This window comes from Lentzea sp. CC55 (assembly GCF_021056325.1).
GTDB classification, from domain to species: domain Bacteria; phylum Actinomycetota; class Actinomycetes; order Mycobacteriales; family Pseudonocardiaceae; genus Lentzea; species Lentzea jiangxiensis.
In genome coordinates, this window is record NZ_JAJCXE010000001.1 from 1 (window position 1) to 56,791 (window position 56,791).

55 protein-coding genes, 1 tRNA gene and 1 pseudogene (1 of these 57 cut by a window edge) are annotated in these 56,791 nt (G+C 69.0%); 26 read left to right on the forward strand and 31 right to left on the reverse strand.

Translation table 11 applies throughout. The annotated features are described in order from the left end of the window. The 3 genes and pseudogenes from L6E10_RS00005 to L6E10_RS00015 form a co-directional block, all read right to left on the reverse strand. Window positions 1–393, reverse strand: a pseudogene (locus L6E10_RS00005) (hypothetical protein); the annotation flags it as partial. Continuing rightward, window positions 390–962 carry a hypothetical protein gene (locus L6E10_RS00010; protein ID WP_236215705.1) on the reverse strand — a complete coding sequence of 191 codons (573 nt, stop codon included), beginning with the start codon at window positions 960–962 and terminating at the stop codon, window positions 390–392. The pseudogene L6E10_RS00005 and the gene L6E10_RS00010, both read right to left, overlap by 4 nt. A gap of 136 nt (window positions 963–1,098) precedes the next feature. Next, entirely contained in the window at window positions 1,099–1,740 is a 642-nt protein-coding gene (locus L6E10_RS00015; protein WP_236215706.1) for a dienelactone hydrolase family protein, read from the reverse strand. A 76-nt stretch (window positions 1,741–1,816) separates the two neighbouring features. Between L6E10_RS00015 and hisC the strand changes: the two genes are divergently transcribed. Further along, window positions 1,817–2,884: a histidinol-phosphate transaminase gene (gene hisC, locus L6E10_RS00020; protein ID WP_236215707.1), complete on the forward strand. Its 1,068-nt coding sequence runs from the start codon at window positions 1,817–1,819 to the stop codon at window positions 2,882–2,884. 4 nt (window positions 2,885–2,888) lie between these two features. On the opposite strand, the gene L6E10_RS00025 is transcribed toward hisC, so the two are convergent. Then, window positions 2,889–3,638, reverse strand: coding sequence for a sulfite exporter TauE/SafE family protein (locus L6E10_RS00025; RefSeq protein WP_236215708.1), 750 nt, complete (start codon window positions 3,636–3,638; stop codon window positions 2,889–2,891). Between the two features lie 88 nt (window positions 3,639–3,726). Then, entirely contained in the window at window positions 3,727–5,955 is a 2,229-nt protein-coding gene (locus L6E10_RS00030; protein ID WP_236215709.1) for an SdrD B-like domain-containing protein, read from the reverse strand. A gap of 244 nt (window positions 5,956–6,199) precedes the next feature. Between L6E10_RS00030 and L6E10_RS00035 the strand changes: the two genes are divergently transcribed. The 3 genes from L6E10_RS00035 (at window position 6,200) to L6E10_RS00045 (ending at window position 7,900) form a co-directional block, all read left to right on the forward strand. Then, window positions 6,200–6,619 carry a helix-turn-helix transcriptional regulator gene (locus L6E10_RS00035; RefSeq protein ID WP_236215710.1) on the forward strand — a complete coding sequence of 140 codons (420 nt, stop codon included), beginning with the start codon at window positions 6,200–6,202 and terminating at the stop codon, window positions 6,617–6,619. An 11-nt stretch (window positions 6,620–6,630) separates the two neighbouring features. Beyond that, the gene (locus L6E10_RS00040) at window positions 6,631–7,035 is read left to right on the forward strand and encodes a VOC family protein (protein ID WP_236215711.1); all 405 of its coding nucleotides are present in this window, start codon (window positions 6,631–6,633) and stop codon (window positions 7,033–7,035) included. 157 nt (window positions 7,036–7,192) lie between these two features. Next, on the forward strand, window positions 7,193–7,900 hold the full coding sequence (locus L6E10_RS00045; protein WP_236215712.1) for a class I SAM-dependent methyltransferase: 708 nt from the start codon (window positions 7,193–7,195) through the stop codon (window positions 7,898–7,900). Window positions 7,901–8,400: 500 nt separating this feature from the next. Here the strand turns inward: L6E10_RS00045 and L6E10_RS40615 are convergent, their stop codons facing one another. Next, complete coding sequence (locus tag L6E10_RS40615) at window positions 8,401–8,955, reverse strand: pentapeptide repeat-containing protein (protein ID WP_236215713.1); 555 nt, start codon at window positions 8,953–8,955, stop codon at window positions 8,401–8,403. Window positions 8,956–9,191: 236 nt separating this feature from the next. Here L6E10_RS40615 and L6E10_RS00055 point away from each other — a divergent pair, with 236 nt between their 5' ends. Beyond that, complete coding sequence (locus L6E10_RS00055) at window positions 9,192–10,973, forward strand: pentapeptide repeat-containing protein (RefSeq protein WP_236215714.1); 1,782 nt, start codon at window positions 9,192–9,194, stop codon at window positions 10,971–10,973. 309 nt (window positions 10,974–11,282) lie between these two features. Here the strand turns inward: L6E10_RS00055 and L6E10_RS00060 are convergent, their stop codons facing one another. The 3 genes from L6E10_RS00060 to L6E10_RS00070 all read right to left on the reverse strand — a co-directional run bounded on the left by L6E10_RS00060 (window position 11,283) and on the right by L6E10_RS00070 (window position 12,551). Beyond that, a complete protein-coding gene (locus tag L6E10_RS00060) occupies window positions 11,283–11,900 on the reverse strand; it encodes a hypothetical protein (protein WP_236215715.1) in 618 nt (205 codons plus the stop codon). 106 nt (window positions 11,901–12,006) lie between these two features. After that, window positions 12,007–12,091, reverse strand: a tRNA-Ser gene (locus L6E10_RS00065). A 28-nt stretch (window positions 12,092–12,119) separates the two neighbouring features. Continuing rightward, on the reverse strand, window positions 12,120–12,551 hold the full coding sequence (locus L6E10_RS00070; protein WP_236215814.1) for a MarR family winged helix-turn-helix transcriptional regulator: 432 nt from the start codon (window positions 12,549–12,551) through the stop codon (window positions 12,120–12,122). A gap of 164 nt (window positions 12,552–12,715) precedes the next feature. Here L6E10_RS00070 and L6E10_RS00075 point away from each other — a divergent pair, with 164 nt between their 5' ends. From L6E10_RS00075 to L6E10_RS00090, 4 genes are all read left to right on the forward strand, one after another. Then, complete coding sequence (locus tag L6E10_RS00075) at window positions 12,716–14,431, forward strand: bifunctional UDP-sugar hydrolase/5'-nucleotidase (protein ID WP_236215716.1); 1,716 nt, start codon at window positions 12,716–12,718, stop codon at window positions 14,429–14,431. Window positions 14,432–14,524: 93 nt separating this feature from the next. Then, entirely contained in the window at window positions 14,525–15,085 is a 561-nt protein-coding gene (locus tag L6E10_RS00080; protein ID WP_236215717.1) for a hypothetical protein, read from the forward strand. A 54-nt stretch (window positions 15,086–15,139) separates the two neighbouring features. Next, entirely contained in the window at window positions 15,140–15,886 is a 747-nt protein-coding gene (locus L6E10_RS00085; protein ID WP_236215718.1) for a hypothetical protein, read from the forward strand. 573 nt (window positions 15,887–16,459) lie between these two features. Continuing rightward, entirely contained in the window at window positions 16,460–17,356 is an 897-nt protein-coding gene (locus L6E10_RS00090) for a neutral zinc metallopeptidase (RefSeq protein WP_236215719.1), read from the forward strand. 60 nt (window positions 17,357–17,416) lie between these two features. Here the strand turns inward: L6E10_RS00090 and L6E10_RS00095 are convergent, their stop codons facing one another. Both L6E10_RS00095 and L6E10_RS00100 read right to left on the reverse strand, forming a co-directional pair. Further along, the gene (locus L6E10_RS00095) at window positions 17,417–18,922 is read right to left on the reverse strand and encodes a M28 family metallopeptidase (protein WP_236215720.1); all 1,506 of its coding nucleotides are present in this window, start codon (window positions 18,920–18,922) and stop codon (window positions 17,417–17,419) included. A 79-nt stretch (window positions 18,923–19,001) separates the two neighbouring features. Further along, the gene (locus L6E10_RS00100; RefSeq protein WP_236215721.1) at window positions 19,002–19,634 is read right to left on the reverse strand and encodes a GNAT family N-acetyltransferase; all 633 of its coding nucleotides are present in this window, start codon (window positions 19,632–19,634) and stop codon (window positions 19,002–19,004) included. A gap of 45 nt (window positions 19,635–19,679) precedes the next feature. Between L6E10_RS00100 and L6E10_RS00105 the strand changes: the two genes are divergently transcribed. Next, on the forward strand, window positions 19,680–20,645 hold the full coding sequence (locus L6E10_RS00105; RefSeq protein ID WP_236215722.1) for a zinc-binding dehydrogenase: 966 nt from the start codon (window positions 19,680–19,682) through the stop codon (window positions 20,643–20,645). On the opposite strand, the gene L6E10_RS00110 is transcribed toward L6E10_RS00105, so the two are convergent. Both L6E10_RS00110 and L6E10_RS00115 read right to left on the reverse strand, forming a co-directional pair. Beyond that, complete coding sequence (locus L6E10_RS00110; RefSeq protein WP_236215723.1) at window positions 20,629–21,273, reverse strand: class I SAM-dependent methyltransferase; 645 nt, start codon at window positions 21,271–21,273, stop codon at window positions 20,629–20,631. The genes L6E10_RS00105 and L6E10_RS00110 overlap by 17 nt on opposite strands. Before the next feature lie 20 nt (window positions 21,274–21,293). Next, on the reverse strand, window positions 21,294–22,493 hold the full coding sequence (locus tag L6E10_RS00115) for a cysteine desulfurase-like protein (RefSeq protein WP_236215724.1): 1,200 nt from the start codon (window positions 22,491–22,493) through the stop codon (window positions 21,294–21,296). Between the two features lie 91 nt (window positions 22,494–22,584). Here L6E10_RS00115 and L6E10_RS00120 point away from each other — a divergent pair, with 91 nt between their 5' ends. The 8 genes from L6E10_RS00120 to L6E10_RS00155 all read left to right on the forward strand — a co-directional run bounded on the left by L6E10_RS00120 (window position 22,585) and on the right by L6E10_RS00155 (window position 29,655). Next, window positions 22,585–23,058: a bacterial proteasome activator family protein gene (locus tag L6E10_RS00120; RefSeq protein WP_275675670.1), complete on the forward strand. Its 474-nt coding sequence runs from the start codon at window positions 22,585–22,587 to the stop codon at window positions 23,056–23,058. Window positions 23,059–23,114: 56 nt separating this feature from the next. Next, window positions 23,115–23,945, forward strand: coding sequence for a class I SAM-dependent methyltransferase (locus tag L6E10_RS00125; protein WP_236215725.1), 831 nt, complete (start codon window positions 23,115–23,117; stop codon window positions 23,943–23,945). 59 nt (window positions 23,946–24,004) lie between these two features. Further along, window positions 24,005–24,919, forward strand: a complete 915-nt coding sequence (locus L6E10_RS00130; RefSeq protein ID WP_236215726.1) for an ABC transporter permease — start codon at window positions 24,005–24,007, stop codon at window positions 24,917–24,919. 19 nt (window positions 24,920–24,938) lie between these two features. Continuing rightward, complete coding sequence (locus L6E10_RS00135; RefSeq protein WP_236215727.1) at window positions 24,939–25,739, forward strand: ABC transporter ATP-binding protein; 801 nt, start codon at window positions 24,939–24,941, stop codon at window positions 25,737–25,739. 3 nt (window positions 25,740–25,742) lie between these two features. Further along, window positions 25,743–26,645, forward strand: coding sequence for a glycosyltransferase (locus L6E10_RS00140; protein ID WP_236215728.1), 903 nt, complete (start codon window positions 25,743–25,745; stop codon window positions 26,643–26,645). Between the two features lie 99 nt (window positions 26,646–26,744). Next, window positions 26,745–27,974, forward strand: a complete 1,230-nt coding sequence (locus L6E10_RS00145) for a sugar ABC transporter substrate-binding protein (RefSeq protein ID WP_236215729.1) — start codon at window positions 26,745–26,747, stop codon at window positions 27,972–27,974. Further along, window positions 27,971–28,846: a carbohydrate ABC transporter permease gene (locus tag L6E10_RS00150; protein WP_236215730.1), complete on the forward strand. Its 876-nt coding sequence runs from the start codon at window positions 27,971–27,973 to the stop codon at window positions 28,844–28,846. The genes L6E10_RS00145 and L6E10_RS00150 overlap by 4 nt, the downstream gene beginning before the upstream one ends. Beyond that, the gene (locus L6E10_RS00155; RefSeq protein WP_374235391.1) at window positions 28,843–29,655 is read left to right on the forward strand and encodes a carbohydrate ABC transporter permease; all 813 of its coding nucleotides are present in this window, start codon (window positions 28,843–28,845) and stop codon (window positions 29,653–29,655) included. Before L6E10_RS00150 ends, L6E10_RS00155 begins: the two co-directional genes overlap by 4 nt. 19 nt (window positions 29,656–29,674) lie before the next feature. Here the strand turns inward: L6E10_RS00155 and L6E10_RS00160 are convergent, their stop codons facing one another. The 8 genes from L6E10_RS00160 to L6E10_RS00195 all read right to left on the reverse strand — a co-directional run bounded on the left by L6E10_RS00160 (window position 29,675) and on the right by L6E10_RS00195 (window position 39,020). Continuing rightward, window positions 29,675–30,493, reverse strand: a complete 819-nt coding sequence (locus tag L6E10_RS00160) for a PIG-L family deacetylase (protein WP_236215731.1) — start codon at window positions 30,491–30,493, stop codon at window positions 29,675–29,677. A gap of 46 nt (window positions 30,494–30,539) precedes the next feature. After that, complete coding sequence (locus L6E10_RS00165) at window positions 30,540–32,402, reverse strand: glycosyltransferase (protein ID WP_236215732.1); 1,863 nt, start codon at window positions 32,400–32,402, stop codon at window positions 30,540–30,542. A 69-nt stretch (window positions 32,403–32,471) separates the two neighbouring features. Continuing rightward, the gene (locus tag L6E10_RS00170) at window positions 32,472–34,343 is read right to left on the reverse strand and encodes a glycosyltransferase (protein WP_236215733.1); all 1,872 of its coding nucleotides are present in this window, start codon (window positions 34,341–34,343) and stop codon (window positions 32,472–32,474) included. A gap of 6 nt (window positions 34,344–34,349) precedes the next feature. Beyond that, window positions 34,350–35,537 carry a UDP-galactopyranose mutase gene (gene glf, locus L6E10_RS00175; protein WP_236215734.1) on the reverse strand — a complete coding sequence of 396 codons (1,188 nt, stop codon included), beginning with the start codon at window positions 35,535–35,537 and terminating at the stop codon, window positions 34,350–34,352. A gap of 39 nt (window positions 35,538–35,576) precedes the next feature. Then, a complete protein-coding gene (locus L6E10_RS00180) occupies window positions 35,577–35,975 on the reverse strand; it encodes a DUF2304 domain-containing protein (protein WP_236215735.1) in 399 nt (132 codons plus the stop codon). Between the two features lie 9 nt (window positions 35,976–35,984). Continuing rightward, window positions 35,985–36,725: a glycosyltransferase family 2 protein gene (locus L6E10_RS00185; RefSeq protein WP_236215736.1), complete on the reverse strand. Its 741-nt coding sequence runs from the start codon at window positions 36,723–36,725 to the stop codon at window positions 35,985–35,987. 10 nt (window positions 36,726–36,735) lie between these two features. Further along, a complete protein-coding gene (locus L6E10_RS00190) occupies window positions 36,736–37,995 on the reverse strand; it encodes a lipopolysaccharide biosynthesis protein (protein ID WP_236215737.1) in 1,260 nt (419 codons plus the stop codon). Next, window positions 37,992–39,020 (reverse strand): glycosyltransferase family A protein, encoded by a 1,029-nt coding sequence (locus L6E10_RS00195; RefSeq protein ID WP_308102636.1) that lies wholly within the window; start codon window positions 39,018–39,020, stop codon window positions 37,992–37,994. The genes L6E10_RS00190 and L6E10_RS00195 overlap by 4 nt, the downstream gene beginning before the upstream one ends. 52 nt (window positions 39,021–39,072) lie before the next feature. On the opposite strand from L6E10_RS00195, the gene L6E10_RS00200 reads away from it, so the two are divergent. Continuing rightward, window positions 39,073–40,170: a UDP-N-acetylglucosamine 2-epimerase gene (locus L6E10_RS00200; RefSeq protein ID WP_236215739.1), complete on the forward strand. Its 1,098-nt coding sequence runs from the start codon at window positions 39,073–39,075 to the stop codon at window positions 40,168–40,170. 568 nt (window positions 40,171–40,738) lie between these two features. Here the strand turns inward: L6E10_RS00200 and L6E10_RS00205 are convergent. Genes L6E10_RS00205 through L6E10_RS00215 form a run of 3 tightly spaced genes read right to left on the reverse strand, consistent with a single transcriptional unit; the run spans window position 40,739 to window position 44,740 of the window. Beyond that, window positions 40,739–42,655 carry a DUF6541 family protein gene (locus tag L6E10_RS00205; RefSeq protein WP_236215740.1) on the reverse strand — a complete coding sequence of 639 codons (1,917 nt, stop codon included), beginning with the start codon at window positions 42,653–42,655 and terminating at the stop codon, window positions 40,739–40,741. Between the two features lie 19 nt (window positions 42,656–42,674). Further along, window positions 42,675–43,646 carry a Gfo/Idh/MocA family protein gene (locus tag L6E10_RS00210; RefSeq protein ID WP_236215741.1) on the reverse strand — a complete coding sequence of 324 codons (972 nt, stop codon included), beginning with the start codon at window positions 43,644–43,646 and terminating at the stop codon, window positions 42,675–42,677. Further along, window positions 43,643–44,740: a DegT/DnrJ/EryC1/StrS aminotransferase family protein gene (locus tag L6E10_RS00215; RefSeq protein ID WP_236215742.1), complete on the reverse strand. Its 1,098-nt coding sequence runs from the start codon at window positions 44,738–44,740 to the stop codon at window positions 43,643–43,645. The genes L6E10_RS00210 and L6E10_RS00215 overlap by 4 nt, the downstream gene beginning before the upstream one ends. Window positions 44,741–44,865: 125 nt before the next feature. Here L6E10_RS00215 and L6E10_RS00220 point away from each other — a divergent pair, with 125 nt between their 5' ends. After that, the gene (locus L6E10_RS00220; RefSeq protein WP_236215743.1) at window positions 44,866–45,570 is read left to right on the forward strand and encodes a UDP-N-acetylglucosamine acyltransferase; all 705 of its coding nucleotides are present in this window, start codon (window positions 44,866–44,868) and stop codon (window positions 45,568–45,570) included. Here L6E10_RS00220 and L6E10_RS00225 read toward each other — a convergent pair. Beyond that, window positions 45,567–46,376, reverse strand: coding sequence for an HAD family hydrolase (locus L6E10_RS00225; RefSeq protein WP_236215744.1), 810 nt, complete (start codon window positions 46,374–46,376; stop codon window positions 45,567–45,569). The genes L6E10_RS00220 and L6E10_RS00225 overlap by 4 nt on opposite strands. A 59-nt stretch (window positions 46,377–46,435) precedes the next feature. On the opposite strand from L6E10_RS00225, the gene L6E10_RS00230 reads away from it, so the two are divergent. From L6E10_RS00230 to L6E10_RS00240, 3 genes are all read left to right on the forward strand, one after another. Further along, the gene (locus L6E10_RS00230) at window positions 46,436–47,311 is read left to right on the forward strand and encodes an LLM class flavin-dependent oxidoreductase (protein ID WP_236215745.1); all 876 of its coding nucleotides are present in this window, start codon (window positions 46,436–46,438) and stop codon (window positions 47,309–47,311) included. A 19-nt stretch (window positions 47,312–47,330) separates the two neighbouring features. Continuing rightward, window positions 47,331–48,506: an L-2-hydroxyglutarate oxidase gene (gene lhgO / locus L6E10_RS00235; protein WP_236215746.1), complete on the forward strand. Its 1,176-nt coding sequence runs from the start codon at window positions 47,331–47,333 to the stop codon at window positions 48,504–48,506. Window positions 48,507–48,586: 80 nt separating this feature from the next. Next, complete coding sequence (locus tag L6E10_RS00240; protein ID WP_236215747.1) at window positions 48,587–49,723, forward strand: acyltransferase; 1,137 nt, start codon at window positions 48,587–48,589, stop codon at window positions 49,721–49,723. On the opposite strand, the gene serS is transcribed toward L6E10_RS00240, so the two are convergent. From serS to L6E10_RS00260, 4 genes are all read right to left on the reverse strand, one after another. Continuing rightward, window positions 49,689–50,942 carry a serine--tRNA ligase gene (gene serS, locus L6E10_RS00245; protein WP_236215748.1) on the reverse strand — a complete coding sequence of 418 codons (1,254 nt, stop codon included), beginning with the start codon at window positions 50,940–50,942 and terminating at the stop codon, window positions 49,689–49,691. The genes L6E10_RS00240 and serS overlap by 35 nt on opposite strands. A 129-nt stretch (window positions 50,943–51,071) precedes the next feature. Further along, the gene (locus tag L6E10_RS00250) at window positions 51,072–51,527 is read right to left on the reverse strand and encodes a DUF350 domain-containing protein (RefSeq protein ID WP_236215749.1); all 456 of its coding nucleotides are present in this window, start codon (window positions 51,525–51,527) and stop codon (window positions 51,072–51,074) included. Window positions 51,528–51,548: 21 nt separating this feature from the next. Continuing rightward, window positions 51,549–52,712 (reverse strand): glutathionylspermidine synthase family protein, encoded by a 1,164-nt coding sequence (locus L6E10_RS00255; RefSeq protein WP_236215750.1) that lies wholly within the window; start codon window positions 52,710–52,712, stop codon window positions 51,549–51,551. 6 nt (window positions 52,713–52,718) lie between these two features. Next, window positions 52,719–53,375, reverse strand: coding sequence for a hypothetical protein (locus L6E10_RS00260; protein ID WP_240009810.1), 657 nt, complete (start codon window positions 53,373–53,375; stop codon window positions 52,719–52,721). A gap of 191 nt (window positions 53,376–53,566) precedes the next feature. Here L6E10_RS00260 and L6E10_RS00265 point away from each other — a divergent pair, with 191 nt between their 5' ends. Continuing rightward, window positions 53,567–54,592: a septum formation family protein gene (locus tag L6E10_RS00265; protein WP_236215751.1), complete on the forward strand. Its 1,026-nt coding sequence runs from the start codon at window positions 53,567–53,569 to the stop codon at window positions 54,590–54,592. Beyond that, the gene (locus L6E10_RS00270) at window positions 54,589–54,939 is read left to right on the forward strand and encodes a metallopeptidase family protein (RefSeq protein ID WP_236215752.1); all 351 of its coding nucleotides are present in this window, start codon (window positions 54,589–54,591) and stop codon (window positions 54,937–54,939) included. The genes L6E10_RS00265 and L6E10_RS00270 overlap by 4 nt, the downstream gene beginning before the upstream one ends. On the opposite strand, the gene L6E10_RS00275 is transcribed toward L6E10_RS00270, so the two are convergent. After that, window positions 54,936–55,541: a histidine phosphatase family protein gene (locus L6E10_RS00275; RefSeq protein ID WP_236215753.1), complete on the reverse strand. Its 606-nt coding sequence runs from the start codon at window positions 55,539–55,541 to the stop codon at window positions 54,936–54,938. The genes L6E10_RS00270 and L6E10_RS00275 overlap by 4 nt on opposite strands. Next, window positions 55,538–56,428, reverse strand: a complete 891-nt coding sequence (gene pheA, locus L6E10_RS00280; protein ID WP_236215754.1) for a prephenate dehydratase — start codon at window positions 56,426–56,428, stop codon at window positions 55,538–55,540. Before pheA ends, L6E10_RS00275 begins: the two co-directional genes overlap by 4 nt. Before the next feature lie 147 nt (window positions 56,429–56,575). On the opposite strand from pheA, the gene L6E10_RS00285 reads away from it, so the two are divergent. After that, window positions 56,576–56,791 carry the 5' end (the start) of a macro domain-containing protein gene (locus L6E10_RS00285; protein ID WP_090101938.1) on the forward strand. The gene runs 303 nt beyond the window's last position, so the window shows 216 of its 519 coding nt (coding positions 1–216); the start codon lies at window positions 56,576–56,578; its stop codon lies beyond the right edge, outside the window.

The window sequence follows — 56,791 nt, forward strand, 5'->3', positions numbered from 1 at the left end:
GTTGCTGGTCTCGGTCGTGATCGCGACGGACACCTTGGTGGCGTAGTTCGCGGTGTCGTCGACCCAGTTGGTGACCTCGGTCAGGCCGTCACGGGCGAGCCGGGCGGACTCGCTGTCCCAGCCGACCGCGGAGTCCTCGACGGCCTTGAGCAGGCTCGCCCGGACGCCGGCGATGTCCTCGCCGATCTTCTGCCAGTTCGCCGCGGCGGTCTGCGCACCGTCGAGGTTCACCCCGGTGTGCACCATCTTGTAGAGCTCTTCGTGCGAGTACGTCATCCAGTCGACCGGCTCGTGCAGGTAGCTGCGGTCGTACTTGTGGTCGTCGTGGTGGTGGTTCGAGGACTTGTCGTCCCGGTGGCCGTTGCCCCTGTTGTCGTGCGATCCCTGACTCACCAGGACCCCCCGGCGTTCTTCATGGCCTTCTCGGCCTCTTCGTCGGTGTCGCGGATGCTGTCACGGCTGCGGCGCAGGGCGTCCCCGATGTCGTCGAGGACCTTGAAGAGGTCCAGCAACGCCTTGGCCGCCCCGGAGTCCTCGCCGACGGCGAGGTCGGCGAACCGCGCGCTGATCGCCTTGGCGACCGGGTTCTCCCCCAGCTGCAGCGGTGTGGCCAGCTGGTCCGTCGCGCGCTTCCACAGGTCCATCACCTGGTCGCGGGCGGCGTCGACGGCCTTGATCAACGCGTCCGCGGACTCGACGTCGAGCGTCAGCTTGCCGTCGTCGGCGGCCTGGTCGAGCTTGGCCGCCGCGTTGCTCGCCTGCGCCTTGTCCACCAGCATCTGCTGCTGGAGGGCGGGTTTCGCCGCTGCCAGCTGCTCCGCGGTGATCGGCGCGGTGACCGACGTCGAGACGTCGGGGGTCACCGGCGGTGCCGCCGCGGCGGTGGGCCCGGTGGTTGTCGTCGTGCCGGTCGTACCAGTCGTCGTACCCGTGGTGGTGCCTGTCCCAGTGCCTTCAGCCATCCCTCATAACCCCCTGCACTGCATAACTCGTCACCGCAGCACTGGGCGTTACGCAGCGCTACACCCAGTCAGCCGTCCGAAGCACTCCTTAGATGTACCCGGACGACGGTTCGGTTCCAATCCGCCGGAAAGACTCTTACCTCATGTGAGCGTCGAACCAGTTCAACGCACGAGACCACGCTTCGTCACTCGAAACGGTGAAACGCACCAGATCTGACGCGGTTTCCGAGCTGATCACAGCATCACGAAGCTTGCTCACTTCTTCCGAGTCCTCGTCGCGGAAGATCCCGAGCCACGGGCAGGAGAGGTCCGCGGCGACGTCGACCAGCGCGGGCAGCCCGTCGGAGAGCGGCTCGAGGATGCCGGGGGCCTGCACGGTGACGGCCGCGCCGATGGTGCGGCTCGCGGCGACCACCATCGCGACGGTGCCGCCGATGTCGAAGCCGACGACGCCCATGCGGTCGGCGCTCACGCCCTGCTGGCCCAGCCAGACGAACGCCACGTCGGTGTCCGCGAGCAACCGGTCGCCGTTGAGCTTGCTCACCCGGTCCTTGATGTCGGCACCGTGCACGCGGTCCTCGTCGTAGAGGTGCGGCGCGATCGCGAGCCAGCCCTCGTCGGCGAGGCTGCTGACCAGCGTGCGCACCCCCGCGGTGATGCCTCGGGCCTCGTGCAGCACCACGAGCCCGCCCCGCACCGCGGAGTCGGGTTCGGCGATCGTCACCCGCAGCTCACGGCCGTCGGAGAGGGAAAGCGTCTCGATGCGGGTAGTGGTCATGATTCCCACCCTTCCACGACGGGGTGAACTCCAGTCAACGTGACCAATCGGACGGAGCAATGCGAGGATCGGGCGTATGACCGTGCGAACCCGTGCTGACCTGGCGTCCCTGCCGTCCTACGTGCCCGGCAGGACCATCCCCGGCGCCATCAAGCTCGCGAGCAACGAGGTGTCCGCCGGACCGCTGCCGAGCGTCGTCAAAGCGATCGCCGACGCGGCCACCGGCATCAACAGGTACCCCGACTCGGGGAGCACCGAACTCACCGCCCGCCTCTCCGACAAGCTCGGCGTGCCGGCGGACCACCTGGCGCTCGGCTGCGGCTCGGTGACCCTGTGCCAGCAGCTCGTCCAAGCCACCTGCACCGAGAACGACGAGGTGCTGTTCGCGTGGAGGTCCTTCGAGGCCTACCCGATCGTCACGCACGTGGCGGGCGCGCGGCAGATCCGCGTGCCGTTGAACTCGGAGCACACGCACGACCTGGACGCGATGCTGGCGGCGATCACGCCGAACACCCGGATGGTCTTCGTCTGCAACCCGAACAACCCGACCGGCACCGCGCTGCGCACCGACGAGATCGAGTCGTTCATCGCGCGCGTGCCCCGGGACGTTCTCGTGGTGCTCGACGAGGCCTACAAGGAGTTCGTCGACGACGCCCACGTCCCCGACGGCGTCGAGCTCGCGAAGCAGCAGTGGGCCGCGGGCCACAACAACGTGGCCGTGCTGCGGACGTTCTCGAAGGCGTACGGCCTCGCGGGCCTGCGGATCGGCTACGCGGTCGCGCCGCCGGTCGTCGCGGACGTGCTGCGCAAGGTCTACGTGCCGTTCTCGGTGAACGCCCTCGCGCAGGTGGCCGCTCTGGCCTCGCTGGACGCCGAGGACGAGCTGATGGTCCGCTGCCGCGGGATCGTCGCGGAACGCACCCGCGTGCGCGGCGAGCTGCTGGCCATGGGCTACGACGTGCCGGAGACCCAGGCGAACTTCGTGTGGCTGCCGCTGGGCGAGCGCACGGGCGCGTTCAACGAGCACTGCCTGGAGCACAAGGTCGTGGTGCGCGCGTTCGTGGGCGAGGGCGCCCGCGTGACGATCGGTGAGCCGGAGGAGAACGACGCCTTCCTGGCCGCCGCCCGCGCGTTCACGGTCTGAGCGGTCACTTCACGAGCAGCTGGACGATCGCCGCGACTCCCACCACCACGATGACGCCGCGCAGCACGGCGGGTGGGAGTTTGCGGCCGATCTTGGCCCCGATCTGGCCACCGACGACCGACCCGACGGCCAGCAGCAGCACGGCGAGCCACGCCACGTCCGCGATGAAGATGAACATCACGCCCGCGACGAGGTTCACGAACGCGGTGAGCACGTTCTTCAGGGCGTTGAGCCGCTGCAGGTGCTCGCTGACGAGCACGCCCATCAGCCCCATGACCAGCACGCCCTGGGCGGCGCCGAAGTAGCCGCCGTAGATGCCGGCCGCGAACACGCCGAACCACAGCAGCACGCCGCCATCGTTGTCGTTGCGCCGGTGGGAGAGCTTGCGGTTGAGCCACGGCTGGATCACCACGAGGACCAGTGCGACCACGATCAGCACGGGCACGATCGCGGTGAAGGCCTCGTCCGGCAGCGTGACGAGCAGGATCGCGCCGACGACGCCGCCCAGGATCGACGCGGGCAGCAACCGCTTGACCCGGTCCGCCTGCCCCTTGAGCTCCTCGCGGTAGCCCCACGCCCCGGACAGCGAGCCGGGCACGAGGCCGAGGCTGTTGGAGACGTTCGCGACCACGGGCGGGTACCCGACGGCGAGCAGCACGGGGAACGTCACCAGCGTGCCGCTGCCGACGACGGTGTTGATGCCGCCGGCGAACACACCCGCGATGACCACCAAGATGGCTTCCCAGACCGTCATGCCACCCCCGTTACCCGATGGTTCGCGACGCTAACACTCCGTTCGGACCAGCGAGGTGTGGCGCTGCTGACAGCGGGGGTGGTGCCGGTCAGGTCGTTCTGCGACGCCGGCCGACCACTCCGGCGCCGAGGCCGAAGGCCACGAGCAGCGCACCGACCAGGCCGAGGCCGAGCACGGAGGCGCCGGTCCTGGCGAGCGCGCCACCTCCCCGGTGGCCTCCGGTGTCCCCCGTGCCCGGCGGTGCGGGAGCTGACTGCGGCACCACGAAGACCAGGTGGAAGGCGTCGCCTTCGGGAGACGCCCTGACCTCGCCGGTGTACCCGCCCTCGAACCGCCACGGCCCGTCGACCTGCAGCCAGTAGGTGCCGGCGGGCACCCGGTCGTAGGTCAGGACCCCTTCGGCGTTCGTGACGGCCTCCGCGACGACGCCGCCGTACTCGGGCTCGGTCATCAGCCGGACCCGGACGCCGGGGAGCAGTTCGCCGGGACCCGCCCGCAGGTCGCGGTCCTCGTCGTGCGCGAGCTGCGCCCGCACCGTGCCGGTGCCGCCGGGAACGCTCGCCCAGTCGTAGCCGACGACGACGTCCTCATTCCACCTCACCCACGGCGCGAACCCGCAGTGCACGACCACCTTGCTGGTCCTGCGCGCTTCCTCGGGCACCTTCGCGGAGACGACGACTGTCTTCGTCTCGCCGGCGGCGAGCGTCAGACCGGGCTCGTGCAGTTCACCCCAGTTCGCCTGCACCGGCCAGGTGTTCTCGTACCTCGCGCAGCCGGCCTGGACGTCGGTCAGCGCGTAGGAGCCCTTGTTGGTCAGCGTGACGGTGATCCGCACGTCGTCGCCGACGGCGTAGACCGGCCTGTCGAGCACGGTCGTCACCTTGAGCGCCTCGGTGTACGGGCGCTCCGCGCGTGCGGTGAGGCGTTTCGGTGCCCCTGGGAGCACGCGGACCTGAGGCTCACCACTCTCGCGGTGCACGACCCACCCGCCGTCGAGCTTGTAGCCGGCGGTGTAGTCGCCGGAGGGGATGTTCTTGAACTCGTAGCGCCCCTCGGCGTCGGTCACGGTCTTGAAGTACCCGTGGGGCGCGCCGCCGTTGATCTCCACGACGGCACCCCCGGCGGCCTCGCCCGGGTCCTGCCGCCGGTTGTGGTTCCTGTCGACGTAGACGACGCCGGTCAGGTCCCCGCGGGTCTGCACGACCTCCGCGCTCGCGTTGACGTGCCTCGGATGGTCGTTCGGCATGCCGCTGTAGCCGAAGTACAGCCACAGCTGCAGCTTGCCGCCGGTGAAGTGGCGGATCCCGCCCGACAGGCTGAACGTGCGGGACTCCCCGCCCGCGATGCGCACGCCGGGGCCGTGCCGGTCCGCGTCACCCCATTGCGCGTCGGCGAACTCCACGTCGTAGGTGCCGTTGTCGACCCGGAAGCGTTCCGCGGGCATCCCACCGGTGTTCGTCACGACCAGTTCCGCGCGCACGGTCTCGTGCGACTCGTAGCGCGGCTTGTCGAACTTCACCTCGTACTCCAGCGAGGCGGGCTCGTGGCCGCCGGGCACCTTCGTGGGGCCGACGCCGCCGGTCACCTGCTTCTCGACGTGCAGCCGCGCGCCGTCGCGGTTCCACGCGGCGTTCGGCGCGAACTCGCAGTCCAGGGTGAACTTCCCGGCGCTGACCGCCTCTTGCGGGATCCGCGCCGTGCTCTTGACCGTGCGCCGTTCCCCGGCCGCAAGCGTTTGGCCGGCCACGTCGAGGTCGAGCGCGTTGCCGGCCTTCGCGCGGTCGCACACGGCCTGGATGCCGTCGATCCTGCGGTCGGCGGTGTTGGTCAGCTCCACCGCGACGATCGCGGACGCCGGGTGCTCGTAGCTGTCGCGGTCGAAGGTCGCGGTCGCCTTGATCTGCTCCGAGTAAGGCCGCTCCGCCCGCACCGCCACCTCCGCGGTGACACCGGCGGTGACCGAGATCCTGTCCGGTCCCCCGGCGTGGACGTGGTGCACGACCCAGCCGTCCGGCAGCTCATAGGACGGGACGTGGTCGCCTGGGGCGAGGCCCGTGAAGGAGAACCGGCCGTCCGCGTCGGTCGTCGTCTTCTCCCGGGCGACGGTGACCACGCCGCCCTCGACCGCCTCGCCGGGGTCCTGCCGCCCGTTGCCGTTCTTGTCGGCGTAGACGACACCGGAGACGCTGGGCTCGGCGCTTGGTGGCGTCGAACCGTTCTGCGCGAACGCCGTGACGCTCGCCGTGCTGAACGACAACCCGGCGACGACGGCCACAACGCCGCTCTTGAGCACGGCAAGGCGCGATCTGCTGGACAACGGTTCCCCCCGGAAGACTTGATCGTCCGCCGGGTGCCCCCGCACGCCTCCGCCGGACGTCCGGAAAGTACCGCGAACGGACTTCTCTCCGAAGCTTTTTCAGCGATTCAAGGGTCCTGATCTGTGGATTCACGTCATTCCGATGACATTTCAAGATTTTCTTCCAGGCGGGGCAACCGACCTCGCGGGAAAAGCGTGAGCACAGCGGGGACGGGTGTGTCCGCGGCCTGGCATGCTGGTCGGCGTGACGCCGGAGGACCTAGCGCACCTGCGCCGGGCACGTGACCTGATGGACCGCGAGTACGCGAATCCGTTGGACGTGCCCGCGATGGCCCGTGCCGCCCTCATGTCGCCGTCGCACTTCTCGCGCCAATTTCGCGCGGCCTACGGCGAGACCCCGTACGGCTACCTCATGACGAGGCGCATCGAGCGCGCCAAAGCGTTGCTGCGCCTGGGAACGCTGTCCGTGACCGAGGTGTGCGTCCAGGTCGGCTGCACCTCGCTCGGCTCGTTCTCCGCCCGGTTCACCGAACTGGTCGGCGAGACCCCGTCCGCCTACCGCGCACGGGCGCACGACGCGCTGGCCGCCGTGCCGGGATGCCAGTTGAAGGGCCTGACGCGACCGAGCAGGTTTCGAGAAGCGACGCGCACACGTTCTACCTAGGGTTTCATCCCATGAAGCTCTCGCACACGTTCCTCTTCGTCCACGACCAGGACGCGGCCCTGAAGTTCTACCGCGACGTGCTCGGCCTCGAAGTCCGCACCGACGAGACCATCGAGAACGACTACCGCTGGCTCACCGTGGGCCCCGCCGACCAGCCGGAGGTCGAGATCGGCCTGTCGCGCATCGGCCCGCCCGTCCCGCCGACCGACCACGAAGCGCTGGAAGCGTTGCTGGCCAAGGGTTCGCTGCTCGGCATCATCTTCGAGGTGCCCGACGTCGACGCGAAGTTCGACCAGGTCCGCGCGGCCGGCGCCGAAGTCATGCAGGAACCGGTCGACCAGTACTACGGCGTGCGCGACTGCGCGTTCCGCGACCCGTCCGGCAACATGATCCGCTTTTCCTCGCCTCGCAAGTAAAACCGCTTCCGCTTTCCGCGCCCCACGTGCTTCAGTGGTGCCTTCAGGCGTACTCAGAGACAAGGTCGATGCCATGGGCAGCCCCGGACACACCGGGTGCCTTCGCAGTACCCGGTGACCCTCGCGTTCTTCTCCCGCGATCACCAGGAGCACCACCGTGACTTGGTACACCTCTTTCTTCACCGATCTCGCCAACACCTTCTGGCGCGGCGCCGTCCCCCCGTCGCAGACCACAGCGGAGATCGACTTCGCGACCGGTCTCACCGACGGCCGCCGCGTGCTGGACGCACCGTGCGGCAGCGGCAGGCACAGCATCGAACTGGCCGGCCGCGGCTACACGGTCACCGGCATCGACATCTCGGCCGAAGCCATCGCCCACGCCAGAACGCTCGCTCCCTCGCTGGACTGGCGCCAAGGCGACGTGGCGGCGCTGGGCTCGTTCGGCGTGACAGCCGACCTGGCCCTGTGCATGGGCAACAGCTTCGGCTACCTCGACCACGAGGGCTCGCGGCGGTTCCTGCGCGACCTGGCCGCCGCCGCACCGCTGCTCGTCATCGACTACAGCTGCGCGGCGGAGTCGCTGCTGCCCTCGCTCCCCGGCGAGATCCGCATGTCCGCGGGCGGCGTCGACATGGTCGCCGTGAACACCTACGACGTGGCCACGGGCCGACTGCTGATCGACTTCACCTTCAGCGACGGCGAGCGGACGCAGCGGTCGACCTGCGTGCAGCACGTCTACACGGCCGGTGAGCTGACCCGGATGCTCGTCGAGGCCGGGTTCTCGTCGGTCGAGCTGCACGGGGGCGTGGCGGGCGAGGCGTTCTCGGTGGGCAGCCACCGGTTGCTGGCGGTGGCACGCCGCTGACGCGGACGGGGCTGTGGAGGACGTCCTCCACAGCCCCGTCCGGTGTGCGGAAGCGGAGGGATTTGAACCCCCGGACGGTTGCCCGTCTCCCGTTCGCAAGGGATCGGCATGGTCGCTCAAGCCTATTCGCGGGAGTTCTTAAGGCTGGTCAGAGGACTTGTGCCGAAACGGCTGAACTATCATGAACGATCCCGTATGAGACTGTCCGCGAGACTGCGTCATCTACTATGGATCGTTAATATGCTGCGTGGCCCAACCTAATTGGCGAGATCAGGGTCGATCGGTCAGCCGCTTACTTGTGCTGGTTGACAGTGGCGGGCCAGGTTCTGGCGTTCGAAGGCTGCCAGCACCTACGTAGAAGTGTCGTCCTGATCCGGTGACAGATAATGGTTGACCTCGTTCGGAACGGCGTCATCGAACTGTGCACCGTCGAACCCGGCGATCCTATTGAACTGCGCCTCGTCGAAAAAGGCGGCGCCGCCGAACCGCATCTCACTGAATCAGGCGTCGCCGTTGAATTGCGCTGCGGTGAACCAGGCGTAGCCGTTGAACCGCGCCTTGACGAACTCGGTAATACCGCTGAACTGCGCCTTGTCAAACCGAGCATTGCGAATGATCACGTTGGTGAGGTCGAAGTCGACCAGAATGGCTTCGGTGAGGTCGAGGTCGATGTCTGGCCAAAAGGTGTGGGCTGGGCGCGGGAACCATCGCGCCCAGGCGCGGGCGGGTGTGCGGGGCTGAAGGTGGTCGCGCAGGATGCGCTGGGCGGTGAGTCGGACCTCGCGTTCTTGTCGGGCTTCCTGATCGGCGTCTTTCGGTGTGGTGTCCGGAACGGCGCCTGGGAGAGGGCGTGCCCATCCAGGTCGCAGGGGTGCGCGTAAGCCTCCGAGTTTGCTGGTGCCGGGGATGCGGGGTGGGGTACAGGGGGAGCGCAGGTAGGCGCAGATGACGTCGACGATGGTTTGGCGGTGTGCCGGGTTGTCCTGGGCGACGCGTTCAAGGGCGTAGAAGCCGCCGTGGCGCACGGCGGCCTTGTCCGAGCCGAACTGCTCCACTGCCTTGACGTAGAGCTCGGTAAGTCTGCGTTCGGTGGCGTCGTGTTCGGTGGCCTGCTGCCGCCTGCGCGCGTTGGTGTGTCAGGCCAGGGTGGGAGCATCCGCTGCAGTAACACTGTGGGTGAGTTCACGATGCCGTGTGCGTGACGACTGCTGCGACTTCGCCCTCCACTGATCGCCCAACAGGGCGGGTGACCCGTGTCCGAGGGGCGGTGACCGGACGACATGGGCTGGGGGTGCTGGCCTGGCTGCTGGCCGCCGCAGGCCTAGGTATGGCGATGTGGATGGCGAGATCCTGGTCATGGTGGTCTATGGCGTGGGTGTGGCTGGGCCGGTGGTGGATGGTGCCGATCACGGTGCTGCTGCTCGTTGCCGCAGCAGCACTCGGGGTGCTGCGATCTCGTCACCCGGACTTGTCGCCCCGCCCGGTAGCGGAGCCGGGGACGGAGGTGATGCCGGCGTTGACACCGCGGGCAATCCTGCTCGGCGGGCTCGTCCTGCTGGGTTTGGGCGTCACTGCGGCGGTGCTGCTGCTGGTCAACTTTTCCGGGACCAATCCGCGAGACCGGTTGGACGCGATCCGGACCGCGGCCACACTGCTGGTGGGCACCGGTGGTGCCGCCGCACTGCTTCTGGCCGCCCGCCGGCAACGCGCGGCCGAGCTATCCCTGGCAGTGCAACGCAAGACCGCCGCTGATACCGCGCACGACGCGGCGGCGCGGCGGATCACCGAGTTGTACCTGAAGGCGGTCGAGCAGTTGGGCTCAGACAAGGCTGCGGTTCGCCACGGTGGCCTGTACGCACTGGAACGCGTCGCCCAAGACAACCCCGACCAACGCCAGACCGTGATCAACGTGATCTGCGCCTACCTGCGCAGCCCTTTTACACCGCCGCCTGAGCGGCCCGCCGCACGTCGGACCGGGCTATCTGCAGCCGACCGCCGAAGCACCGCGACAAACCGCGTCGCCGCTCGCGCTGCGACCGCGCGCCGTATCAGCCTCGCGCCACCCGTATCGGCTGTCACGTCCGAGCAGTTGCGGCAGGAACGCGAGGTCCGGCTCACTGCGCAACGCATCCTCACCACCCATCTCTGCCTCGGTCACGACAGGACCGCCAGCCAGCCGGCCAACCTCCGGTATTGGGCCGAGGAGTATGACCTAGATCTCACTGACGCCACACTTATCAACTTCAACGCCGCTCGCCTCACTGTGCGACAAGCGATCTTTGCCAACGCGCACTTTTTCGGCGACGCGCAGTTCGGCGAGGCGACCTTCACCGGCCCTACTTTGTTCGACAAGGCGACCTTCACAGGTGACGCACTATTTGGCGGGACTAACTTCATCGGCGACGTGCGGTTTAACGAGGCGAACTTCACCCGCCTTACCTTCTTTGAGAAGGCGGTCTTTAATGGCGATACACTGTTCGGAAAGACGGCTTTCATCGGTCGCGCGCGTTTCGGCGAGGCGAACTTCAACAGCCATACGTGGTTCGGAGAGTCGATCTTCACAGGCGTCGCGCACTTCGATAACGTGACCTTCAGAAGCTATGCGCAGTTCGACGAAGCGATCTTCAAAGAAAACGCCTGGTTCGACAGGGCCACCTTTATCCGCGACGCGATATTTGGCAAGGCGACCTTCAGTAAAAATGCATGGTTCTTCGGAGCGAACTTCACCAGCAAAGCATGGTTCGGCAAAGTGACCTTCACCGGCCGCGTGCAGTTCGACAAGGCGATCTTCGCCGGAAGATCATGGTTCGACGAGGCGACCTTCACTGACGACACGTACTTCGACGAGGCGACTTTTACGCATATCGTATCAATGAAGGGGGCTGTAGCGACGGAAATATCGGTCGGGCGTGCGTGGCCGGCTGGTTGGACGATTGACGATCATCGCCAGGGATCCGGATTTGCTAATGAAGTACTGAACATGAGGCGACTGGTTCCAGTACCAGTCGTGCTTACCCAACCCAAACCGAGCGCTCAACTGCAGAGTGAGCATCCCGATAGATTGCCGTACTGAATTTCAGGTGGCCGCGTCAGGATGTTGCGATCTTTTTAAGGGGCCCGCGAAACGATTAACGACAAGCGCTTGACGTGCCGTTTCACGTCTCCCGCAGGCTGGGCGCAGATCAGTTCGCACCACTTCGGCGCTAAGCCCGCCAACGACGGTCGCGAGAGCAGCATCGTCGTGACGTTTGGTCCGCAGATCTTCCGTGCATCTAACGAGCCCGAAAGACTTCGGGCTCTTTGGCCCGCTGCGCCAACTGGACAGGAATTATCTTCTCCAGGTCGGCGATCGTTCGAGTCGAGCCAGTGGCCAATGCTATACCTAGCGATTCTTCGATCGCGACGCAGGCGTCAACTGTTCTCCTGCAAGAGCGCAGGTCTGCGCCAGCCGCGCTAGGTAGTTGCCGCGGTCACGGTGATAGCTGCTCGGCAAGGAGCCAAGTACATCCCTGAACGCGCTAACCGCGTTCTCAGCCCGTCCAAGCTCAAGCTGACATTTTGCATTCGTGATTTTCAGGTAGAGACCGGGCTCGCAGTAGCGACCTACAGACGGGTCACCGTCCGGGCGCACACCAATACCTAATTCAGTCAAGTACGCCGCAGTATCCAGCGCGCGGTCTGTCTCGCTATGATTCCCTGACATCGCATGCCCAATCGCTTCCGTTTGAGTAGCGAGCGCACGGACGCGGGCGGTCACTATCGACTCGTCACGTTGCGCCAATCGCGCCAACTTTGCCGCGTAGTACGGGTCACCTTCTCCGACAAATTGAACCGCGCGCCGCGTCAAGACGAATGCACTCATACGCTCATCACCGGCAGCGTTCGCAGCTTCATACGCGTGGTCGTACCAGCGCGTTGCATTGCTCATGTCGCCACTGTCATGGTTGAGCCACTTCGCGAATTCGGCGTAACCAGCTTCGATGGCTAGAAGTTCATCCATAGCCTTGCCAGTAAATGGGCACCCGAATGATACTGGAAATGAGACTGGACGCAGCAGGGGTGGCTCACCGACTGGTGAGCCACCCCTGTTTGCGCTGGTCAAACTGCGGAAGCGGAGGGATTTGAACCCCCGGACGGTTGCCCGTCTCCCGCTTTCAAGGCGGGTGCATTCGGCCGCTCTGCCACGCTTCCCCGACGCCACCGGCGTCAGCCGAGAAGCCTAGCCGTTCGACTCCCGCAGGTGTGTGATGACCCGGTCGAACACCTTGGCCAGCACCTCGCCCTCCTCGGGGGTGAGCAGGTCGACGATGTGGGTGCGCACGCCGCGGAGGTGGGTGGGGGCGGCCTCCACCAGTTGGGACATGCCCTTCTGGGTCAGCTCGGCGAGTACGCCGCGGCCGTCCTCCGTGCACTCGCGGCGGGTGACGAGGCCTGCTTTCTCCATGCGGGCGACCTGGTGGGAGACGCGGGACTTCGAGGAGGCCACGTCTTCTGCCAGCTGGGTCATGCGCATGCGGTGGTTCGGCTGTTCGGAGAGGCGGACGAGGACCTCGTAGTCCGCCAGTGACACTCCGTGGGTGTCCTGCAGCTCCCGGTGCAGGCGGTCCATGAGCATCGAGGAACCGTTCACGTAGGTGCGCCACGCCCGCATCTCGCCCTCGTCGAGCCAGCGGGGCTCCTGCTCGCTTGGTGTCACGGGAACAAGGCTAGACGGCAGGATGACGATCCTGTCATTCCTCTGGAAAACGGGGCCTTCGCGAGGCAGACTCCTCCGCCGTACACGCGCGTTAACCTTGCCTTCGAAAGGCTTCACCCATGAGTTCGTTCAGACGGCTCTCCGTTCTGGCGATCACCGCCGCCGCGGCCACTGTCATCAGCGCTACCGGGCCTGCCCAGGCCGATGTCCAGTCACTGCGCGGTCGGGGCACGGTTGACGTGCGCCTGATCGGCATCAACGACCTGCACGGCAACATCGAGCCGCCCACCGGGTCGTCGGGGCGCGTCATCCTGCCGGACGGCACGACCGTCGACGCCGGTGGCGCCGCTTACAACGCCACGCACATCAAGAACCTCCAGAGCGAGGTCAAGAACTCCGTCATCGTCGGGCAGGGCGACCTGATCGGTGCTTCGCCGATCGTGTCGGCGCTGTTCCACGACGAGCCGACGATCGAGGTGCTCAACAAGGTCGGGATGGACACGACCGCGGCGGGCAACCACGAGTTCGACGAGGGCTACCAGGAGCTGCTGCGCATCCAGCGCGGTGGCTGCCACCCGGTGGACGGGTGCCAGTTCAGCGAGAAGTACGAGGGTGCGAAGTTCCCGATCCTCGGCGCGAACGTCACGCACGCCAAGACCGGGCTGCCGGCCCTTCCGCCGTTCTGGGTGGAGATCCGCGACGGGATGCCGATCGGCTTCATCGGCATGCCGCTCAAGGACGTGCCGATCCTGGTCGACCCCAACGGCATCAAGGACCTCCAGTTCGGTGACGAGGTGAAGGCGGCCAACAGGTACGCGAACCTCCTCGACGCCATCGGCGTGAAGTCGATCGTGCTGCTCGTGCACCAGGGCGACCAGGTCACCTCCTCCGGTGGCGGCCCCAACGCGTGCAACGTCGCCGCCAACAACCCCGGCAGCTACATCGCCACGAACGTCAGCCCGAAGATCGACGCGGTCTTCTCCGGCCACAGCCACCAGCACTACAACTGCGTGATCAAGGACCCGGCGGGCAACCCGCGGCCGTTCATCGAGGGCCTCGCGTTCGGTCGTGAGCTCAGCGTCGTCGACCTCAAGATCGACCGCCGCACGCGCGACGTCATCCGCGGCGAGACCAAGGCCGACAACAAGATCGTCACCCGCACGGTCACGCCGGACCCGACCGTCCAGGCGATCATCGACCTGGCCAAGCAGAAGTCCGGCCCGATCGCGAACAAGCCGGTCGGCACGATCAGCTCGGACATCCTGCGGGCGCAGAACGCCGCCGGTGAGTCGCCGCTCGGCGACCTGATCGCCGACTCGCAGCTCGAGGCCACCAAGGGCAACGGCGCGGTGCTCGCGCTGATGAATCCCGGCGGTGTCCGCGCGGACCTCACGTTCGCCGGCTCGCCCGCGGGTGAGGGCAACGGCGTGGTGACCTACGGCGAGATGTTCACCGTGCAGCCGTTCGGCAACATCCTGCAAACCGTCACGCTGACCGGCGCGGAGATCAAGAACGTGCTGGAGCAGCAGTTCACCGCTGCCCGCCAGTTCGTGCTCCAGCCGTCGTCCGGCCTGAAGTACACGTGGTCGAAGGGTGCGGCGTTCGGCTCGAAGGTCTCCGACGTCACGCTCAACGGCGCCCCGCTGGACCCGAACGCGAGCTACCGCGTGACGATCAACAGCTTCCTGCAGGGCGGTGGTGACGGCTTCAGCGAGTTCACCAAGGGCAGGGACATCACCGGCGGCGGCATCGACCTGGACGCGTTCTCCGCCTACCTGGCGGCGCACCCGAACCAGGGCGCGCCGGCGCTCGACCGCATCACGCAGCTGCCGTAACGGCGGCCGGCGTTGGGCCGCTCCGGTGACCGAGGTCGCCGGAGCGGCCTTTTCGCGTGCCCCGTTGCTCCGTTTGATCTAGGGTGAGGGCCGATGTCGTGGTTGCGTCGGCTCCTGCTGCTCGCCGGTCTGGTGACCGGTGCCTGGCTGCTGGGCGGCACCGGCCACGCGAACGCCGACGTCCGGGTCGAGATCGACCGGCTCGAGGTCGAGCTGGAGATCCCCCTCGTCGACGTCGGTCTCCAGGTCGAGACGGGGCTCGCACCGCCACAGCCGGAAGCGCCCGTTCCGCCGAAGCCGACCCCGCGCACCGAGAACCCCGTACCGCCGAAGGAACTTCCACCACCCGCCCCGCCTGCCGTGCAGACCTCCGTGCAGACCGAGGCGCCTCAGCAACAACAACTGCCGCCACAGCAGCACCACACGCAGCCCACGAGCCCGGCGCCCGTTGCCGAGGAACCCCAGGCGGAGCAGCCGACGCCCGGCACGCTCCCGCAGAGCGGCGCGGGGACGTCCTCCGGCACGCAGGTCCCGGTGGGCACGCTGCCGCACGCGACGCGGCCGCCCACCACCACGACATCGCTTGTCAGCACGGAACAACACGACGTCCCGCGCTCCGTGCGCGCGGAGGAACCGACGTTCTCCCCGGACTGATCCCGGCCCACGGCCAGACAGGGATCCGTCTTCGCACTCCAGGGAGAAACAGCCATGCGCAAGAACCTCAACCGCACCATGTCCGCCGCTCTGCTGACCGGTGGCCTGCTGGTCGCCACCGCCGGCTTCGCCCAGGCCGTCCCGGTGCCGCTCGACGTCGACGAGGAAGTCCGCGTCGGCAGCCTGCTGAGCGTTCCGGTCAAGGTCTGCGGCAACGCCGTCAACGTGCTGGGCAGCAGCGACGCGACCTGCCAGGACGAGCCCGCCGAGCGCGTCCAGGCCGACAAGGCCCTCGTCTCCGCGCCCGTCACGGTGTGCGGCAACGCGGTCGGTGTCGCCGGTGGCGGCAACGGCAGCTGCGGCGACACCGGGCCGAAGCAGGCCAACGGCTCCGTCGAGGCCCCGGTGACGGTCTGCGGCACCAGCGCGGCGGTGCTCGGCACCGCGAGCGGCGACTGCGGCGGGACCGGGACGCCCGAGGAGCCGCAGCCGGAACCGGAGCAGCCCGAGCAGCCCGAGCCGGAGCCCGAGCAGCCGGAGCAGCCCGGCGAGAACCCCGGCGACGAGAACCCGGGCAACGGCAACCCGGGCGGCGACAACTCCGGCGGTGGCGACACCGGCGACGACTCGGGCGCCGGCGTCCCGCAGACCGGCGACAAGGCCTCGCAGCGGGCTTCCGCGGTGGTCCCGGTCCTGTCGAGGACCGGTGCCGACCCGCTCGAGTTCCTGCTCGCGGGCCTCGGCCTGATGACCGCGGGTGTGATGGCCCGCCGCGGCGCCAGGCGCACCGGGAAAGCCTGATCGACTGATTCCGATCATTTTTCACAAATCGCCCGGCGGGATTTTCTCCCGCCGGGCGATTGCTGTCCGCACTGTCGATCTCCGCAGGTCACCCGTCCGACTTCACCAATTCAGGTTTCCCGTGAAGTGTTGATAAATACGACGATCAAGCGCATGCTCGACAACGAGCTGGCAACCGGTAGTTGAATGAAGTGGACCGCCCGGTGGCCACGCCCAGAAGGGGTAGGTGGTGCTGTGCAGGTATCTCCTCGCTGTGGCGAAACGCGGTCTGTCGCATCCCCGCGAGTGGATCGGACGTGACCGGTCCGGTCGCGACTGTGTAGCGACGAGCACGAGGTTTCGGGTGCCCAGGCGCCGTCAGGCGTCGCTCCGCGCACTTCGACGCTGTTGAGCTCGGCATCGGTGTCGCCTCATGGCGTCACCGGCTGAGCGCCACGCCAACCTCCGTGGGCCGTAGTCGTCACAACCACATGGGAAAGCCTTGGTGCGGTGCCCGACGTCGGGCACCGCACCAAGGCGTGTTTGGTGCTTTATCGTTTGCGGCACCCAGGGGGTCCTTGGCAGGAGGATGCGGTGCAGTTCAACGAAGGCGCGGGACTCGACCTTTCCCAGGTCTCGGACCAGCGGGGCGTCGGCGGCCGGGTGGCCGGTGTCGGCGGTGGCCTCGGCGTGGTCGGTCTGATCATCTACTTCCTGTTCCAGCAGTTCACCGGCATCCAGCTGCCGGCGGGCGGGCTGGAGGGCCTGGGCAGCAACACCCAGGTCGAGTCCGGCCAGCTGGCCGAGAAGTGCAAGACCGGCGCGGACGCGAACCGCGACAGCGACTGCCGGGTCGTGGCGACGATCAACTCGATCCAGGCCTTCTGGACCGACCAGTTCGCCCGCTCCGGCCGCAGCTACCAGGTCACCAAGACCAACTTCTTCCGCAACAGCGTCAACACCCGCTGCGGCAACGCCACCTCGGCCGTGGGCCCGTTCTACTGCCCCGCCGACTCCCAGGTGTACATCGACCTCGACTTCTTCAACGAGCTGCGCACCAAGTTCGGCGCGACCGGCGGCCCGTTCGTCGAGGCCTACGTGCTGGCCCACGAGTACGGCCACCACGTCCAGAACCTCCTCGGCACGTCCGACCGCGTCAGCTCCCGCACCGGCCCCACCTCCGACTCGGTGCGCCTGGAACTGCAGGCCGACTGCTACGCGGGCGCCTGGGCCAAGGCGGCGACGACCACCCCGTCGTCCAACGGCCAGCCTCTCATCACGAACATCACCCAGGAGGACGTGAACGCGGCGCTCGACGCGGCGGCGCGCATCGGTGACGACTTCATCCAGCGCGAGCTCGGCGGCGGCCAGGTCGACACGACCCAGTTCAGCCACGGCAGCTCGGCGCAGCGCCAGAAGTGGTTCACCACGGGCATGCAGACGGGCGACCCGGCCCGCTGCAACACGTTCGACACCGACAACCTGGGCTGACACCCGTCCGAGCGCAAGGCCGGGCCTCCCGGGGGAGACCCGGCCTTGCGCGTGCGAGACCTACGAAACGGCGGCGTGCGAGTGGTCCTCGTGCGCCGTCAGCGACATCTTGGCCGCGGCACGGGCCTCGGCCCGCTTCGAGCGCGGCGGCACGCCGTTGACGTCCTCGGTGGACACGCCGTAGGCGGCCGTCACGAACGCGATGGCACCGGCGTTGCGTCCCAGGGCGACCCGGTCGACGTTGCCGAGGTTGTCACAGGCGGCGTGGTAGCAGGGGTCGTAGGCGACCCCGGCCGTTCCGCCCCACTTGGCGGCCTGGGCCGCGGTCTTCACGCCCTCGGCACCGGTGAAGAGACCACCGGCGGGAATGCCCTGGGCGATGAACTCGCCGTAGTCCGAGCGGCCCGAGAAGTCCGTGCCCTCGGTGGGGATGCCCTTCGCCGCGAAGTAGTCCGCGAACGCCTTCTCGATCTGCGCCGAGCCGAACGGGCCGGGGCCCGCGCCCACGCCGTCGGAGTTGTCGCCGTCGTAGATGAAGTACGCGGCGTTCGGCGAGCCGACCATGTCGAAGTTCAGGTACAGCGCGATGTCGAGCTGCTGCTCGAACGTCAGCGAGCGGACCCACTCCTCGGAGCCGATCAGGCCGCGCTCCTCGGCGCCCCACCAGGCGAAGCGGACCGCGTTGTCGACCTTCGGGCGGGAGCCCAGCTGCAGCGCGGTCTCCAGCAGGGCCGCGGAACCGGTGCCGTTGTCGTTGATGCCGGCGCCGAGCTCGACGCTGTCGAGGTGCGCGCCCGCCATGACGACGTTGTTCGTGCGGCCGGTGCGGGTCTGGGCGATGACGTTGCGCTCGGTGCGGGTCTCCGTGTGGAAGCGCATGTCGACCGTGACGGCCGAACCGGCCTTGCCCGCGAGCGTGGTGCCGTCTGCCTGGGAGATGCCGCCGGTGGGGATCTTGCCGGGGTTGGTCAGCGTCACGTCGGAGAGCGGGCCCGCGGTGTTGTTGGACACCAGCACGGCGATGGCGCCGGCGGCGTGCGCGTTGAGGTGCTTCTGCTCGAACGTGCAGCCACCGCGGCGGATCAGCGCGACCGAGCCGGTGAAGTCCTGGCCCGCGAAGTCGCTCGCCTCGCACCCGGTGCCGGCGTCCTCGGGCACCACGCGCAGCGGGCCGGTGACGCCGCCGGCGGGGGTCTGCGGCGACGCGATCATGATCAGGGCCTGGTAGTCCACGCCGTCCACGCGGGCGGTCTCCGCGTCGTTGACGTTGATCTCGTAGCTGAACGTCGGCGTCGTCACGATGAAGCCCTCGTCGCGGAGCTTGCCCGCCACGTAGTCGACGCTCGCGTCGTAGCCGGGGGTCAGGGCGGCGCGGGTGCCGCCGTTGCGGTCGGCGATCCGCTGGAACGCGATCAGGTGCCGGTTGACGCCCTCGACGGTCACCTTCTTCGAGAGCTTCTTCGCCAGCGCGGGGCCGGCGGGTTCGGCGGCGGACGCCGTGGCGGTGGGGGCCGCGACTAATGCCGAGACGGCAAGCACAGTCGCCAGCTTGGTTCTGCCGGACATTGAACGTTCCCCTTCGTTCGAGATGGCAGAACCCTCACAAGAAGGAGACCTGGGACACAATCCGACGGTCGGCGGGTGTTCAGCTCGTGATCAGCTGAACACACTCAGCGAGCCCCTCGACGGCCACGTCCCACTCCGGGCGCACGAAGTTCTCCTTGTCCAGACGCAATCGCACGTGCTCAAGGCGTTGTCCGCGCGGTGCGGCACGCATGGTGCCGTCGTGGACGTAGCCGAGTTTTTCGCTGACGCGGTTGGAAGCGTGGTTGCCCAGCCAAGCCGCCGAACGAGCGACGTCCGCACCCAGGTGGTCGAACGCGAACTGCAGGACCGCGATCCGCATCTCCGTGCCGATCCCGCCGCCCTGGTGCTCCAGACCGAGCCACGAGCCGGTGTTGACCTCGCGCAGCACGCCGAAGTCCTTCGCGGAGATCTCCTGCATGCCGACGACCCCGCCCTCGCGCCGCGCCAGGAAGTTGATCGTCCAGTCCCCGGCGGCGAACGCGGAGCGCGCAGCCCAGTAGTGCTTGATCATGCCGAACCCGCCGTCGTCGCGGACCCAGTCCGTCCACGGCACGAGGAACGGCATCTCCTCGGGGTCGTGCACGCCCTGCTTCGCCACCTCGACGAGCTCGTGGAGGCCCTCGTCGTCGTCGGGGCGCAGCTCCAGCCGCGGGGTGCGGAGAACCAGGTGTCGCAGAGGCCAGGGGTCCATGCTCCGATGGTGCCGGAGGTGTCGAACGGTATTACGGTCGGCTGCGTGCATGCGATCACTGTTCGCGAACCCGGCGGCCCGGAAGTGCTCACCTGGACCGAGGTCGACGACCCGGTGCCCGGTCCCGGCGAGGTGTTGATCGACGTCGCCGCGAGTGCGGTCAACCGCGCCGACCTGTTGCAGCGGCAGGGCTCGTACCCGCCGCCCCCCGGCGCGTCGGACATCATCGGGCTGGAGTGCTCCGGCACGATCGCGGCGCTCGGCGAGGGCGTCACGGGGTGGAACGTCGGCGACGAGGTGTGCGCGCTGCTCGCCGGCGGCGGCTACGCCGAGAAGGTCGTCGTGCCCGCGCCCCAGGTCCTCCCGCTGCCGGACGGCGTCGACGTCGTCACGGCCGCGGCGCTGCCCGAGGTGGCCTGCACGGTGTGGTCGAACGTCGTGATGGACGGCCGCCTCAAGCTCGGTGAGACGTTCCTGGTGCACGGCGGCGCCGGTGGCATCGGCACGCACGCGATCCAGGTCGCGAAGGCGCTCGGCGCGACCGTCGCGGTCACCGCGGGCTCGGCGGAACGCCTCGCGAAGTGCGCAGAGCTCGGTGCCGACGTCCTGGTCAACTACAAGACGCAGGACTTCGTGGCCGAGGTGGGGAAGGCCGACGTCGTCCTCGACAACATGGGCGCCTCCTACCTGCCGCGCAACATCGACGTGCTCGCGCCGGACGGCCGGTTGATGATCATCGGCATGCAGGGCGGCGTGAAGGGCGAGCTGCCCATCGGCAAGCTGCTGTCCAAGCGCGCCTCGGTGATGGCGACCGGGCTGCGCGGCCGGTCCGTCGAGAACAAGGGCGCGATCGTGGCGCAGGTCCGCGAGCACCTGTGGCCGCTGGTCGGCAGCGGTGCGGTGAAGCCGGTCGTCGGCAGGGTCGTGCCCCTGCGGGAGGCCGCCGAGGCGCACCGGTTGCTGGAGGCGAGCGACGTCTTCGGCAAGGTCCTGCTCAGGCGAGAGCGGTAGCGGTCGCCAGCGAGGTCCGGGGAGCCGTGCGGAACTCGATGCCGAACTCCTCGGACCACCGCGTCAGCACGGACTGCTCGTCCGGCCGGTCGGCGTCGTCGGCGAGCACCGTCGCGCCCGGCGCCAGCACGGCGCGCAGCACGGGCAGCGCCGGGTAGCGCGAGTCGCCGGAACCCGGCCCGTCCACGAGCAGCAGGTCCACCAGGCCGAAGCGCTCGACGTAGCCGAGCACCTCGTCGTGCACCTGCTGCGGCGCGTACCACTGGCCGTGCCGCGACAACGCCGCCGGATGCCGCGACAACGGCGCGTGCACGACGCGGGCGATCGAGCCGAGACCTTCGCGTCGCAGTTGCGAGGCGGCGAAAGCAGCCGTGCGTTCGTCGTGCTCGATCGACAGCAGGTGCCCGAAACCGCGCTGCTGGAGCAGACGCGCGAGCAGGACCGAGGACGAGCCGCAGCCGAGCGCGACCAGGACGGTCCTGGCGCCGAGGACGACCTCGTCCATCACCGCGACGAGCTCGGCCGGCCGGAGGTCGCAGGAGAACCGCGGCAGGTACTCGGTGTTCAGCGACCCGATGCGCTGCAGGGCCGAGAGGTCCGCGAGCTCGCGTGCCAGCGAGTCGTCCAACGGTGCTCTCCCGTGTTCCCTCAGCCCAGTTCGGCGACCGCCCGCACCAGGTCGTCCACCTCGACCGCGTTCGTGTAGTGCGCGAGCCCGACGCGGATGGCGCCGCCGACCTCACCGACGCCCAGCACCGAGAACACGCCGTGCTGGCCGGGGTCGGCGAACGCGCAGACGCCCCGCGACGCGAGGTGTTCGACGCCGTCCTCCGCCTTGACCCCGGCGATCGTGAACGCCAGCGCGGGCACCCGCCGCATGGCGTCGCCGATCACCATCACGTGGCGCAGCGAACGCAGTTCGTTGATGAGGTTAGCGAGCAGCCCCGCCTGGTACGCCTTGACGGATCCCAGGGACGTGAGCAGGCGCTCGCGCCGCGTGCCGGAAGCCGCGTCGTCGAGGTCCGCGAGGTACTCGACGGAGGCAACGAGCCCGGCGAGCATCGGATACGCGTGCGGGCCCAGTTCGAGGCGTTCCGGTCCGCGGGCCGTCGGGTCGACCGAGACCGACGGCAGCCGTTCCAGCACCGACGGGTCGCGGAACACCAGCGCGCCGACGGGCGGCCCGCCCCACTGGCCGGCGGAGAGGGCGACGACGTCAGCGCCCATGCCAACGATGTCCAAGGGGACGAAAGGCGCCGCCGACGACGCGTCCACGACCATCAGCGCGCCGTGCGCCCGCGCGACCGCCGAGATCTTGGCGAGGTCGGGCCTGGTGCCGACGACACCGGACGCCGCCGTGATGGCGATCAGCTTCGTGCGGTCGGTGACGAGGTCGTCGTACTGCCAGCCCGGCAGCTCGCAGGTCTCGATGTCGATCTCGGCCCACTTGACCGCGCTGCCGGTGCGTTGCGTGGCGCGCAACCACGGCGCGATGTTCGCGGCGTGGTCCAGGCGGGAAACCAGGACCTCGTCGCCCATGAACCAGTCGTCCGTCATCACCTCGGCGAGGCGCTGCAGCAGGACGGCGGAGGAGGGGCCCAGCACGACACCCGCGGGGTCACCCCCGACGAGGTCCGCGACGGCCCTGCGGGCGGCGTCCACGATGCCCTGGGCCCGCTGGGAGGCCGGGAAGATGCCACCGGGTCCGGAGACGGGAGCGCGCAGCGCGGTGGAGACGGCGGTCGCGACCTGCTCCGGCACCTGCATGCCGGCCGGTGCGTCGAGGTGGACCCAGCCGTCGCCGAGCGCGGGGAAGAGCCCTCGTACCCGTGCGACGTCGAACGCCATGCCACACACCGTACGTATGAACGCAACCACGGTGTCGAGCAGCCCCCACCCGGATAATCGTCACGAGGTGAAAGACGCGAGGATGGAGACCATGAAACAGGAGCAGCCCGTCGTAATCGTCGGTGGCCAGGACGGCGACATCGCCGACATGGTGGAGCAGCCGGCCAAGGTGATGCGGATCGGCACGATGATCAAGCAGCTCCTGGAGGAGGTGCGGGCGGCACCTCTGGACGAGGCGAGCCGCAACCGCCTCAAGGAAATCCACAAGCGGTCCATCGAGGAGCTCGAGGACGGCCTGGCGCCGGAGCTGCGCGAGGAGCTGGAGCGCCTGTCGCTGCCGTTCACCGAGGACGGCACCCCGTCCGACGCCGAGCTGCGGATCGCCCAGGCCCAGCTCGTGGGATGGCTGGAAGGCCTCTTCCACGGCATCCAGACCGCGCTGTTCGCCCAGCAGATGGCGGCACGCGCCCAGTTGGAGCAGATGCGCGGCCGCGCACTGCCGGCGGGTGGCGGCGAAGGTAACGAAGGCGGAACAACCGGCAAAGGGACGGGTCAGTACCTCTAGCTAAGGCAGTCGGTGGTGGCTCTACGATGCGCTCACCGTTCTGGAGAGGAGCCACCGTGCTCGACCGAGTCCGCAAAGGTCTGCAGGCCAAGCAGCTGCGCCACAAGCTGCGCGTCAAGGCGATCGAGCTCATCCAGGACGCGTTGCAGCCGCAGCAGGAGCAGATCGCGCGCCTCCAGGTCCAGCTCGACGGCCTGCGCGACGAGGTCGCGCAGCAGGCGAACCGCATCGTCGACCACACCGTCGGCCACGAGGTGCGGGCCCGCCGCGACATCGTGTTCGCCGCGGACAGGGACGCCGCGTCGCAGAGCGCCCGGTTCGTGCACGAGAACATGCCGCGGGTCCCGCACTTCGGCTCGCCGCACGAGACGCTCGAGTTCGCGCTGGACCAGGCGCCCGAGGGCGGCATGGCGCTCGAGTTCGGCGTCTACACCGGCGGCACGCTGAAGATCATCGCGAACGCCCGCGAGGGCGGCGAGGTCTACGGCTTCGACTCCTTCGAGGGCCTGCCGGAGACCTGGCGCAACGGGTTCCCCGCGGGCACCTTCACCATGGACGGCCTGCCGGACGTGCCCGGTGCCGAGCTCGTCGCCGGGTGGTTCGACGAGACGCTGCCGAAGTTCCTCGCCGACCACGAGGGCCCCGTCACGTTCCTGCACGTCGACTGCGACCTCTACTCGTCGACGAAGACCGTCCTCGACCTCGTCGGGCCGCGGCTGGTCGAGGGCAGCGTGATCGTCTTCGACGAGTACTTCAACTACCCGCAGTGGCAGGACCACGAGCACAAGGCCTGGCTGGAGCACGTGGCGGCGCACGGCGTCGAGTTCGAGTACCTCGGGTACACGTACGACCACGAACAGGTGATCGTCAAAGTGATCAAGGTCTGACCGCACCGTGACCGCCCGGTGAGCATGGCGCCGGGCGGTCGCCGGTACGCTCAGTCCTCGTGCAAGCCACCAGTACGCTCGACCAGGCTGAGGCGCCCCCTGCCGTGAAGTCGCGCAGCTTCAAACGCGCGTTCGCGGATGTGCGGGAGGCGTGGGACCACCGCGAACTCTGGGGTCACCTCGGCTGGCAGGACATCAAACAGCGCTACCGCCGTTCGGTCATCGGTCCGCTGTGGATCACCATCTCGATGGCGACGACGGCCCTGGCGCTCGGCCTGCTGTACTCGACGCTGCTGGACACGCCCATCAACACGTTCCTGCCGTACGTGACGGTCGGCTTCATCATCTGGAACTTCATCCTCGGGTGCGTCACCGAGGGCACGGACGTCTTCATCGCGAACGAGGGGCTGATCAAGCACCTGCCCGCTCCCATCACGATCCACGTGATGCGGATGGTGTGGCGCCAGGTGCTGTTCCTGCTGCACAACCTCGTGGTCTACGTGATCGTGCTGGCGATCTTCTTCGGCGCGCTCGACCAGCCGTACAAGATGACCCCGACCGGTCCGACGAACCCCGGCCTGAGCTGGGAAATCGTGCTGGCGGTCCCGGGCCTCGTGCTGCTCGCGGTGAACGCGGTGTGGGTCGCCCTGCTCTTCGGCGTGATCAGCACCCGCTTCCGCGACATCCCGCCGGTCGTGAACAGCTTCATCAACCTGGTGTTCTTCATGACCCCGATCGTCTGGGACGCCAGCATCCTCACCAGGGTCACCGGTGGCGGCGACGTCGGCTGGCGCGTGCTGGTCGCCGAGCTCAACCCCGTGTACCACTTCGTCGAGATCGTCAGGGCCCCGCTCCTCGGCCACACCGTGGACTGGCACCACTGGGCGGTCGTCGGCGGCTTCACCGTCCTCGGCTGGTTCGCCGCTCTGGTGATCCTGCGCAACTACCGCGCCCGCGTTTCCTACTGGGTCTGAGAAGGAGGTCGACGAACCAATGGTCAGCATCGACGTCTGGAACGCATCGGTCGACTTCCCGATCTTCGACGCGAAGTCGAGGTCGCTGAAGAAGCTCGCCCTCGGCAAGGTCGGCGGCAAGATCGAGTCGGAGGGCCGCGTCCCGATCATCGAGGCGCTGCACGACATCACGCTGTCGCTCAAGGACGGCGACCGCGTCGGCCTGGTCGGCCACAACGGCGCCGGCAAGTCCACGCTGCTGCGCCTGCTCGCGGGCATCTACGAGCCCACCCGCGGCCACTCGCGCATCATCGGCAAGGTGGCGCCGGTCTTCGACCTCGGCGTCGGCATGGACCCGGAGATCTCCGGGTACGAGAACATCATGATCCGCGGCCTGTTCCTCGGCATGAGCCGCAAGCAGATGGAATCCCGCGTCGACGACATCGCGCAGTTCACCGAGCTCGGTGACTACCTGCAGATGCCGCTGCGCACGTACTCGACGGGCATGCGCGTCCGGTTGGCCCTCGGCGTCGTCACGTCGATCAACCCGGAGATCCTGCTGCTCGACGAGGGCATCGGCGCGGTCGACGCGGCGTTCATGGCCAAGGCCCGTGACCGCCTCAAGGACCTGGTCGCCCGCTCCGGTCTGCTGGTGTTCGCGAACCACTCCGACGAGTTCCTCGCGGAGTTCTGCGACAAGGCGATCTGGATGGACGAGGGCCACGTCAAGATGTTCGGCGGCTTGCGCGAGGTGCTGACCGCGTACAAGGGGTTCGACCCCTTCGAACGGGCGCACCAGCACGACGAGACCCCCGTCCTCAGCGGAAATGGTGGCGAGTAGACCGTGAACCTCGAGGCACTGCCCAAGGGCTCCGTGGTGGCCGTGGTGGTCACCCGCCACCGCAGGGACCTGCTGGCCGAGTCGCTGAAGGCCCTCGCGACCCAGACGCGCGTGCCCGACCACCTGGTCGTCGTCGACAACGGTCCGGACCAGCCGGTCAACGACCTCGTCGAGCAGTGCCCGCTCCCCACGACCTACCTGCCGTCGCACCGCAACCTCGGCGGCGCCGGCGGCTTCGCGCTGGGCATCCTGCACGCCCTCTCGCTGGGCGCGGACTGGGTGTGGCTCGCCGACGACGACGGCCGCCCGGCCGACGAGAACGTCCTGGCGGTGCTGCTGGAGGAGGCGGAGCGGCGCAAGCTCGCGGAGATCTCCCCGGTCGTCACGAACATCGACAGCCCGGAGAAGCTCGCGTTCCCGTTGCGCCGCGGCCTGACGTGGAAGCGCTCGGCCGCCGAGCTCGGGACCGACTTCCTGCCGGGGATCGCGTCGCTGTTCAACGGCGCGCTGTTCCGGGCCTCGACGCTCGACGTCGTCGGCGTGCCGGACTACCGGCTGTTCTTCCGCGGCGACGAGGTGGAGATCCACCGGCGCATGGTGCGGTCCGGCCTGCCGTTCGGCACGTCGCTGCGGGTCGCGTACGTGCACCCGGACGGCTCCGACGAGTTCAAGCCGATGCTGGGCGGCAAGTTCCACGCCCAGGACCCGGAGAACCCGATCAAGCGCTACTACACCTACCGCAACCGCGGGTACCTGCTGTCGCAGCCGGGCATGCGCAAGCTCGGTGCGCTCGAGGTGTTCCGGTTCGGGCTGTACTTCCTCGCGGTGAAGCGGGACCCGAAGGCGTTCGTCGAGTGGATCAAGCTCGTGCGCCTCGGCCAGCGGGAGCGCTTCTTCCGCAAGTGAGCCGGTTCGTTCGAAGGGCGGGACTCCCCGGAGTCCCGCCCTTCGGCCACTTCGGGTAACCACTCGCGCACGCGAGGTGATCGGAGTAAGACGGGACGGGTGATTTCCCGACGCAGACTCCTCTCCCTGGCCGGTGCGAGCGCGCTGCTCGCGGCGTGCGGATCGAACACCGGCCGCGGCGGCAGCGGCGCAGCCCTCCAGCAGTGGTACCACGCGTACGGCGAACCCGGCGTGCAGCAGGCCGTGGAGCGCTACGCCGAGGCGTTCACCAAGACCCCGGTCGACGTGCAGTGGAACCCCGGCGACTACGACTCGAAGCTCGCCACGAGCCTGCTGTCCGACGGCGGGCCGGACGTCTTCGAGTCCACGCCGCAGATCAGCTCCGTCAGGGCGGGCCAGCTCGTGCCGCTCGACGACCTCTTCGGTGACGCCAAGACCGACTTCTCCGCGTCCATCCTCGAGACGCACACCGTCGAGGGGAAGATCTACGGCATCCCGCAGGCCGTGGACATGCAGATGCTGTTCTACCGCAAGAGCATGCTCGACCGGGCCGGTGTGCGTCCACCGTCCACTGTGGACGAGCTGCTCGACGCGGCCCGCAGGCTGAGCACCGGCGGCGTCAAGGGGCTCTTCGCCGGCAACGACGGCGGTGGCGGCGTGCTCGGCGGCCCCGCGCTGTGGTCGGCGGGCCTCGACTACGTGCGCGACCGCCAGGTCGGCTTCGACGACCCCTCGGCGGCGAAGGCGATCGGCAAGCTCCGCGACCTCTACACGAGCGGCAGCCTGCTGCTGGGCGCGGTGAAGGACTGGGCGGAGCCGGACGCGTTCACGCAGGGCCTCGTCGCCATGCAGTGGACCGGTCTGTGGGCGGTCCCGGCGGTGCAGAAGGCGCTCGGCGACGACTTCGGCGTGCTGCCGTTCCCCTCGCTGGGTGCCGGCGGCAGGGCGAGCGTGCCGGTCGGGGCGTTCGGCGCGATGGTCAACGCGAAGTCGAAGCGGATCGACGAGGCCAAGGAGTTCGTGCGCTGGCTGTGGATCGAGCGCACCGACTACCAGGAGGACTTCAACCTGAGCTACGGCTTCCACATCCCGCCGCGCAAGAGCATCTCGGACAAGGCCGCGAAGCTCACCTCGGGCGCCGCGGCGGACGCGGTGAAGTTCGTGCGGGACAACGCCAAGGCGTCCAACCCGCCGGACTGGACCTCGGTGATGCGGACCGCGTTCAACGACGCCGTGTCCCGCGTGGTCCGCGACGGAGCGCCCGCGGACGCGGAACTGCGCAGTGCGGCCGGAGTGGTCCGGGACGAGCTGAAGCGCCTGTACGGATGAGTCACGCTCGCGCTTTCTGGCTCTTCGTGGGACCGTTCGCCGCCGGGCTGCTCGTGTTCGTGTACGTGCCGATCGGGTGGAGCGTGCTGCTATCGTTCTTCGACGCGCGCAACACGGTGACGCCGGTGGAGTTCGTCGGGCTGCGCAACTACGCGGACATGCTGACCGACGGGCCGTTCCTGAGGAGCCTGGGCACCTTCAGCGCGTTCGCGGCGTTCATCGTGCCGTTGACGTTCGTGCTGGCCCTGGTGCTGGCCCTGCTGGTCAGCCGGATCAGCTTCATGCAGGCGTTCTTCCGCTCGGTGTTCTTCCTGCCGACGGCCTGCTCGTACGTCGTCGCCTCGCTGGTGTGGAAGCTGTCGATCTTCAACGGCCTGCGCTCCGGTCTCGCGAACACCGTGCTGGGCTGGTTCGGCGCGGATCCGATCGCGTGGACGGTCTCCACGTCGCCGCCCTGGTACTGGCTCGTGCTCGTGACGCTGCGGCTCTGGTTGCAGCTCGGCTTCTACATGATCCTGTTCATCGCCGGCCTGCAACGGATCCCGGCCGTGCTGTACGAGGCAGCCGCCCTGGACGGTGCCCGCTCCTGGCAGGCTTTCCGGTTCGTCACGCTGCCGCAGCTGCGCACCACCTCGGTGGCGGTGCTGCTGCTCCTGCTGATCGGCGCCTACCAGGCCTTCGACGAGTTCTACAACGTCCTCGGCACCGACCGCGGCTACCCGCCGTTCGCGCGGCCACCGTTGATCTACCTCTACTACACCGCCCTGGGCAGCGGCGGGCAGGACTTCGGGCACGGCAGTGCCGGTGCGGTGATCCTGACGTTGCTGATCGTCGGCGTGACGCTGCTGCAGGGCCGGGTGGTGCGGCGGTGAAGGCGTTGCGGTACCTGGCTTTGAGCATTGCGGCCGTGCTGTTCCTCGTGCCGTTCTACCTGGTGGTGCGCAACGGCCTGGTGTCAGAGGCCGAGCTCAGCGCGGCTTCCTGGACGTTCCTGCCGTCCTCGGTGCGGTGGGAGAACTTCGCCGAGCTGTTCTCCGACCCGGCCGTGCCGTTGGTGCGCAGCATGGTGAACTCGCTGGTGGTGGCGGTGTTGCAGACTCTTGGCCAGCTGCTGCTGTGCTCGCTGGCCGGGTACGGGCTCGCACGAATCCCCTACCGGTACTCGGGTGTGGTGTTCTACTTCGTCGTCGCGACGCTGATGATCCCGGCGGCGGTGACGTTCGTGCCCACGTTCGTCGTCGTGTCGACCCTCGGGTGGGTGTCGGACCTGCGCGGACTGGTGATCCCGGGGCTGTTCAGCGGGTTCACGGCGTTCCTGTTCCGGCAGTACTTCCTGAACTTCCCGCGGGAACTGGAAGAGGCCGCGCGGATCGACGGCCTCGGGCATTGGGGCACGTTCTGGCGGGTCGTCGTGCCGAACTCGCGCGGGTTCTTCGCCGCCCTCGGCGTGATCGCGTTCGTCACCTCGTGGAACCAGTTCCTGTGGCCGCTGGTGATCGCCCAGGACCAGGAGTCCTGGACGGTGCAGGTGGCGTTGTCGACGTTCCTCACGGCTCAGTCGATCAACGTGCACGAGCTGTTCCTGGCGGCGGCGGTGTCGATCACGCCGTTGGTCATCGTGTTCGTGGCGATGCAGCGGTGGCTGGTGCGCGGGGTGGCGGAGACCGGGATCAAGGGGTGAGCGGCACCGCGCAGGGCGCTCAGGCCACCGAACTGGCGAAGTCCGCGGGCGGCACCCACACCGAGCCGGGGTGGAACACCCGCCCGTCCGGCTGGTACCGCCTGCTCAGCGCCCCGCGCCAGCTCCAGGCGTTCAGCTCCGGGTCGTGCGGCCAGTACGCGTCCCAGATCGCGGTCTTCTGGTCTCGCAGGAAGCCGTGGACGTTCTCCGGGAAGCCGAGCACCTTGTAGCCGTCGTACTCGAAGCGGCGGACCAGGGTTCGCCGGGCGTCGTCGGTGTCCGCGTCGGCCACGAGGATGGCGCCTGCCGTGTGGTCGACGTGGTCGCCTTCGCGGTGGCCGACGGAGCTGCTCGTGCGGATGAGGTCCGGGGCCGTGGCGTCGATCAGGCCGCGGAGCATGCCGGTGAACCCGTCGCAGGTGTACGAGGGGCGGCCGTCGATGGGCTGGGCCCGGAAGCCCGGCACGGTGAGCAGGCGCCAGAGGTCGCCGAAGTTGTCCTCCGGGCCTGCGGCGGCGTGGACGTACGTGTAGACGATTCGCACTTTGGTGCCCACGAGCCTGTTCGTGGACACCGGGTGGCCACCGAAGGTCATCTGTTCGTACGACCACTCGTTGGCCACGCCGGCTGTGCGCGCGTAGGCGGCGCGTGCGCCGTCCAGGCGCATCTCCGTGTACTGGATTCCGCCGTACGCGGCGCCGGGGCGTTGCGGGATGTCGCCCGCCGTGAGGTACACGACCCAGACGTCGTTCCCGTCCCAGACGTCGCAGGCGATGTCCGGGTTCATGAACAGCAGGTCGTCGTCCGGGTGCGCGATGAAGCTGAGCGTTGTAGCCACGGTTCCCTCCCAAGGCCGTGTGTCTGCCTTGGGAAGGAGGGGGCGGTCAGCGCTCGAATACCTTTCGCCACGATTCCGTCGAGGTGAGTTCCGGCAGGGCGTCGCGGTAGACGCGCTTGAGCTGGTCCCACTCCTGGCCGAGGCGGCGGTAGTTGCGGGCCGCCCGCTTGGCCAGGGCGCGGAACTCCTGCGGGTCGCGCTTGTAGAACGCCACCGCGGTGCCGTCGGCGGTGGAGACGGTCGCGCTGTCGAGGTTGCCCAGCAGGAACCAGCGGGCGCTCAGGGCCGGCACGTTCATCTGCGGGCGGCCCGCGGCGTCCGGAGCCGGCTTGCTGAGGTTGTGCAGCAACGACTTCGCGGCGCGCTTGGCGGTGGTGATCTTCGACTGCGAGGGCTGCAGGAGGGCCTCGGCGCGCACCTGGTCGAACGTCGGCGGCGGGAACTCGCGAGCTGACGGCAGGGTCTGCGCGTCGGAGTACTCCGCGCGCAGCTTGCGCACCTCGGGCAGTGCGGTGCGCAGCGAGTCGAACAACGACGACGGGCCGGCGAGGAAGTCCTCGATCGCCTTCTGCTGCAGGGCGACGGTCGAGTACTCCATCGACAGCAGGTGGCGCAGCGTGAGCTTCAGGCCGTGCTTCACGATGCCGTTCTTCACGTCGTACGGGCTGTGCAGCGCGGCGAGGATCAGGCGGTTGCGCGTGTGGAAGTACGCCTGCCAGTCCGTCGAGTCGTTCTTGTCGGTCCACGGCATGTGCCACACGGCCGAACCCGGCAGCGACACCGTCGGGAAGCCGTGCTCCAGGGCGCGCAGCGAGTACTCGGCGTCGTCCCACTTGATGAAGAGAGGCAACGGGTAGCCGCTGCGGCGCACGACCTCACGCGGGAACAGGCACATCCACCAGCCGTTGTAGGTGGCGTTGACGCGCGGGTGCAGTTCCTTGGTCTCCCGCAGCGAGTCCGTGGCGAAGTTGTGGTCGGTGACCGCGCCCGGCGCCGCACGCCAGAAGCACGTGTTGAGGTCGACGATCTCCGCGAAGCTGTGCAGCCGGGCCCGCGAGTGCAGGTTCAGCATGTGGCTGCCGACGATCACCGGCTGGGCGGCGGCGCGGGCGAACGCGTTGGAGCGCAGCACGGCGTCCGGCTCGAGGCGGATGTCGTCGTCCATCAACATGATCTGGTCGGCGTCGCTGTGCTCGATCGCCTCGAACATGCCGCGGGTGAAGCCGCCGGAGCCACCGAGGTTGTCCTGCTCGATGACCTCGAGCTTGTCGCCGAGCAGTGCCGCCGCCTCCGCGAAACCCTCGGTGTCACGGACCTTCACGGCACCCTGGTCGGCGACGAAGACCTTGGTGAGCACGCTGAGAACGGCCTCGTCCTCGCCCAGCGCGCGCAACGCGATCACGGCGTCGACCGGGCGCATGGTCGTCATGCCGATGGCGACCTTCTGCTCCGGCAACGGCCGGCGCACGGTCCACGCCGCCTCGCGGATCTCGAGCGGCGCCTCGTCGGTGAAGACGTCGAACCAGATCCAGCCGCCGTCCTCGAACGGCTTGAGCGACACGGTGAACTCGACGTCGGCCCACTCACCGGCGTCGCGGACGTAGTGGCCCTCGACGTGGATGATGTCGCCCGACGGCCGCGAGCGGTACACGTCGATGCGACCGCTGCCGCGCACCGACAGGCGCAGCACGACCTCCTCGACGGTCGTCCAGCGCTTCCAGTACGAGGCGGGGAAGGCGTTGAAGTAGGTGGAGAAGGAGACCTTCGCCGACGGGGGAACCGTGGTGCTGCGGCGGGACGCCACGTGGCAGTGCACGGTGTCCGGCTCGTCCAGGTACAGCGGCCGGACGTCGAGCGGGTCGGAGTCCCTCGGCAGGATCACCCGCTGCAGCACGCAGTTCTGGTCCACAGACCTTCCCCCGTCAGTAGTGCGGGCGGCCCGGAAGATCCGGACCGCCCGTGCAGAACGTTGTGTGGATCAGAGGTCGTACAACCGCGACCAGGTGTCGCGGCTGGTGAGCTTCCCCATCGCGTCCTTGTAGGAGCGCTGGATCTCGGGAGCCCTGCGGTACAGCTCGCGGAACAGCTTGGCGCCCTGCTTGGACAGGCGCACCGCCAGTTCCTTGTCCCGCTTGCGGACCCGCACGCCCTCCTGCGACGCGTCGGTCACGACCGCCGTGTTGAACAGCGAGACGTGCCACCACGCGGCGTCACCGGCGGGAACGGCGCCGGCCTGGTGCACGGACTTGCCGAGCAGCTGGTTCACGAGGCGCTTGGCGAACACCGGTGCGATGAGCTTCGGCGTCGGCGCGGCGGTGATCATCGGCAGGCTGCCCGGCTTGAAGCCGGGGATCTCCGACGCGGGGTGCCGCACCGTCTCCGGGAACTCGGCGCGCAGCTTGCGGATGTCCGCCGCCGCCTGCACACCGCCGTCCGCCAGGAAGTCCGGGCCCTTCAGGAAGTCCTCGACCGCCTTGAGCTGCGTGGCGGCGAGGCCGTACTGCATGCCCAGGATGTACGTGGCGAACTGCTTCGCCATGCCGCGCACGATCATCTTCGGGTCGAAGCGGCTGTGCAGCGCGGAGGTGATCAGGGCGTTGCGCAGGTTGAAGTACCTGTGCCAGTCGTCCCAGTCCTTCCAGTGGAAGTCCGCGTGCCAGACACCGGCGCCGGGCAGCGACACGGTGGCGAAGCCGTGCGCACGGGCGCGGTAGCCGTACTCGATGTCGTCCCACTGGAAGAACAGCGGCAGCGGGTAGCCGACCGCCTTCACGATCTCCGACGGGATGAGGCACGACCACCAGCCGTTGTAGCCGGCGTCGACGCGCTTGTCCTGGACGTTGCGCTTGCCCGTCTCCTCGTCGTACCCGGTGAGGTCGGCGTTGAACAGCGCGCCTTCCACGACCTGGCCCGGCGAGAGGGTGTCGAGGTTCGCGTACTCGGCACCGACGTGCAGGAAGTTCGGGTGCAGCAGGTAGAGCATCTGACCGCCGACGATCGTCGGCTGCGTCGTGCGGTTCGCGAATGCGGTGAGCCTGATGACGATCTCGGGCTCGCACAGCACGTCGTCGTCCATGAACAGGACGTTGGCGTGCTCCGCGTGGTCGATCTCGGTGACCTCGTAGAGGCCGCGCGTGAAGCCGCCGGCACCACCGAGGTTCGGCTGGCGGATGTAGCGCAGCTTCGAACCCAGCGCGGCCGAGACCTCGGCGAACCGCTCACGCGACTCGACGGGGTCCGTGCCCTGGTCGACGACGTAGACCGTGTCGACGAGCTTCAGCGGCTCCGGGTCCGAGGCCAGCGCGGCCATCGTGTTGAGGCAGTCGTCCACGCGGTTGAACGTGCAGATGACGACCGCGGTCGGACGCACCGTCTTCGGCGGCGCGACCGTCCAGCGGACCCCCTCGACGACCAGCGAGTCGTCCGCGGTGATCACGTCGAACCACAGGCCACCGCCGTCGGTGAACTTGTCGATCTTCGCGGAGAGGCGCACCTTCTGCGCCTTCGCGCCGGCGATCTTCTCCGCGGCGACCGTGCGGGTCTCGCCCTCGGAGTCCGAGGCGACGAGGGAGACCTGGCCGGAGCCGGTCACCTCGAGCTCGAGCTCCACCTCGGGGCTCACGCACCACCGCTGCCAGTACGACGCGGGGAACCGGCCGAAGTAGGTGTTCATCGTGACCGTGGCGTTCGGGTGCACCACCATGCGGTGGCGCTCCCGGTCCGCGATCCCGCGCTTCACCTCGGCGTACAGGTCCTCCGAGACGATCTGCGAGGGCCCTGCGAACAGGCCGCGCTGCGTCAGCAGCTTCTCCGGCGCCTCGTGCTGCACGAGGTTGGACTTGCCCGGCATTGCGATTCAGTCCTCCAGCGACCCGTCCAGCGCCTGACCGGACGCCAGGTGCGGAGCGATCTTGTTGTCGAACACGCTCAGCGCCGAACCGATCGCCATGTGCATGTCCAGGTACTTGTACGTGCCGAGACGTCCACCGAAGATCACGTTGCGCTCCGCGGCCTCCTGCTTGGCCAGCTCGCGGTAGCGCTCCAGCTTCGCGCGGTCCTCGGGCGTGTTGATCGGGTAGTACGGCTCGTCGTCCTTCTCCGCGGCGCGGGAGAACTCCCGAACAATAACCGTCTTGTCGCTCGGGTACTCGCGCTCGGGGTGGAAGTGGCGGAACTCGTGGATGCGCGTGTACGGCACGTCCGCATCGTTGTAGTTCATGACCGACGTGCCCTGGAAGTCGCCGATCGGCAGCACTTCCTGCTCGAAGTCGAGCGTACGCCAGCCCAGCCAGCCCTCGGAGTAGTCGAAGTAGCGGTCCACCGGGCCGGTGTAGACGATCGGCGTGCCGGCGGGGATCTCCTCGCGGACGTCGAAGAAGTCCGTGGACAGCTTGACGTCGATGTTCGGGTGGTCCGCCATCTTCTCGAGCCACGCGGTGTAGCCGTCGACCGGCAGACCCTCGTAGGTGTCGTTGAAGTAGCGGTTGTCGAAGGTGTAGCGCACCGGCAGGCGGCTGATGACCGCGGCGGGCAGCTCCTTCGGGTCCGTCTGCCACTGCTTGGCCGTGTAGGCCTTGATGAACGCCTCGTAGAGGGGGCGGCCGACCAGCGAGATCGCCTTCTCCTCGAGGTTCTTCGCGTCCTTGGTGTCGATCTCCGAAGCCTGCTCGGCGACCCACGCCTTCGCGTCCTCGGGCGACATGTAGCGACCCACGAACTGCGAGATCAGGCCCAGACCCATCGGGAACTGGTAGGCCTGGCCGTCGTACATCGCGAAGACGCGGTGCTGGTAGTTCGTGAACGAGGTGAACTGGTTCACGTAGTCCCACACGCGCTTGTTCGACGTGTGGAACAGGTGCGCGCCGTAGCGGTGCACCTCGATGCCCGTCTCGGGCTCTGCCTCCGAGTAGGCGTTGCCTCCGATGTGGTCACGCCGCTCCAGCACCAGCACCCGCTTGTTCAGCTGGGACGCGGTGCGCTCGGCGACCGTGAGGCCGAAGAATCCGGAACCGACGACGATCAGGTCATAACCTGCGAAGCTCACGGCAAGCGAGGTTACCTGCACGCCCGGAGTGCCCCGAATTCAGGGCTGGGCTCGGAGAAGTCGTTCTTCGGCGTTCGTGACGCGCTTGTCCAGCTCAGCGCGCACGCCTTCCAGCTCGCAGCGCAGCAAAGCGATCTCCTCGACCGTGGTGCGCACCTCCTCTTCCAGGTGACCCACCTCACTCGACAGCTGCAGCACGACGAAGAGCAGCGTGAACGCGGCGGCGGCGAACAGGAAGTTGGCCGCGAGCTGGATCCCGGTGAGGTTCGACAGCCACGTCGGCAGGCCCGGGATCGCACCCAAACAGACCACACCGATACCGACGAACAGCCACATTCCCGCGTACTTCTCGCGGAGCTTGCGGCGCCGCATCATTTCGATCACGACGAGGAGAACGAGCGCCGCGACCACAATCGCCAGCAATCGGAACGCAGACACGGGAGCCTCCTAAGCGGCTTCGAAGGAGCCGGTCTTGGGCTTGCGGCGAACGAGCGCGAGCGTCAGCGCCAGGGTGGCCCGCAGCAGGTAGACGGCGGACTTCACGGGCGACGTGCTCGGCGTGCCGCCGGCGCGCACGCGCATCTCCACGGGCACCTGGACGATCTTCAGATCGGCCCTGGCGGCCATGACGAGCGCCTCCAGCGTGTCACCGAGGTACTCCGCCGGGTAGTGGGCGGCGAACAGGCGCACCGCGCGCGGGCCGGCGGCCTTGAACCCCGACGTGACGTCGGTGAGCTTCGTACCGGAGATCTTGGAGATCACCACGGCGAAGAGCTTCATGGCCCAGCGGCGCGGGCCGCGGGCCTTGTAGTCGCCCTTGCCCGCGAACCGGGCGCCGATGGCGATGTCCGCGTGGTCGAGCTCGCGCAGCAGCTCGGGCACGTGCGCCGGGTTGTGCTGGCCGTCGGAGTCCACCTGGACCACGACGTCGAAGCCGTTGCGCACGGCGTAGCGGAACCCGGTGCGCATCGCGCCACCGACACCGAGGTTGACCGCGAGGCGCGCGACCTTGGCGCCGCTCTCCCGGGCACGCAGCGAGGTCTGGTCCGTGGAGCCGTCGTCCACGACCAGCACGCCGACGTCCGGCAGCGCGGCCTTCACCTCGGCGATGACCTTCTCGATGTTGTGCTCCTCGTTCAACGCGGGAAGCACGATGAGCACTCGTCGCAGGTCGACAGAGTCAGACACGTCGAGGAGCCTAGCCAGTGGATGTTTCGGCACGGACACCAGGCCGCAGCACGAAAGCCATGGCGACGAACGCACCGGCCGTCGGCGCGACCACCAGGCCGAGCACGGCGCGCAACACCAGGTCACCGGGCGCGAGCGCCAGCACGAGCACGCTGAGCGCCGCGACGACCGCCCACAGCACGAGCACCTTGCCGCCCTCGGTGCGCGCAACGAGCACGGCCGCGAGCAGCATCACGGCGCCGAGCAGCACCGACGACCACACCAGACCGGCCACGACCCAGCCGGGGACGTCGAACTTCGCTCCGAAGAGGAGCTGGACGACCCACGGGCCGATGAGCCAGCCGAGCGCCGCGCCGACCGCCGCGAGCCCGAACGCCCCGGCTGAACCTTTGACCAACAGGGCGCGAAGCTTTCCGTGCCCCTCCTCGTCCTGCGAGAGCCGCACGACCGTCGGCACGGCCATCGCCTGTACCGGCGACAGCAGCAGCAACGGCACACGGGCCACGCTCAGCGCGAGGAACAGGCCGCCGAGCGCCTCCAACTCCCCCTGCGTGGTGGCGAACAGCTTCACGATCGCCGGGTAGCCCGTGAGCACCGACGCGGTGAGGCCGGCGCTGAGCATCAGCACCAGGATCCGCCGGGCGACGACACCCCACGGCTCGGCGTCGCCGGCCACGTGGAGGTGCTTGCGCGCACGCAGGCCGAACGGCAGGAACGCGAACGACCCTGCGGCGACGGCGACCGCGAGCGGCACCACGCCGTTCAGGCCGAGCAGGAGGAAGAGGCCGAGCAGCACGATCCGCACCGCTGCCTCGGTGACCACGAGGCCGCCGAACGCCTTCGCCTCGTGGAAGCCGATGAGCAGGCCGCGCGTGCCGAACTGCACGGCGAACGCGAGCCCCGAGACCAGGGCGACGAGCGCGATCACGGAGTACTCGCCGAAGAGCCGCCCGCTCACCGGCGGCACCAGGACCAGCAGCCCGAACACCCCGACGGCCGCGGCGGCCACGGCGACCGTGCGCACGGCGGTTCCGCCGACGCGCTTGCCCGCCACGTCCGCCACCGCCGCGAGACGGGACAGCTCCTGCTCGACGGGCGCGAGAGTGCTGCCGACGCCGAAGACGAGACCCCAGAAGGTGAGGAAGACCGCGGCGTCCGCCTCGGACAGGACCCGGCCGGTCACGATCAGGATCGGATAGCCCAGCCCCGCCGCGACCAGCACCGCGATTCCGACGGTGCCGAGCGACCGGCCCGCGGTCTTCCCGGTCACCTCGACAAGACCTTCTTCAGCGCGAGGAACAGACCGCGCACCACACCGGAGCCGAAGCTCGCGGCGAAGACGGGCAGCAGCTTCGACACCGCCAGCGCCTGGCCCTGGGACGCGCCGGCCCTGCGGGCCACCGCACCCGCCGCGACCATGCCCAGCAGGACGAGCACGAGCGCCGTCTTCGGGAACTTCGCCGCGATGACGAGCCCGACGACACCGACCGCCATCGCGGCGAACAGCGCGTTGCGCGCGGGGCCGGGCGAGTCGAGGTAGCTGTCGACGAACGTGGTGCCGCGGAAGTACGCGTGCTTCACGAACTTCTTGAAAGAGTCGCGGCTGTTGTAGGTGGCCGCGAACTCCGGCGTGAGGTGGATGTTCTCCTGCTCGGCGATCCACCGCAGCATGCGCGTGTCGTCGCTGGCGAGCTTCACGTCGTCGAAGAGGGACTCGAACGACCGCGCCGCCGCCTCGAGCAGTTCCCGCGGCGCGCAGAAGAAGCCGGTGCCCTTGGGGTAGACGTCGAACTCGTCGGCGCCGAACGACACCAGGCGCGGGTTCGCCATGTAGCGCCGCCAGCCGATCGCGACCAGCCCGGCCCAGAACCCGCCGTAGGGGTTGCCGTCGGTGCTGACGTTGATGTGGCCGTTCCACACCTTGCGTTCCGGGTGCCGCAGGAACTGGTCCTTCAGGAACAGGAAGGCGTCCGGCTCGATGATGACGCGGGCGTCGAGCAGCAGGACGCGCTCACCGGTGGCGGCGCGGATGCCCGCCAGGCGCGCGGCGAACCGGCCCGCGTTCTCCTGGCTCACCACGGTGATGCCGAACTTCTCGGTCAGCTCCACGAGCCGCTTCGGCGTGCCGTCCGTGCTGCCGTCGTCGACCGCCACGATCTCGGCGGGCCAACCGGCGCGGTCGAGCGACGTCACCAGCGCCTCGATCGAGCGGCCGATCCAGTCCTGCTCGTTGAAGACCGGGATCACGATGCTGAGGCTGGGGACGTCGGGGAGGGATTTGCTCCGGCTCGTCACACCTGACAGTATCCAGGCGGTCCTTTGATCCCGAGCCTCAGGGGTCCTTCCCGTGATCGCCTTCATCGCAGGTACCACCGCTGAACTCATCAAGGTGGCACCCGTCTACCACGCGCTCGTCGCCCGCGGCACGAAGCCGCTGCTGTGGTTCACCGCGCAGCACTTCGACGAGGTCGCCGACGTCCTCGAAGACCTCCAGCTGCCCGAGCCCGACCTGTGGCTGGTCCCGCGGGGCAAGGCCCGCAACCTGGAGACCCCCAAGCAGGTCCCCGGCTGGGCGCTCTCCGTCGCGCAGACCGCGTGGAGCCAGCGCAAGGAGCTGCGGCGCTCGCTCACCACGGACGGCAAGCCCGGCCTGGTGGTCGTGCACGGCGACACCTTCACGACCCCGTACGGCAGCCTCATCGCCCGCCGCCTCCTGGGCGCGCGCGTCGCCCACGTCGAGGCCGGAATGCGCTCGGGCAGCCTGCTCTCGCCGCTGCCGGAAGAGCTCAACCGCCGCATCGCGACGAAGTTCACCGACGTCCACTTCGCCCCGTCGCAGAACGAGGTCGACAACCTCCGCGGCGCCCGCGGCGTGGTCGTGAACACCGGCGCGAACACCGTCATCGACGCGATGCGCCTGGCGATCAACGCGAACACGACCGAAGACCTCCCCGAGGAGTTCGGCCTCGCCACCCTGCACCGCTTCGAGCTCGTGTCCCGCACGGACAAGTTCCGCGAGGCACTGGAGCTGCTGAAGAAGGCCAGCGAGAAGACCCCGATGCTCTACCTGGCCGGCGCGCCGGAGCGGGAGCGCATCGAGCGGCACGGCTGGGGCCACCTCTTCGACAACGAGCGCTTCATCATGCGCCCGAAGAAGCGCTACCTGCAGTTCCTGCCGATCCTGGCCCGCGCCAAGTTCGTCGTCACGGACTCGGGCGGCCTCCAGCAGGAGTGCTCCTACATCGGCATGCCGTGCGCGATCCACCGCGAGCGCACCGAGACCAAGCAGGGCCTCGGCCAGAACATCGTGCTGACCGGCATGGAGACCTCGAAGCTCGAGAAGTTCCTCGGCGAGTACGAGACGCTGCGCCGTCCGTCCATCATGGAGAAGTACCACCCGAGCGAGATCATCGCGGACACGCTGACGCAGCTCGGCTACGTCTGAGTCCTCAAAGGACATGCCCGGCACCCTCAGGGATGCCGGGCATTTTCTTTGCGACAACAAAACAAAACGCACTCGCTAACCCGTGGCGACCAGCCTCACAGGCCCGGCGCGCGCACCCAACCGCAGTCGCCAACGCAAGGCGACCACGCACCCAGGCCCGGCGCGCGCACCCAACCGGACTGCCGACAACGCAACTCAGCCACGCACGCAGCCTGGCGTGGCGATGCGAAGCGAGCCGTTCGAACTATGCGCCGCCGAGCAGCGGTCGGCACCGGCCAAGGCGATTGGGGCTTTACCTCGAGGGGGCGGGATGCTCCCCTCGAGGGCACGGCCGGGCGCTTTTCTGCCCGGCTTTTGAAGGCCGTCCAAGCATCCCGCCAGAGGCGCGAGGTCAAGCCCCAATCGCAACCCCGGCGCTTCGTCCGACCTGACGGACCACCCTCGCAAGGCGACCCGACCGCGCCAGCGCACCCACCCCGCTGGAACCGGCACCCGACCAACGCAACCCGACCCCGGACAGCAGAACGCCCGGCCGGGACAACCCCGGCCGGGCGCGAAACCGACGAGATCAGGAAGACTGCCCGGTCCCGGGCTCGACGAACTCGTAGATGGTGGCCTGCGGGTTCTCGTAGACCTTGCGCACCTCGGGCAGCCGCTCCAGGGCCATCAGCCCCGGCGCCGGCCGCGAGTTCTGCCGCACGTAGCCCGCGCCGACGACGGCGTACTTCACGCCGAGCGCGTTAATGGCCTTGCGGACGTCCGGGTCCTTGTCGATGTCCTGCAGGTGCCAGGTGATCTGACCGGCGTTGCTCTTCTCGTCGGCGCCGTAGAACGTCCACTCCACGGGCTTCACGCCGGCCAGCGCGTACATCCACACGGAACCGTCCAGCCGGTCGTTGACGACCGGGCGGTCCTTCGAGTGCTGCGCGAGCCACTGGTAGGCCTCGCGCTCTCCCCTGGTGACGGTCGCACCCTCGTTGTTGGTCTCCGACAACCGTTCCGCGTTGCGCCCGATGTACGCGCCCTTGCCCAGCAACCCGAGCACGAGGACGCCGGCGAGTCCGAACGCGACGGGCACGACGAAAGCGGCTCGCTGCGGGCTGACCCGGGAGCCGAGCTTCGCCGTCAACGCCGTGGCGACCCTGTAGCCGAAGTAGCCCACGGCGACGGCGCCGGCGAGCGGGATCAGGGCCGCGAAGCGCCAGGCGTCGTTGTAGAACGGGCCGCTGAGCGTGTTGATCAGGTCGTTGTTCAGCGACGCGGTACCCGCGTACATGCCGCCGACCACGACGAACGCGGCGACGACCCACAGCATCACGCGGTGCTTGATCATCAGGATGATGCCGGTGATCGCCGCGAGGCCGAGGAACCACTGCGGATAGGTGGCGACCGGCGAGAACAGCAGCGTCTGGCCGATGCCCTCCGCAGGCGAGGCGAACTCGTCCCACTGCGCGCCGGTGACGCCGGCGGACTGCACGAGCGCCGGCATCATCACCGGGATCACCGCGACGAGTCCGAGCACCGCCGTGATGGCGAGCGGCTTCCAGCTCACGCGCCAGTCGATCGGCTCGAACTTGAAGACCAGCGCCAGCGCCAGCATCAGCAGGTACACGAACGCGATGAACACGAGGCTCGTGTGCAGGCCGGTCAGACCGGCGACCGCGAGCGCGAGGCCGAGCGGGCCGGTGAGGCCGGGCGTGGTGAGGATCTTGCGGGCGATGGCCAGCACGGCCGGCACCAGCGCGACACCGGCGACGTACGGCCACAACGGGCCGCGCCACAGCGAGTCGTACGGGAAGGCGGTGAACCACGTCGACACGGCGGCGGCGATCGCGGCGCCGAGCGGCGGCATGCGCCACGCCAGCGCCATCGCGGCGATGCCGAGCGGCCACGCGAGGACGACCGAGAGCGCCGCGAGGTTCAGCAGTTCCGGCATGCCCGCCGCCTTGTCGAGCAGCGGGGCGAGCAGCGCGTGGTAGGTGTTGGGGTAGAAGTACTTCGTACCCGCCGGCAGGTTCGCGATCTGGGCCAGCGCGGACGGCAGCGCGGTGGCGTGCTCGGAGATCCACCGGATGGCGTTGCCGTGGTACGGCGCGTCCCAGTCCTGGTTGACCGTGCTGAGCGTGCCGCCGATGCCGCGCAGGAACGTCGCGGCGCCCACGGCCATGCCGAGCACGACGCCGCCGAGGACGACGAGGTTCTCACCGAGCGAGCGCCGGGGCTCCTCGATCAGCGGCTCGCTGCCGGTGCGGCGCGCGACGAGCCACGTCACCGCGCCGACCACGGCCGTCAGCACCACCGTCCACAGCGCCAGGGACAGCAGGTTCCACGCGATGCCCAGGTTGCCGATCACCAGCGTGCCGAGCGCGACGGTGCCGAACGTGAGCACCGGCGCCGCGGCCGCGAGGGTCCAGCCTCTCAGCCGCAGCGCGAGCCCGACCGCGAGGCCGGGCAGGATGAACGCCAGAACGACGAGTGCACCCATCAGAAGTCAGTTCCTCGGATCAGCCGGTCACCGCGGCGGACTTCGCCTTGACCTCGGCGACGGCGCGGTGCGAGGGGAGGATGCGGCGGCGCTCGTCGTCGGCGTCGAGCCTGCCCGCGACGAGGTCGAGGAACCGGTCGAGCTGGGTGGCGAGCGGCTCCCGTGCCGTGACCAGCTCGGGGATCTCGATGACGGTCTGCTGGCGGTAGCCGCGGCCGTCCGGGTCCGAGTCGTGCGAGATGTGCTTGTAGATCGTCACGTCGCGGCGCAGCAGGTCGACCTCGATCGACCGCTCCAGCTCCTGGATCGTCAGGGAGCGGATCTTGCGCTGGCCGATGCGGCTCGCCGAGACGCTCGCGATGCCCCCGGACGGGAACGTGAGCAGCGTGTCGACCACGTCCTCCGCGCCCGGCACCGACGACGGGTGGAACTGGGCCACGCCGGCCGACACGCGCTCGGGCTCGGCGCCGCCGAAGCACTGGATGGCGAGGTCGACGTCGTGGACCAGCAGGTCCCACGCCACGCCGGTGAGGATGCGCGGCGCGTACGGGGAGTGGCGCTGCGCCGAGACGTAGACCGGCTCGGTCAGCAGGCCGAGAGCGGTCATGACGGCCGGGTTGTAGCGCTCCAGCAGGCCGCACATGATCGGCAGGCCCTTCGACTCGGAGAGCTTCAGGACCTCCTCGGTCTGCTCCAGCGAGGCGCAGACCGGCTTCTCGACCAGCAGCGGCTTGCCCTTGTCGAGGATCTCCAGCGCGAGGCCGTGGTGGCTCTCGGTGCTGGAGGCGAGGACGACCGCGTCGATGTCGGTCAGGTCGCCCATCTCGGGCGCCCACGACGTCTCGAACTTCTCGGCGGCGGCCTTGCCGATCTCCTCGCGCGGGTCGACGATCAGGGCGAGTTCGGCGCGTTCGGACTGGGCGGTCACGCGGGCGTGCAGCGAGCCCATGTTGCCGACGCCGATGACCGCGATGCGGGGGAGGTTGCTCATGCGCCCAGCACCTCGCGCACCGTCGAGATGATCGTGTCGAGCTCGGCGTCGGTCAGCTTCGGGTGCACCGGCAGCGACAGGGCCTGGCGGGCGACGCGCTCGGCGACCGGGACGTCGGAGATGACGACCTTCGGGTTGTCGCGGTAGCAGTCGTAGTCGAAGACCGTCTTCGGGTAGTAGATCCCGTTGCCGATGCCCTTCTCGGTCAGCTTCGCGGCGAACTCGTCGCGGCTGATCGGGGCGTCGTCGGTGATCAGGACGGTGTACTGGTGCCAGACGTGCGTGCGGCCCGGCAGCACCTGCGGCAGCCGCAGGCCCTTGACGCCCGCGAGGCCCTTGGTGAGGGTCTCGGCGTTGGCCTGGCGCGCCTTCGTGATCGTCTCGAGGTTCTCCAGCTGCGGGATGCCGATCGCCGCGTGGATGTCGGTCATGCGGTAGTTGTGACCGGCGACCTCGTACTGGTAGCGCTGGCGCATGCCCTGGTTGCGCAGCACGCGCAGCCGGTCCGCGAGGGTGTCGTCCGACGTCGTGATGACGCCGCCCTCGGCGGTGGTGATGTTCTTGGTCGCGTACAGCGAGAAGCAGCCGAGGCCGAAGCTGCCGGACGGGCGGCCCTCGTAGGTGGCGCCGACGGCCTGGGCGGAGTCCTCGACGAGCGCGAGCCCGTGCTCCTGGACGAGGGGCATGATCTTGCCCATGTCCGCCATCTGCCCGTAGAGGTGCACGGGCATGAGCACCTTGGTGTTCGGGGTGAGGGCGGCCTGGACCTTGTCCGCGTCGATGTTGAAGTCGTCCTCGCGGATGTCCGCGAACCGCGCGGTCGCGCCGGCCTCGAGGATGGCGTTCAGGGTCGCCACGAAGGTGAACGGCGAGGTGATGACCTCGTCACCCGGCTGCAGGTCGAGGACCTGGAGCGACGCCACGAGCGCGGTGGTCCCGTTGTTCACGGCCACGGCGTGCGGAACTCCGGCGACGCCCGCGAAGGCGTCCTCGAAGCGCTTGACCATCGGGCCCTGCGCGATGGCTCCCGAGCGCAGCACCTGGAGCACCAGCTGCTCGGCGGCAGCGACGTCAACAACAGTAATCGGGATCATTCAGCAGTCTCTCGCCTTCGGGGATCTCCACCGGCGCGGCCGGTACAGTGCTCTGGCCTGCACGCGGGGCCCCACGCTACCCGTACGGGCGATACCGCCTGTCCCCACCTCCTGATCGGACGCCCGTGGTCAACCACATCCACCCCAGTGCCGTCGTCGGTGACGGTGTCGAGCTCGGCGACGGCATCACCATCGGTCCGGGCGCCGTCGTGCTCGGCCCGTGCGTCGTCGAGGACGGGGCGTGGATCGGCCCGGGCTGCGTGATCGGCACCCCGCCCGAGATCACCTCCGCCGAGCACAACCGGGCGTGGGACGGCGAGCTGGCCCACGCGGGCGTGCACATCGGTGCGCGGGCCGTCGTCCGCGAGCTGAGCACCGTCCACCAGGGCTCCTACCGCGCGACGACCGTCGGCGCCGACTCGTGGCTGCTCAACCGCGTGTACGTGGCGCACGACAGCCTGGTCGGCTCGGGCGTGACCCTGTCCGCCGGCGTCTCGCTCGGCGGGCACGTGCAGATCGGCGACAAGGTCAACGTCGGCATGAACGCCTCGGTGCACCAGCGCCGCGTCATCGGCGCCGGTGCCATGGTCGGGATGGGCACGCCCGTCTCGAAGGACGTGCCCCCGTTCGCCCGCGCGTACGGCAGCCCGGTCCGGGTGCACGGCGTCAACTCGGTCGGCATGAGCCGCTCCGGCATCTCCGACGCCGCGATCGAGGCGCTGACCAGCGCCTACGCCGCCGGTCAGCTGCCGGGTGAGATCCCGGCCGAGCTGGAGCTCGCCTTCAAGTGGTGGACCGAGGTCGACCCGCAGAAGCCCCTGGTCGGCTAGAACCAGCGTTCGAGGACCAGCGCCACGCCGTCCTCGGCGCTGGACGCGGTGACCTCGTCGGCGGCGGCGAGCGCGGCCTCGTGCCCGTTCGCCATGGCCACGCCGTGACCCGCCCACCGGAGCATCTCGACGTCGTTGGGCATGTCACCGAACGCGATCACGTCCTGCGCCGTGACGCCGAACCGTTCGACCACGTCGGCGAGCCCGGACGCCTTGGTGACGCCGTGCACGGACAGCTCGATCAGCCCGTCGTTCGTCGACCAGGTCACGTCGACCTGGTCGCCGAGCACCCCGCCGATGCCCGCCGCCATCTCGCCGCTGGTCATGTTCGTGTGCCTGACCAGCAGCTTGATCGCCGGGTGGCCGAGGGTCTCGGCACGGGTCGCGCCCACGTTCGGCCCCTCCGGCCACGGGTGCGTGTAGCTGATCTCGGCGACGAACGTGACGTCGTCGACCGCCGTGCCCACGCGTTCGACCGCGAAGGCGCAGCCGGGCAGCGCGTTGTCGATCGCGGAGACGATGTCGTGCAGCTGCACCGGGTCGAGCGTGCGCGCCCAGACGATCTCGTCGCGGCCGATGTCGTAGAGCACCGCGCCGTTCGCGCACACCGCGAGGCCGTCGAGCCCGGCGGCCTTCGCGACCTGCGGCACCCACCGCGGGGGCCTGCCGGTGGCCAGGACGAACGGCACGCCCGCCTCCAGCACGCGGGCGACGACCGCGGCCGTGCGGGGGGTGATGATGTCTCCGGGGGGCGGGGTGAGCAGGGTGCCGTCGACGTCCGATGCGACCAATCTGGGCTGTTCCACGCCCCCATGGTGCCTGGTCCAAGTTCGGCACCCGCTGAACAGCTGGTTACCGTACGACCGTGCGCGCTGGAATCGTGATCCTTCCCGAACACCGGTGGTGGATGGCCGAACCCAAGTGGCGCGCCGCCGAGGAGTACGGCTTCCACCACGCGTGGACCTACGACCACCTCGGCTGGCGCACCCTGGTCGATGGCCCGTGGTTCGGCGCGGTGCCGACACTCACGGCCGCGGCGATGGTCACCTCGCACATCCGGCTCGGCACGTTCGTCGCAAGCCCCAACTTCCGCCACCCCGTGCCGTTCGCGCGGGACCTGCTGGCCCTCGACGACGTGTCGGACGGGCGCTTCACCCTGGGCGTCGGCGCAGGTGGCGCCGGGTACGACACGACCGTTCTCGGCGAGAAGCCGCCGCTGCCGCGTGACCGCACGGCCCGGTTCGCCGAGTTCGTCGAGCTGCTCGACCAGCTGCTGGTCAAGGACCGCACGTCGTGGCGGGGCGAGTTCTACGCCGCGGAGGAGGCCCGCAGCGCACCCGGTTGCGTGCAGCGGCCGAGGCTGCCGTTCCTGGTCGCCGCGAACGGCCCGAAGGCGATGGGCGTCGCCGCGAGGTTCGGCCAGGGCTGGGTCACCACCGGCCCGCCCACCGAGGACGTCGACGCGTGGTGGCGCGGCGTGCGGACGCTCTCGGAGCAGTTCACCGAGACCTTGGCCACAGAGGGCAGGACCACGCGCGTGCAGCGCTTCCTGAACCTCGACTCCGCGCCGGTGTACTCCCTGTCGAGCGCGCAGTGCTTCCAGGACGCCGCCGGCCGGGCGGCCGCGCTGGGCTTCACCGACGTCGTCGCCCACTGGCCGCGGCACGACGGCGTGTACGCGGGCAGCGAGTCGGTGGTCGAGGAGATCGCGGCGGACGTTCTGCCCGTTCTGGGTCACTAGGGCATTTACGGTGTCCACCGTGCGACATGTCGTGGTGATCGGTGGCGGAATCGTCGGGCTCGCGGTGGCGGACGAGCTCGCCTCGCGGGGCTCCCGCGTGACGGTGCTGGAGAAGGAACGCGTCTGGGGCGCGCACCAGACCGGCCACAACAGCAACGTCGTGCACGCCGGCCTCTACTACAAGCCCGGCTCGCTCAAGGCGCGGATGTCCGTCGCGGGCAACGCGTCCATGGTCGCCTTCGCCCGTGAGCACGGCGTGCCGGTCGACGTCTGCGGCAAGCTCGTCGTGGCGACCTCGGAGTCCGAGCTCCCCCGCCTGCACGACCTCGCGGCACGCGCCGAGGCCAACGGCGTCCCGGCGAAGCTGATCTCGGCCGCCCGGGCGCGCGAGTACGAGCCCGAGGTGTCGTGCGTAGCGGCGTTGCGCGTGGAGAGCACGGCGATCATCGACTTCCCGGCGGTGTGCACCGCGCTGGTCGGCAGGCTGTCATCGCACGACCTCCGCCTGCGCTCGCCCGCGCTGGCGATCCGCTCGGTCCCCGGCGGCGTGGAGGTCGCGACGCCGCAGGGCGTGGTCAGGGCGGACGCGCTGGTGAACTGCGCGGGCCTGCACAGCGACCGCGTAGCGCGGCTCGCCGGCCTGACCCCGTCGGCCCGCATCGTGCCGTTCCGCGGCGAGTACTTCGAACTGCGCCGAACCGGCCTCGTCCGCGGCCTGATCTACCCGGTGCCCGACCCGACGCTGCCGTTCCTCGGCGTGCACCTCACCCGGATGCTCGACGGCAGCGTGCACTGCGGCCCGAACGCCGTGCTGGCGCTGCGCCGCGAGGGCTACCGGTGGCGCGACTTCTCGCTGGCCGACGTGGCCGACGTCGCCCGCTTCCCCGGCACCTGGCGGCTGGCCCGCAGGTACGCGCGCACGGGCGCCGAGGAGGTCCTCCGCTCGCTCTCGCGCAAGCGGTTCGCCGCCTCGCTGGCGCGGCTGGTCCCGGCCGTGCGCGAGGACGACCTGGTGCGCGCCGAGGCGGGCGTGCGGGCGCAGGCGATGCTGCCGGACGGGTCGCTGGTCGACGACTTCCTGATCGAGACGGCGGAACGGCAGGTGCACGTGCTGAACGCGCCGTCTCCGGCCGCGACGGGTTCACTGGAGATCGCCAAGCACGTCGCTGACAAGATCGTTACTCCGTTGGAGTGAACCCCGACCCTTAGATCAACTACTCAGCGCTGCATACTCACCCGACCTGGTGACACCGCCGAGCTGAGAGGGACCTCCGCATGCGCACGATCACCCATGCCGAGTACCTGGCGCTGAAGCGGTTCCCGGCGTTGGACGGCATGAGGGCGATCGCCGCCGTGATGGTCGTCTTCTTCCACTTCGCCGGGCCGAACTGGAAGTGGCTCAACGGCTGGATCGGCGTGCACCTGTTCTTCGTGCTGTCCGGCTTCCTGATCACCACGCTGGCCCTGCGCGAGGAGAGCCGCTCCGGGAAGCTGTCGTTGCGCGACTTCTACCTGCGGCGGGCGTTCCGGATCCTGCCCGTGTACTACGCGGTGCTGCTGGTCGTCGTCGCGTTCCTGTGGCTGCGCGGCGAGTTCACCGCCTACCGGCTGCCCGACCTGCTGCCGTACTACCTGACCTTCACCAACGAGTGGGCGATGCCCGGCCAGATCTACGGCCAGTCGTGGACCCTCGGGGTCGAGCAGAAGTTCTACCTGGTGTGGCCCGCGCTGATGTTCACCGTGGGCGCGTTCACCCTCAAGCGCCGGCTCCCGATGACGATCGGCCTCATGGTGCTCGCGGTGTTCGGGCACTTCTCCGGCGTCTCCGGCCTCAGCGCCGCCGCCTACTTCATGATCCTGCTGGGCTGCCTGCTCGCGCTGGTGATGCACAGCCCCGGGGCGTTCGCCGTCGTGCGGCCGTTCACGCACCCGCTCGCCGCGCTGCCGGTGCTCGTGGTCGCCGCGCTGGTCCAGACGAACATCGCGGAGATCGACGCGGTGTTCGGCGGCAGCGGTGGGCTGGTCCCCGTCGCGCTGTACGGCGTCGCGATCGCCCTGCTCGTCACGTCGACGCTGGGACGTGGCCCGGTGCGGTGGCTGCTGTCGGTGCGGCCGATGGCGTTCGTGGGTGAGCGGTCGTACTCGCTCTACCTGGTCCAGGAGATCGCGTGCTTCGCGGTGATCTACACGATCCCGCGGCTCGGCACGCCGAGGCTGGCGGCGGCCGTGGTGATCACACTGGTGGCGCTGGCCATGGCGGACCTGCTGTACCGGTGGGTGGAGCTGCCGATGATCGACCTCGGGCGGGCTCTCATCACGAGGCCGCACGCCCGGAAGACGGCTCCGGCTGCCGCGGTGCGGCAGCCGGAGCTCGCCACTACCTCGGCTCGAGGACTTCCAGGCCGCCCATGAACGGGCGCATCGCCTCGGGCACCACCACGGAGCCGTCGGCCTGCTGGTGGTTCTCGAGGATGGCGACGATCCAGCGGGTCGTGGCCAGGGTGCCGTTCAGGGTGGCCGCGATCTGCGACTTGCCGTTCTCGTCGCGGTAGCGGACGTTGAGGCGGCGGGCCTGGAACGTGGTGCAGTTCGAGGTCGAGGTCAGCTCGCGGTACTTCCGCTGGGTCGGGACCCACGCCTCGCAGTCGAACTTGCGGTGCGCGGACGTGCCGAGGTCGCCGGTGGCCGTGTCGATGACGCGGTACGGGACCTCGATCTTCGCGAGCATCTCCTCCTCCCAGCCGAGCAGCCGGGCGTGCTCCGCCTCGGCGTCCTCGGGGCGGACGTAGGAGAACATCTCGACCTTGTTGAACTGGTGCACGCGGATGATGCCGCGGGTGTCCTTGCCGTACGAGCCGGCCTCGCGGCGGTAGCACGACGACCAGCCCGCGTAGCGGCGCTCGCCGTCGAGGATCTCGTCGGCGTGGTAGCCGGCGAGCGGCACCTCCGACGTGCCGACGAGGTACAGGTCGTCGTTCGGCAGGTGGTAGATCTCGCTCGAGTGGGCGCCCAGGAAGCCGGTGCCCGCCATGATCTCGGGGCGGACCAGGGTCGGCGTGATCATGAGCTCGAAGCCGTTGGCCGTGGCCTGCGCCGCCGCCATGTTGAGCAGCGCGAGCTCCAGCTGCGCGCCGACGCCGCGCAGGAAGTAGAACCGCGAGCCGCCGACCTTCGCGCCGCGTTCCATGTCGATCGCGCCGAGCCTGGTGCCCAGGTCGAGGTGGTCGAGCGGCTCGAAGTCGAACTGGCGCGGCTCACCGACGTGCTTGACCACGCGGAAGTCGTCCTCGCCGCCGACCGGGGCGTCCGGGTGCACGAGGTTCGGGATCCTGGCCAGGAGTTCGTTGACCTCCTCGGCGGTGGCGTTCTGCTCGGCCTCGGCGGCCTTGACCTCGGCGGCCAGGTCCTTCGCCTTGACGAGCAGCGCGGCGCGCTCGTCGCCCTTCGCCCTGCCGACCTCCTTGCCGAGCACCTTCTGCTCGGCGCGCAGGGTGTCCGCGCGGGAGATGGCGGTCCGCCGGCGCTCGTCCGCGGACAGCAGGGAGTCGACGACGCCCTCGTCCTCGCCACGGGCGCGCTGCGAAGCGCGCACGATCTCCGGGTTCTCGCGCAACACCTTGAGGTCAATCACCCTGAAAAGGGTAGTCCCCGCCTCGCCCGCGCTTCATCCGGATATCCGTCCGGCCTGATCAGCGGATGGATCACGCAAAAGCGGAGGGACCCGGCACCTGAGGCGCCGGGTCCCTCCGCGGTCGTGCGACTAGCTGATGGCGACCGCCACCACGAGGCCGAGCGCGACGTGGGCCGCGGCCACGACCACGGAGGCCGGGGCGAAGCGGTCCGACTCGATGATCGAGCCGATGTCCAGCTTGGTCACGTACTCCAGCAGGCGCACCGCGGCGACCTGCACGATGATGCCGACGAGGCCGTAGACCAGCGCGGACAGCAGGCCCTCGTCGAGCTTGCCCACCGAGCTGGTGATCGCGACGACGACGATGAACGCCATCGAGACCAGGCCCGAGGCGGTCACGATGACGGCGTTCGGGGCGCCGTTGCGGACGAGGGCGGACAACTTGCCCGGCGTCGTCCAGTCGATCGCGTAGAAGCCGAAGACCATGAGGACGAGACCGACGACGGCGTACAGCGCGATCGCGCCGATGTTCCGACCCAAGGTCGCGCCGAAGCCGGGATCCAACGCGAGCAGCGTGGTCGTCATGTGCTGTTCCCTTTCGGTGTCTCACTCAACAATTCGATGCGGCACGAACGCCGCGCCATCGTCGGTCACCAGACCGACCGTTTCCCGGATGCCGAGGCCGGCGGACGTGTCGCCCACGACCCAGGCACCCAACGCGGGGCGGTAGCCGTCGAAGTCCGGAAGCGGATCGAACAGCTGGTAGACGAATCCTTCTTTGCCGTACACGCCACCGGTCTGCGTTTCGTAGCCCGGAGCGACGATCTGGATGTTCGCACCCTCGCGGCCGAGGATCGGCTTGCGCACGTACTCGGTGAGCATGCCGGGGTCGTTCAGGTAGGCGGGGAGCAGGTTGGGGTGACCCGGGTACATCTCCCACAGGATCGCGAGCAGCGCCTTGTTGGAGAGCAGCATCTTCCACAGCGGCTCGACCCACAGGGTGCCGGGCAGCGACTCGACGGCGTGGCGGCCGAACTGCTCCTCGACCACCCACTCCCACGGGTAGAGCTTGAACACCGTGCCCATGGGGGCTTCTTCGAGGTCGACGAACCGGTTGAGCAGCGTGTCCCAGCCGATGTCCTCCATCGCGATGCCCACGGTGTTCAGCCCGGCCTCGGCGGCCGTCTCCTGCAGGCAGGCGATCGTGAGGTGGTCCTCACCGGAGGGGTCGGCGCTCGACCAGCTGAAGTGCAGCTCACCGGACGGGAGCTTGGCACCGATCTCGCCCCAGCGCTCGACCAGGCGCTCGTGCAGCGAGTTCCACTGGTCGTCGTCGGGGAAGACCTCCTCCTTCCAGTACCACTGGACGTAGGCGGCCTCGAGCAGCGACGTGGGGGTGTCGGCGTTGTACTCGAGCATCTTGGCCGGGCCCGACCCGTCGTAGCGCAGGTCGAAGCGGCCGTAGACGTGCGGGTCGCGGCGCCGCCACGACTCGGCGATGTGCGGCCACACCCATTCGGCGATGCCGAAGTCGCGGTAGCGCTCGGTGAGGACCACGTTGTCGACCGCTTCGAGGCACATGGAGTGGAGGAGCTCGACGTCGGCTTCGAGCGAGAGGACCTCGCTCATGTCGAACACGTAGTGCACCGACTCGTCCCAGTAGGGGCGGTCGGCGCCGTTCGCGTACTTCGCGGGCAGCCCGAACACCAAGCCCTGGTCGGAGACCGTCCGCTGCCAGTTCGGCCGCGGGTGTGAGGCTTCACGACGCAACTGTGCTCAGCCCCCGCTGCTCTTCGAGCCGCTGCTGACGCCGAACCCACCGCGCTGCACCGACGTGCCCGACTTGGTGGTGACGTTCGCGCCCTTCGGGATCGTGTAGCTGCCGCCGCTGACCTTCTGCCCGACGGTGCCCGAGCCGCCGTAGTTGTAGCGGTACGAGCTGCTGCCGATGTAGATGAAGCCACCGCTCGAGTACCCGCCGTGGCTGCGGTAGTAGCTGTCGGAGCAGTAGTCGTCGTCGACGATGACGTTGTTCTGGTCCGTGCACTGCGCCGTGACGTTCTTCGGGCTGGCGGCCGCGTACCAGATCGCGACCAGCGCGATCACGCCCACGGTGACGCCACCGCCGATGAGCAGGCGTTTGCGCGTCTTGCGCTTCTTCTCGAACGCGGCGGACTCGGCGGCGAACCGCTCCTGCTGCGCCTTGAGCGCGGCGGCACGGGCGCGCTGCTCGGCGACCGACGGCTGGCGCGCCTTGGTCACGCCGGCCTGCTGCTGGCGGACCGCGCCCTTGACGGGCTTCTGCGGCGCCGGCTGGTTCGGCCCGGGCTGCTGCTGTGGCGCCGGCTGGTACGGCGGCGGCTGTTGCGGCTGACCGGGCGGTCCCGACTGCGGCGTCGGCTGGCCAGGTCCTGGCAGGTTGTTGTCAGTCATCACCACTCCCGCGGGCAAGGTACCTAGCGAGACGTCGGAAACGCCGCCGAATCGGTGACGAGTGTCCTAAAAGCAACACTCGACCAACCCGGCGCACAGCCGTCTCACACGGCACGGGCATCATGGATGAGATGTCTCCGAACGCCGGTTGGTTGAGTCGATCTGGTCACATCCGCGACACGCGGCTTGTGATGGTCGGTGCTTTCGTGGGCGCGTTCGGCCTGTTGATGTTGTCGGCGTTCACGTCGGTGCTGGCAGGAGGCCCTGTCACCACCACCAAGCGCGAGCTGGTGAACGCCGCGTACCAGGCCGGCGTCGGCGAGTGCCTGAACTGGGAGAAGCCCGACCTGTCGGACGCGCAGAAGGTCGACTGCTCGGCCGCGCACAAGTTCGAGGTCACCGGAACGGCTGACATCACGGCCGCCTACCCGAAGGAAGCGCCGTTCCCGGACGCCGCGGCCTGGGAGAAGATCGCCCAGGACAACTGCGCCCAGGCGGCGACCACGTACATGTCCGGCAAGCTCGACCCGAAGGGCAAGTACGGCGTCAGCACCCTGAACCCGGACGAGACCCGCTGGTCGAGCGGCTACCGCCAGCTCCGCTGCGGCCTGCAGGTCACGGCCCCGTCCGGCGCCGCGCTGCCGTCGTACGGCAGCGCGAAGACCCAGGACCAGTCGAACGTGTACGACCCCGGCGTCTGCGTCGCGCTCGCCGAGAACAACACGGTGGGTGACCCGGTCGAGTGCGCCAAGCCGCACGCGTTCGAGATCGTCGGCGTGGTGCAGCACCCCGAAGGCCCCTTCATCGCGCTCGAGCAGCAGGACAAGGTGATGTCCGAGCAGTGCGCCACGATCGCGGCCGAGTACACCGGCGGCGCCGACCTCAAGGCGAAGAAGCTGCTGGTCACGTGGGACACGCGGGCCGAGGAGAGCTGGGCCGTCGGCTCGCGCAAGGCCAACTGCAAGATCGGCGCCGTCCCCCAGGGCAACAACCTCGTGGCGTGGGAGGGCAGCGTCCGCAACCCCAACGGCGCGCCGCTGACCACCTCGAACCCGCCGCAGACCACGTCGGTCAAGGCCCAGGACGAGCCGACCGGCGCCCCGCTGCACTCCGAGAGCAACGGCCAGCAGTCCTCCGAGGCGGGCAAGCCGTCGGACTCGGGCAAGCCCGACAAGCCGTCGTCCAGCTCGCCCGCGCCGACCACCGAGAACCGATGACCGTCGAGATGACGCGGGCCCGTTTCGACGAGCTCGTGGAAGAGGCCCTGGACCTGGTCCCGCCCGACTTCCTGCACGCCATGAACAACGTCGTGGTGCTCGTCGAGGACCGCAACCCGGACGAGCCGTCGCTGCTGGGCCTCTACCAGGGCATCGCGCTGACCGAGCGCAGCACCGACTACGGCGGCACCCTGCCCGACCACATCTTCATCTACCGCGAGGCCATCCTCGACATCTGCGACACCGAGGAGGACGTCGTGGAGGAGGTGACCATCACCGTGGTGCACGAGATCGCCCACCACTTCGGGGTGGACGACGCGCGGCTGCACGAGCTGGGCTGGGGCTAGCCCTCCGGCTGGATCTCCACGCCCGCCCAGGACCGGCACAGCCAGCCGTCGCCGCCGGACTCGAGGACCACGACGCCGGTGTTCGGCAGCAGGTTCTCCGCCAGCTCCACCGGCACGTTCGACGCCAGCGCCAGCGCGCCCATCCGGCCGCAGCCGCCGTGGGTCACGACGACGACGGTGCCGTCCTGCTCGATCGACGCGATGGCGGCGAGGAACCTGTCGAGGACCTGCTGCCCGGTCTCGCCGCCGCCGGGGAACGGCACGTCGAGCTCGCCTTCCGCCCACCGGACCACGGTCTCGAGGTACGTGCGGTACGCCTCGGTGTCGTTGCGGCCTTCGAGAGAGCCGACCTGGATCTCGTGGACGCCTTCGAGGACCTGCACGGGCAGGCCGAAGCGTTCGGCGGTGGGAGCGGCGGTCTGCTGGGCGCGCAGGCCGATGCTGGCGTAGACGGCCACGACCTCTTCGGACGCGAGTAAGTCGGCGAGCTCGCGGGCCTGCTTGTGGCCCAGTTCGGTGAGCGGCGGACCCGGCATGGCCGTGTCCAGCTTGCGCTCGATGTTCGACGCCGTCTCGCCGTGCCTGACCAGCAGCAACCTCACCCGCGCTCGCCCTTTCTGACAGCATCGACCCAGGTGGCGGCTGCGGCGAACTCGTCGTTGCGGGCCTCGACGGGCCTCTGGTCGGCCTTCGGGAAGGACCCGAGGAACCGGATCTCACGCGAGTGTCGGTGCAGCGCGGCCAGCGCGTCACCGATCCTCGGCTCTGCGATGTGCCCCTCGACGTCGATGTAGAAGCGGTACTCGCCCAGTTTGCCCTTCGTGGGGCGCGATTCGAGGCCGGTGAGATTGATCCCACGCAGAGCCAGTTCGGTGAGCAGCTCCGACAGCACGCCCATGCGGTCCGGGGTGGTCACGACGACGCTCGTGCGGTCTGCGCCGGTCGGCTCCGGCAGTGCGCCCGGTTGGCGGAGCAGGAGGAACCGCGTGCGCGCGTCGGCCACGTCCAGGACGTCGGTCGCGTACTCCTCCAACGCGTAGTGGCTGATCGCCACCGGGGCCGTCACGGCGGCGTCGAACTCGCCGCGCTCCACGGCGGCGGCGGCAGCGGCGGTGGACGACGTGGCGATCGAGGTGACGCCCGGCAGCTCCGCGGCGATCCACTCGCGGACCTGCGCCAGCGCGTGCGGGTGCGAGGCGATCGTCCTGATCTCCGCCGTGCCCGGCCGGACCAGGACGCTGAACCGGACGTCCAGCACCGTCTCGGCGACGGCGACGACCGGTTCGTCGCGCACCAGGGCGTCGAGCGTCGCGGGCACGGCGCCCTCGACGGAGTTCTCGATCGGCACGCACGCGAACTCGGTCTCGCCCTTGCGCACGGACGCGATGGCGAGCTGGATCGTCCCCACCGGCACCAGGTCCGCCCCGAAGCGGATCGCCGCCTGCTCGGTGAAGGTGCCCTGTGGTCCGAAGTACGCAATGCGCGGCATCAGGTCAGCGTAGTGCGGTGATCCGAGGCGGAAATCACGCCTGTGACCACCGCCGGACCTGGGTTCCGCCGAGGCCGTTCGAACTGGAATGCTTGGGGCGTGCCCGCTCTAGCGCCAGAACTCGTGTTGTGCGCGGTCGACGAACCGATGGCGAACGCCTGGCTCGCCGTCGCTGACGGACGCACGGGAGTGCGGGTGCACCGCGGGTCCGTTCTGGACATCCACGCGCAGGCGGTGGTGAGTCCCGCCAACTCGCAGGGCTGGATGCGCGGCGGCATCGACGCCGTCTACGCCACGGCGTTCCCCCAGGTCGAGAACAACGTCCGCAGCGCCGTCCTCGCGCTGCACGGCGGTGAGCTCCCG

Bases quoted from the DNA above. Each gene is read 5' to 3' on its own strand.
- L6E10_RS00010 (WP_236215705.1), bottom strand. From the start codon at position 962: ATGGCTGAAGGCACTGGGACAGGCACCACCACGGGTACGACGACTGGT.
- L6E10_RS00240 (WP_236215747.1), top strand. From the start codon at position 48,587: ATGCGCACGATCACCCATGCCGAGTACCTGGCGCTGAAGCGGTTCCCG.
- L6E10_RS00070 (WP_236215814.1), bottom strand. From the start codon at position 12,551: ATGCGGGCGTGGCGCACCTACGTGAACGGTTCCTCGATGCTCATGGAC.
- L6E10_RS00040 (WP_236215711.1), top strand. From the start codon at position 6,631: ATGAAGCTCTCGCACACGTTCCTCTTCGTCCACGACCAGGACGCGGCC.
- L6E10_RS00210 (WP_236215741.1), bottom strand. From the start codon at position 43,646: ATGAGCAACCTCCCCCGCATCGCGGTCATCGGCGTCGGCAACATGGGC.
- L6E10_RS00100 (WP_236215721.1), bottom strand. From the start codon at position 19,634: ATGGACCCCTGGCCTCTGCGACACCTGGTTCTCCGCACCCCGCGGCTG.
- L6E10_RS00250 (WP_236215749.1), bottom strand. From the start codon at position 51,527: ATGACGACCACGCTGCTCGCGTTGGATCCCGGCTTCGGCGCGACCTTG.
- L6E10_RS00205 (WP_236215740.1), bottom strand. From the start codon at position 42,655: ATGGGTGCACTCGTCGTTCTGGCGTTCATCCTGCCCGGCCTCGCGGTC.
- L6E10_RS00085 (WP_236215718.1), top strand. From the start codon at position 15,140: ATGCGCAAGAACCTCAACCGCACCATGTCCGCCGCTCTGCTGACCGGT.
- L6E10_RS00170 (WP_236215733.1), bottom strand. From the start codon at position 34,343: ATGCCGGGCAAGTCCAACCTCGTGCAGCACGAGGCGCCGGAGAAGCTG.
- L6E10_RS00025 (WP_236215708.1), bottom strand. From the start codon at position 3,638: ATGACGGTCTGGGAAGCCATCTTGGTGGTCATCGCGGGTGTGTTCGCC.
- L6E10_RS00115 (WP_236215724.1), bottom strand. From the start codon at position 22,493: ATGGCGTTCGACGTCGCACGGGTACGAGGGCTCTTCCCCGCGCTCGGC.
- L6E10_RS00095 (WP_236215720.1), bottom strand. From the start codon at position 18,922: ATGTCCGGCAGAACCAAGCTGGCGACTGTGCTTGCCGTCTCGGCATTA.
- L6E10_RS00060 (WP_236215715.1), bottom strand. From the start codon at position 11,900: ATGGATGAACTTCTAGCCATCGAAGCTGGTTACGCCGAATTCGCGAAG.
- L6E10_RS00270 (WP_236215752.1), top strand. From the start codon at position 54,589: ATGACCGTCGAGATGACGCGGGCCCGTTTCGACGAGCTCGTGGAAGAG.
- L6E10_RS00265 (WP_236215751.1), top strand. From the start codon at position 53,567: ATGGTCGGTGCTTTCGTGGGCGCGTTCGGCCTGTTGATGTTGTCGGCG.
- L6E10_RS00015 (WP_236215706.1), bottom strand. From the start codon at position 1,740: ATGACCACTACCCGCATCGAGACGCTTTCCCTCTCCGACGGCCGTGAG.
- L6E10_RS00260 (WP_240009810.1), bottom strand. From the start codon at position 53,375: ATGACTGACAACAACCTGCCAGGACCTGGCCAGCCGACGCCGCAGTCG.
- pheA (WP_236215754.1), bottom strand. From the start codon at position 56,428: ATGCCGCGCATTGCGTACTTCGGACCACAGGGCACCTTCACCGAGCAG.
- L6E10_RS00120 (WP_275675670.1), top strand. From the start codon at position 22,585: ATGAAACAGGAGCAGCCCGTCGTAATCGTCGGTGGCCAGGACGGCGAC.
- L6E10_RS00075 (WP_236215716.1), top strand. From the start codon at position 12,716: ATGAGTTCGTTCAGACGGCTCTCCGTTCTGGCGATCACCGCCGCCGCG.
- L6E10_RS00215 (WP_236215742.1), bottom strand. From the start codon at position 44,740: ATGATCCCGATTACTGTTGTTGACGTCGCTGCCGCCGAGCAGCTGGTG.
- L6E10_RS00150 (WP_236215730.1), top strand. From the start codon at position 27,971: ATGAGTCACGCTCGCGCTTTCTGGCTCTTCGTGGGACCGTTCGCCGCC.
- L6E10_RS00135 (WP_236215727.1), top strand. From the start codon at position 24,939: ATGGTCAGCATCGACGTCTGGAACGCATCGGTCGACTTCCCGATCTTC.
- hisC (WP_236215707.1), top strand. From the start codon at position 1,817: ATGACCGTGCGAACCCGTGCTGACCTGGCGTCCCTGCCGTCCTACGTG.
- L6E10_RS00080 (WP_236215717.1), top strand. From the start codon at position 14,525: ATGTCGTGGTTGCGTCGGCTCCTGCTGCTCGCCGGTCTGGTGACCGGT.